Below are 55276 nucleotides of genomic sequence, written 5' to 3' on the forward strand. Positions count from 1 at the left end.
GAGCGCTTCGATTTGTTATGGGTGGTGGTTCAGCGCATCCCGCTGGGCGCCTCTTGGGTCCTCGCGGGGGACTTTGGGGGCGCCATGGGGGGGGGGGGGGGGGGGGGGGGGGGGCCCCCCCGCGACGAGTGGGCGGATGTCGCGTACCCAGATGTACTTCGGGCCGGCGTGTTCCCACGCGGACAGACCGAAGCCCGGCCCGGGCGTGTGGTCCTCCTTGCCGTAGGTCCACACCAGCGTGGTCAGCCCGCGCGGGATCGGGTCGGGTGTCGGCGGGATCGGCGGCATGGTCACCGGCGAGCTCCAGATTTCGTCCGCCGGTTGTTCGCCACGGCGCAGGAACAATCCGGTGGCGCGGGCGACGACGGTGTCGTCCTGGGTGGCGACGGCGTCGACCAACTTCAGGCGCCGTCCCTGCCGCGCCACGCTGGTGTCGATGCGCACGGGTGCGAGCGCCGCAGGTCGGAACAGGTCGACGGTCAGGCGTGCCGGCTGGAGGTCGGGTTCGCCCGCGTCGCGTTCGAGCACATGGCCGAGGAGTCCACCGAGGTAATTGCCGCTGATCGTCTGCCCCCACGGTCCGCGCGCGATCGACGCGGGGACGAACCGGTCACCGTCGGCGGTGAAGAACGCCGTGGGGGCGCCGCCCCCGCGCTGAGCGATGTCGGCGGCACTGTCCTGAGTCGTCATCGGATCTGACGATATCGGCCCTGTTGGCTAGAGCCGCGCGGTCCTGCGCCCTAACGGGTTGATCGCACGCACCTAGTGCACGTAATCAACCCCTTAAGCGCACAGCAGGTTCCTAGGCGTCGGCTGCGTCGACCCCGTCGTCGAACTCGCGGTGCTTCTCGACGTATGACCGAACCATCGAGCACACCGGCACGATCCGCAGTCCTTCATCCTTGGTCTGCTGCAGTGCCCCGCCGATCAGGATCGACGCCAGGCCGCGGCCCTGGAATGCGTCGTCCACCTCGGTGTGCGGGAACGTCCGCTGGCCGTCGCTGTCGGAGATCTGGGTGAAACCGGCCACGGTGCCATCCACCGAAATGGTGAAACGGTCGGCCTCCTTGGTGACGGTGGTGGTCGCGCCGGTCTTGTCGGTTGCCATCTGTCTCTCATACCCAGCGGGCGCAAGATGGAGTCATGTGTGAAGACGGCGGCACGACCGCAGAGGCCCTAGCGTCCACTCCCCGGCAAGCGGAGGGCACGGCGGTCGATCCGATCGCGCTCGAACCGGTCGACGAGATCACCATCACGACGCTGGTGGACAACAGCTACGACGCGTTGATGGGCGATGTCGGGCCGGCCCGCCGCAGGGGGATGGGAACCGTACCCCCGGCCGCCGCCCCGCAGTTCGAGGGCGGGCTGGCCTCGCCCGGACTGATTGCCGAGCACGGGTTCTCCGCGCTGGTGTCGACACGTCGCGACAACCGCACGCACACGGTGCTCTTCGACACCGGAATATCGCCGGACGGAATGGCGATCAACTTCGAGCGCATGGGTCTGGACGCGTCGGCGATCGAGGCCGTCGTGCTCAGCCACGGCCATGTCGATCACGACGGCGGCTTCCCCGGGTTGGCCCGGCTGCGCGGCCGCAGCGGGCTGCCGCTGGCGGTGCACCCGCTGGTGTTCAGCAGGCGCCGGTTTGCCCTGCCGAACGCCCCGGCGATGGAACTGCCGACGCTGAGCCGGTCGGCGCTGGAGGCCGAGGGCTTCGAGGTGATCGAGCGGCGTCAGCCGTCGCTGCTGTTGGACGGCTCGGTGCTGATCACCGGTGAGGTCGACCGCACGACGGAGTTCGAGCGCGGCCTGCCCAACCACGAGGCGTGGCGCGACGGCCGCTGGGAGCCCGACCCGCTGCTGCTCGACGAGCAGGCGCTCGTGGCCAACGTCCGCGGCAAGGGGCTCGTCGTGCTCACCGGCTGTGGGCACGCCGGCGCGGTGAACATCGCGCGGCATGCCATGCGGTTGACGGGGGTGGATCGACTGCATGCGCTGCTCGGAGGGTTCCACCTCACGGGACAGGTTTTCGAGCCGATCATCGAACCGACGGTCAACGCGTTCCTCGAGCTGGCGCCGGACACCCTCGTGCCCGCGCACTGCACCGGGTGGAAAGCCCAGCATCGGCTTGCAGCGGCACTGCCGGATGCGTTCATCCCAAACGCCGTGGGCACCGCGTTCACATTCGCGGCGGCCTAGGGCGCCGGGTTCGCGCGCGGGCGAAGCCTGCCGTTGGGTAGGGGAGGAGCCGGCAGCCGGGTGGTCGCACCGGTGTAGCCCGCGACGGAACCGAAGCGGTGGTCGTGGTCCTGCCACTGCCGGCGGTAGGTCGCGATGTCGTCGTGGCTGCGACCGACGAAGTTCCACCACATGATCAGCTGCTCGGGAAACGGTGTGCCGCCCAGCAATAGGACGCGGGCAGGCCCGTCGCCCCGGTTGACGATGCTCAGCTGGTCGCAGCCGGCGGCTTGGAACGCGAGGTCGGCGACGTCGAGCGTGGTCCCGGCGACGTCGACGCTGCCCTGGTCGAGCAGCACGCCGTGTTCGAAGGTGCGGTCGACGTCCAGCGTGAGCTCGGCACCGGGGTCGAGGTCGAGTTGGGCACCGAGTAGCGGTGTGAAGGTGTGCACGGGTGAGCGTGCGTCGGCGAGCTCTCCGAGGAAGACCCGCAGCGTGCCGTCGCCGATGGACTGCGGCGGCGGGGCGAAGTGCGCGAAGTCGCGGTCGGTGTCGCGGTCGGCATCGGGCAGCGCGACCCACAGTTGTACGCCGTGCAGGACGGTGGCCGCCGGCCCCGAGATCACCGAGACCTCGGAGTGGCAGATGCCTGCGCCCGCGGTCATCAGGTTCAGCTCACCGGGCCGCACCATCGCGTGGACGCCCCCGCTGTCGCGGTGCTCGATCTCGCCGCTGAACAGCCAGCTGACGGTCTGCAGCCCGGTGTGCGGATGCGGAGGAACGTCCATGCCGGGGCCGTTGCGGAGGTCGTGCGGACCGTAATGGTCAGCGAAGCACCACGCACCGATGAGCGAGCGTTCGCGCTGCGGGAGGGTGCGCCGGACCCGGATCGCGCGCGGTCCACCGAGCGGAACCTCGCGCGGATGGAGCACTCCGGTGAATGGCGATGGCGCACAGGCGACTTCGGCGGGCGCCGGGTCGGTGTTGCTCACCTGACCAGAGTAGGCCGGACCGGAGTCATTGCCCAGTTAGGAAGGGCGGGGTCAGGCAGCTGGATTGGCTTGCGTCACAACAGGAACAGTGCGGTGCAGACCGACCTGGACGGCCGAACCTATCTGGCTGCAGGGGGCGCACAGGCCGGCGCTCGGGTATCCGCATGCCGGACAAATGGTGAAACGTCTACTACTTATGTCGGCACTGGTGCCCATGTCGTCCTTCTCCCGGTACTGCGGGGCCCCGTTGCGCGCACGACCTGCGAAGACAGTCGCCCGAACAGCGTCCCCCAATTGCTACCTGTCTGTACCCGGCAGCGACGTCATCAAACCGAGATTTTTGTCGAGGGCGTCAGCGGCGGTCATTCGGGCTGGTCATCGCCGATCGGAGCACCTCGAAGTCGTGATCGTCGATGGTGAACACACCGGAGCGGAACCTATACCCCCAGCGCGAGGTGTCCTCGATGAAGTTGAGCTTCTCGAGCAGGGGCCGGATGGGGATCTCGGTGCATTCGAGGAAGTCGACGTTGCGGCGCCACGGTTGGAGGTCCGGCGTCACTTCGGTTTGATACGGCTCGTCGTCGACGACTTGCCCGATCGCGGTGAAGGCCTGCAGTGGATCGCCCTCCGGATAGTCCGTCTTCGGTGAGTAGAAGATGATCCAGTCGCCGCGTGCCATCTTGCGCAACATGTGCGGTCTGCCGTGATTGGCCTGCGTGAAGCGCCCGCGCACCCCGCGCTCGACGTGGCCACGGCTGACCGTGTTAATCCAGTTCGTCATGACTCGCACGCTAAGTGCGGGTGCTGACAGATCCGGTGCTGGTTTGCGCTGCCTGTGGATAACTGCGGTGACACACTGTGCCGGTGACCACGACCAACGACATCTACGAGCGTCTCGGCGTACTCGAGCAGCTCGTCAAGCACCTCTACGAGCAGACGGGCGTGCCGATGCCCAACCCTGCGGCGATCGCCCGCAACGAAGCGCCGCCTCGCGTCCGCGAACTGGTCGCGGCCGGGAACAAGATCGGCGCCATCAAGGCCTACCGCGAAGAGATGAACGTCGATCTGGCCACCGCTACCCGCGCTGTCGAGGCGCTGTACGCCTAGAACGGGCTGCTGTTGGACTGCCAGCGTGCCTCTTCCGGACGCGGCCCGTACTTGCGGGCGTAGGCCTCGTGCATGGCAGCGTCCCTCTTGCGCTTGATCTGGTCGACGAGGTTGGGGTCCAGACTGTGCTGTGCGAGCCGGTGTCTGCGCCACACCTTGTTCAGCGCCAGCGACATCAGGATCGCCCAGATGTAGATCGGCGCCGTCATCTCCAGGTGCACGTACAGCGATGCCGGCAGCAGCCAGAAGGGCGCGAGAACCAAGAAAGGCGGTATTGCCATCCGGATCATGTGCCGCCGGACTGCGCCGTGGTCGGCAAGATCGTGAGCGACCCACTCGCGCATGGAGTCCGGTAGCCGCTTTCCGTAGCAGTATGCGATGTACTGCAGAGGGCCAGGCTTGTTCATCGTGAGTCCTTCCCTTCGTCGAGCGCGCCCGCCGCCAGCGCCGCGGCGTTGACCCGGGTGAGAACGTCGTGCAGCCGCTCGAGCTCGTCAAGCCCGACGCCGAGCCGCTCCACGACCGTCGGTGGAATCTTCAGGGCTCGCCGGCGCAGCTGAATCCCCGCCTTCGTCAGGCCGACGTCGGTCGTGCGTTCATCGGCCGCGCTGCGCGTGCGGGTGATCAACCCCAGCGCTTCCAGCCGCTTCAGCATCGGTGAGAGTGTCGCCGAATCCAGTTGCAGCGCAGTGGCAATCGCCTTGACCGACATCGGCTGATCGGCATTGGACTTGTGGTTGTCCCACAGCGCGAGCATCACGAGATACTGCGGATGGGTGAGGCCCAGCGGTTCGAGCAGCGGGCGGTACACCGCCAGCACCGCACGGTTGGTCACCGCAAGGGCGAAGCACACCTGCCGTTCGAGGGCCAGGGGGTCGATGTCTGCGTCGACGACCGTCATGCCACCACCATACGCCTATTAGTTAGGGCACTAACTAATAGGGTGCTACATATCACAGCTTGTTAGCATCACCACGCCATGTCTGACGAGCCGATCCGCGCCGACCATGCGGAGTTGTTGCAGCGCCGTGCCCTGACCGAGGACGCCGCACGCCCGGACGCCGTCGAGCGCAGGCGCGCCCGCGACGGTCGCACCGCCAGGGAAAACATCGCCGACCTCGTCGACCCGGACTCGTTCGTCGAATACGGCCGCTTCGCGATCGCCGCCCAGCGCCACCGTCGCGACCTCGCCGACCTGATCGCCCGCACCCCCGGCGACGGGCTCGTGGCGGGCACGGCCCGCGTCAACGGCGACCTGTTCGGCGCCCAGCGCGCCGCCTGCGCCGTGCTGTCGTATGACTACACGGTTCTCGCGGGTACCCAGGGCGCGCTGGGCCACCGCAAGAAGGACCGCCTCTTCGAACTCATCGCGCGCATGCGGCTACCGACCGTCTTCTTCGCAGAAGGCGGCGGCGGACGTCCCGGCGACACCGACTACCCCACCGTCTCCGCGCTCGACGCCCGCGCATTCAAGCTGTGGGCGGCGCTGTCGGGTCTGGTGCCGCGCATCGCGGTCGTCAAGGGCCGCTGCTTCGCAGGCAACGCCGTCATCGCGGGCAGCTCGGACTTGATCGTCGCCACCGAGGACACCTCGCTCGGAATGGGCGGCCCGGCGATGATCGCGGGCGGCGGACTCGGTGACGTCCATCCCGACGAGGTCGGACCGATCAGCATGCAGGAGCCCAACGGCGTGGTCGACGTCGTCGTCGCCGACGAGGCCGAAGCCGTGGCCGTGACCAAACGCCTGCTCTCCTACTTCCAGGGCGCGACGGCGCCGGGTGCCGCGGGTGACCAAACAGCCTTGCGGACAATGGTTCCCGAGCGGGCCCGTCGCGCGTTTCCGGTGGCGCCGGTCATCGAAACAATGGCCGACGAAGGATCGGTGACGTTCCTACGGCCGCGCTTCGCCGCCGAGATGGTCACGGCGCTGGCCCGCATCGACGGCCGCGCGGTCGGCATCCTCGCGAACAACAGCATGGTGATGGCCGGCGCGATCACGGCGGCTGCATCCGACAAGGCGGCGCGCTTCCTTCAACTGTGTGACGCGTTCGGACTGCCCGTCGTCTCGCTGATCGACTGCCCGGGCTACATGGTGGGCCCGGCGGCCGAGGCCGAAGCGCTGGTGCGCCGTGCGTCGCGCATGCTGGTCGCCGGGGCCGCGCTGAGCGTGCCACTCGTGGCCGTCGTGCTGCGCCGCGGTTATGGACTCGGCGCTCAGGCGATGCTGGGCGGCAGCCTGCACGAACCGGTGCTCACAATGGCTTGGGCCGGAGCACATCTCGGGCCGATGGGCCTCGAGGGTGCGGTCCGGCTGGGGCTCCGCAAGGAACTCGAGGCGATCGCCGACGATGAGGAACGAGAAGAACGGGTGCGCCAGGCCACCGCGGCGGCCCAGGAGAATGCCAAGGCGCTCAACGCCGCTCAGCTCTTCGAGATCGACGACGTCATCGACCCGGCCGACACCCGCAGGCTCATCATCGACACACTGAACGCCGCCACCATGCATGAACCGCGCCGGACGGATCGACGTTTCGTCGACACCTGGTGATCCCCCCTGCCGACCCCACGACGCGGCAGCGGGAGATCAGCGGTCAGGCGATTTCCGCGTAGTAATAGCGGCGGGGGCGCACCACTTCTCCGTTGCGCTCGGCGAGCGACTTCAGCTGGCGCAGGGCAAACGACCGCCCGCGCCCGCTCTCGGGAATGACGATGCCCGCCCACAGCCCTTCCGCCCGCGGCAGCTCGCACGCTTCCCGGGCGCAGAGCCAGCGCCTGGGGCATGCCCTGCAGATCGCCTTGGCCTCTTCGTCGGCTGACGTCGTCCACCGCTCGGGGTCGCGTGTGCAGGCGCCGACGGGTGTCTCGTCCCAGTGTGTTGAGTTCATCCGAACCCCTCCTTGTCCGCTCTGCGGCTGCTGCACCGCGTTGTCGCCAAGTTAGCGCACAAACCGTAGCGATGCAACAGTTAGCGCTACGACTAAGCGGGGGTGGACGCACGGGGCGCCCGTTCGGCGATGTGAATTTTCATTGCAGAATATGATCTGAACTGCTCATAACCGCGTTACGATCGCTGGACCGGACCGTCCCGAAACCGTAGCGCTAGTGCGGTGCCGGTGGTCATGAAGACATAGCTTCGCCACGGATCCAGGCGCACCACGCGGCCCCAAGTCGTAGCGGTGGATCCAGCGGCCGATAGGATTGCGTCGCCGCTCCGCCCCGTGAGTTCTCGAGGAATGCCCGTTGATGACCGACCCGGAGTCGATCGAGGTGCTCGACGAGGGGATGCGGCGTGCCGGTGCGGCCGCGGCGGCCCGTCGTCGCGAACTCGACATCAGCCAGCGCAGCCTGGCGACCGACGGGATCATCAACGCCGGCGCGCTCATCGCGTTCGAGAAGGGTCGCAGCTGGCCGCGTGAACGCACGCGAGCAAAGCTCGAAGAAGTGCTGCAATGGCCGCCGGGAACGATCGCGCGACTGCGGCGGGGCGAGCCCGTCGCGGCCGAGCCGCGCGTCGAGACCCGCGCCGATAGCGCCGACGACACTCCCTTGATTGCGCAGGCGCTCGTCACCGCGGTCAACACCTTCGCCACCGCGGTCGAGGCCCTGCCACCCGTCGACGATCCGGAGTTCACGCCCCGCGCGACGAAGATCCTTGCGGACTTGCGTCAGCTCGAGGCCGTCGCGGCCCGGGCGGCCCGCATCAGCAAGGTGTCACCGGCATTGATCAAGGCGTTGAGCGCGGTACGCACCCGCTACGACGAACTCATGCTCCGGGCCGCCCGCGCGCCGCAAGCCACCGTCGGCCAGCGGCTGTACGCCGCGAGGCGCGGCGCGAACCTCACGATCCTCGAAACTGCCCAGGCGGCAGGGGTTTCCGAAGAAGACGTGATAGCCGCCGAGGCGGAAGAGCCGGTGTCAGCGGCGGCCGTCCACGAAATCGAATCGTTGATCGAGCAGTTGTGAGGCAGTGTCAGTAGCGTTCGCGGTTGCGGTCGTCGTGGGTGGGGTAGAAGTCGGCCAGTGCCGCGGCGATCTCGATGAAGCGCCGCCGCGTCGCCGGTGACATCTCGCGCGTGCGGTCGATCACGCCGCCCGGCCGCAGATGCCCGTCGAAGGGCACCTCGACAACTCTCTGTCCCTGACTCGAGAACTGTTGCGCCAGTATCGAACGCGTCCGCTTGTCGGCGTGCCCGTCGGAGTCGTTGAGCACGATCACCGTGCGTTGCAGCAGACTGTTGAGCCCGCGGGCAGCCAGCCAGTCCAGTGTCTGGCCGGCCGCCGCCGCACCGTCGACCCACGGCGATGAGACCACGACCAACGCGTCGAGGTCCCGCAGCACCTCCTGGGTGACCGGCGTGTCCATGGTGGAACTGCAGTCGACGATCGAGATCGTGAAGTACCGGTCGAGGCGCGAGGTCGCCTCTCGGTAGATCGCCGGATCCAGGACCCGTCGACGCGCGGGCGTTCCCTCCCCGGCGAGGACGAACAGCCCAGCCGCGTTGTTGCCGACGCGGCTGCGGACGTCGGCGAAGGTCTCCAGGTGTTGGTCGGCCGCCAGCTCCCAATACGAGCCCTGCGCCCGGGGGTCGACGCGGCTGCCGAGCTTCCCGAATGCGGTGTCGGCGTCGATGGCCACCACGCGGTCGTCTTGGCGCAATTCGGCGAACACCGATCCGATGCTGGCCGACACCGTCGTCTTCCCGACGCCGCCCTTGCCCATCACGCCGACCTTGAAATGGCCGCGCAGTCCCGACCTGACCTTGTCCTCGAGTTGGGTTTGGCGGATCTCCTCGGGGCTCTGGCCGAGGTTCACCAGACCGAACGTGGCCTTGTACAGCGCCAGCCGCCACCCGCCGCCCGGCGGGGTGCGCCGCTGCGGCACGAGCTCGTCGGCGCGGATCCGGTCCGCGTACGAACCGCTCGGCGCCTGCGCTCCGGGCGTTGCGTGGCCGTAGCCGGGAGCCCACTGCTGCATGGGCGGACCGCCAGGGGCCGGCGGCCGTGGGCCGTGCGGCGGCTGACGATCCGGCTGCGGGGGTTGGGTGGTCCACGGCGCGGTGTCCCCGCGGGTGGGCGGCAGAGGTCCGGTTTCGCGTGGTGTGCCCGGTGGGGGGCCGTACCGGGGGTTGGGTTGACGGAAATTGCCGCCCGGCCGCTCGGGCTCTCTGAAATGTGGGGGAGCGCTAGCCTCTGCCGTCGGCGCGACCGGTGCCCGGCTGACTTCCGTCGTCGTCCAGAGGTTCTCTTCGTCGGTGTCCCTGGTGTCGGACGGCGACGACGGCGGGATGTAGTCGACGGGAGGGCGCGGGGCCGCCGATCCCCACGCGGGCGGGGCGGCCGGCCGCGACGGTGGTGTCGGTTCCGGGTCGGCTGACGGTTCGAAATCGGTGTCTTCGGGACCTGTCCATCCGAGCTTTCTCCGCAATTCGTCATCGCGGTCGGTCACTGAGTGTCTCCTCGGAATGTCGTGTCATGCGTGTGGCGGCCCCTTCCAAGTATCAACCAATCCGCGGTGTGCAGCGCAAACGCGTCGGTCCCCGCGCCTGTCGATGCGGCCAGCAAATACGGCTATCCGCGCAGCGATCCGCATCCGGCGGTGTCTGAAGGCCCCGCCAGGTACGCAGCGGGGCGGCGTCGACGAGGCGTCTCCGTTCCCGGACACCGACAAGGTTTGGACTCCGGTGCGAGCGCCTTATCGGTTCGCCAGGACGGGTAAGAAGTGTCTGGAAATGCCCCGATCCACTGTGCGCCCATTGCTGGCCGGGTCCGAGAGCGCACCGGTGCAGGCGGTGGTCAAGCCAGAAATTGGTGACATCGGCGCCCCCGGACCGCTGGTACGCTTTCACCCAGCGCAGGGGTCTACCAGAAGGGGTCGAATGGCATGCGTGTGGTTCGTGGCAAAGCATCGGTGGTGCCGGGCCGGAGTCCACTGGGACACCGACTCCGGTGCCCGATAGCGTGAATCCGCAGGAAACCGAGTTGGGAGAAGGGGTCGATGTCGGGGGATGACTTGCGCGTGACAACGGCGCACCTTGACGAATTGACCGTCCAACAGGTGCGGGCCGCCGCAGAAACCAGATCCGCGACCCTTCTCGCCGACGGCGTCGACGCCGCGGTGCGATCCACCCACGGCGTTATCGCGTCGGCGACGGCCGGTGCCGTCAGCGACATCGTCGCGGCGCGTCGCGCCGCGGGCATGAGGATCGCCGCGATCTCCGACGACCTCGGGCAGAAATTGCACGAAGCCGCGCGGCGGTACGACCAGGCCGACGATGCGATGGGCCGCGTACTGGATGGGCAGGTGAAGCCACGATGAGCAGCAATGCGCAAGCGGCACGTCCAGATGCCACTCATGTCGACGACGTCGTGGGCGTCGAGGTCACGATCGACGGGATGCTCGTCATCGCCGATCGCCTTGGGCACTCGGAGTTTCCGACGGCGCTGGGCATCCGGCTCAACATCCCTCAGCCCGAACTGCGCCAAATCGTCTGGGAGCAGGTCGCGCGTGACCTGACTGCGCAGGGTGTGCTGGACGTGTTCGGCCGGCCCCACCCTGAGGTGGCGGCCATGGTCGACACGCTCAGTCGGTCCGATCGGACCCTGGAGGGACGCTGGTGGCGTCGCGACGTCGGCGGCAAGATGATCCGTTTCGTGGTGTGTCGCAGGGGCGATCGACACGTCATCGCGGCGCGCGACGGCGACATGATCGTCTTGCAGCGCGTCGCCCCGCAGGTCGGTCTGGCAGGCATGGTGACCACGGTCCTCGGGACAGCCAACCCGGCCGACGTCGAACCGTTGACCGGTGTCGCGAGTCAGCTGGGGGAATGCCGCGACGCGAACCAGTTGCTGAAGTACGGCATCGCACCCACGTCGGCGCGTGCCTACGCCGACATCATCGCGAACCCGGAGAGCTGGGTCGAGATCACCGCGGTCGAACGCCATCCCGGTGGCACGTTCACCCAGGCCGATGTCGCTGCCGGAGTGCTCGATTCCCGGCACGGTCGCATCGTGTCGATACCGCGTCGGGTGAACGGCGAGCTGTACGGCAGCTTTCTGCCGGGCACGACGGAGAACCTTGCGCGCGCGCTCGACGGTTTGATCGGATTCCTGCCCTCCGGTAAGTGGTTCGACCAGACCTCGACCGACCAAGCCGGTGGAACCGAGGCGCAGTGAGGAAAGCACCACATGGCGGCTGAGCATCAGCCATACGATCCCGACGAGCGCGACGAGTTGGCCGCGCTCGATTTCTCGCGTCCTGACCGCGGCGAGGACGACGCCGCACCGGTGCCGATGTTCACCGTGACCAATCCACCGCGCTCCGTGAGCGTCACGACGTTCATGGATGGCCGCGTCAAGCAGATCGAATTGTCTTCGAGGACCACCGATATGACCGAACCCGAGCTAGCCGACGAAATCGTCGTCATCGCGGGCCTTGCCACGCAGGAAGCGAAGTCAGCCCAGTACTCGTTGATGCTCGAGGGCATGCGCGAGCAGGGCCACGACGATGCGGCGACCCGCGACTTCCTCACTCGGGATCTGGATCTGCCGTCGCCTGAGGAAGCAAGAGCGGCACGGGCGCAGATCTTCGCGACGCGGTACGGGGGCGACGATGACTGAGCACCTCACCAACCTCTTCAGCAGCGCGGTCGGGATGCTGCCCAGCTCGCCGGCGCGCTCGTTCGAGATCTTCTCCGAGATCACCGCGATGGACGAAACCGCTTGTGATGCATGGGTGGGACGGATCCGCTGCGGTGACGCAGACCGGGTGACGCTGTTCCGCGCCTGGTATTCACGCGCGAACTTCGGGCAGCTGGCCGGATCCGCCGAGATCTCGATGAACAGCATCAACGCCCGGGTGCCGATCGGCGGCCAGTTCGGTGACATCACCTATCCAATCAACTCGCCGCTGGCCATCACGATGGGCTTCGCCGTCCACGAGGCTGCGGTCGGCAACTACGCCGATGCCATGGAGGCGCTGGAAGACGTTCCGTCAAACGGTGCAGAGCATTTGGTGTCGTGGGTGAAGGCGGTGATCTTCGGTGCGGCCGAACGCTGGACCGACGTCATCGACGAGGTCAAGGGTGCCGGTGCGTGGCCGGACAAGTTCCTGGCGGCCGCCGCCGGTGTCGCCCACGGCGTGGCCGCGGCCAATTTGGGTCTGTTCACCGAGGCCGAACGACGTCTGACCGAGTCGAACACATCTCCTGCCGGTGAAGCATGTGCGCCCGCCATTGCGTGGTACCTCGCGATGACGCGACGCGGGCAGGGCAACGAAGCGTCGGCAGTGGGACTGCTCGAGTGGTTGCAGGCAACTCATCCCGAACCGAAGGTCGCGACGGCGCTCAAGGATCCGAACTTCCGGCTGGAGGTCACCACCGCCGAGAAGATCGCGGCGCGCAAGGATCCGTGGGACGCGTCCAGCGTCGAGGCGGACAACTCGGGCCGTGAGAAGCTCCTCGCCGAAGCAGAAGCCGAGCTGGACCGGCAGATCGGGCTCACTCGCGTCAAGGAACAGATCGAGGCCTATCGGGCGGCGACGCAGATGGCCAAGATCCGGGCGGCGCGCGGCATGAAGGTCGCGCAGGCGTCCAAGCACATGATCTTCGCGGGCCCGCCCGGTACCGGTAAGACGACCATCGCCCGCGTGGTGGCCAACATCCTGGCGGGGCTCGGCGTCATCGGCGAACCGAAGTTGGTCGAGTCCTCCCGCAAGGATTTCGTCGCCGAGTACGAGGGTCAGTCCGCGGTGAAGACCAGCCGCACGATCGACCGCGCCATCGGCGGCGTGCTGTTCATCGACGAGGCGTACACGCTCGTGCAGGAGCGCGACGGCCGGGCGGACCCGTTCGGCACCGAAGCGCTGGACACGCTGCTTGCCCGCATGGAGAACGACCGCGACCGGCTGGTCGTGATCATCGCCGGATACAGCAACGACATCGACCGCCTGCTCGAATCCAACGACGGCCTGCGTTCGCGCTTCGCGACACGCATCGAGTTCGACTCCTATCTGCCGAGTGAGATCGTGGACATCGCGAAAGTGATTGCCCAGAACAACGATTCGAGCCTCGACGATGAGGCCGCCAAGCGCGTGCTCGAAGCCGCGACACTGCTGAGCCAGCGGGCGCTCAATGGTAAACCGGCGCTGGACATCGCGGGCAACGGTCGCTACGCCCGCCAGCTGGTCGAGGCCGGTGAGCAGAACCGGGACATGCGCCTGGCCCGGTCGTTGGACTTCGAGAGCCTCGGGGTCGACGAGCTGAGCCAGATCAACGGCGATGACATGGCGGCCGCCATCGCCGGTGTGCATGCACGATTGAGTATCGGCGAGTAAGCATGGCGAGTTTCCGGCTTACCACCAAGGTGCAGGTCAGCGGCTGGCGTTTCCTGCTGCGCAGGGTCGAGCACGCGATCGTGCGACGGGATACCCGCATGTTCGACGACCCGCTGCAGTTCTACAGCCGCGCGGTTTCGGCAGGCATCGTGATCGCCGTCGTGATCTGCCTGGGCGCAGCGCTGCTGGCCTACTTCAAGCCGCTCGGAAAGCGGGGCAGTGACACACTTCTCGTCGACCGCACCACCAACCAGCTCTACGTCGTGATCCCCGGCACCGACCAGTTGCGGCCTGTCTACAACCTGACGTCGGCGCGACTGGTGCTCGGCAACGCAGGCACCCCGGTCGCGGTGAAGTCAGACGAGTTGGACCGGATGCACAAGGGGCAGCCGATCGGCATTCCCGGGGCGCCCTACGCCACGCCGGTCGGCGGCGCCAACTCGACCTGGACGTTGTGCGACACCGTGACCAAGCCCGAGAGCGTGGCACCGGACATCCAGACATCGGTTGTCGTGCAACCGCTCTACCTCGACTCCTCGGTCGGCCCGATGCGCCCCGACGAGGGTCTGCTGGTGTCCTACGAGAACGACAACTGGTTGGTGACCGAGACCGGACGGCACGCCATCGATCTCTCCGACCGCGCGGTGACGTCGGCGGTGGGCATCCCCGTCACCTCCAAGGCGACGCCGATCTCGGAGGGCGTCTTCAACGCGCTGCCCAACGCCGGACCGTTGCGGCTGCCTGCGATCGCGCGCTTCGGCGAACCCAATACCGTTGGCCTGCCACCGAATCTGGTGATCGGCTCGGTGTTCATGGCGCTCACCGAAGACGGAGAACAACATTTCGTGGTGTTGCCCGACGGCGTGGCGCGGATCAACGGCACCACTGCGGCGGCATTGCGCGCCACCAACTCGTTCGGCCTGGTGACACCACCGTCCGTCGAGGCCAGCACGGTCGCCAAGATCGCCGAGCAGGTGTACGGCTCACCGCTACCGGACGAGCCGCTGGAGATCCTGCTGCGTGAGGATGCGCCGACGCTGTGCTGGTCGTGGCAGCGCGAGCCAGGCGATCAGGCGCCCAAGACCACCGTCATCGCGGGGCGTCACCTGCCGATCGCACCGTCGGCCATGAACACCGGCATCGACCAGATCGGCGGCGATGCACAGGTTTACCTCGACGGCGGCAAGTACATTCGGCTGCAATCGCCGGACCCACGCTACGGCGAGAGCCTGTACTACATCGACCCGCAGGGCGTGCGTTACGGGCTGCCCGACGAGGAGACGGGCAGCACCGTCGGCCTCAGTGCGCCGGTGACCGCGCCGTGGCAGGTGATCAGCCTGCTGGTCGACGGTCCGGTGCTGTCCAAGCAGGCGGCGCTGATCGAACACGACACCCTGCCGCCAAACCCCAACCCGCGCAAGATTTCCGACGGCACCAACGCCGGGGCGCAACCAGTCACCGCGAACACCGGAGGTGGCCGATGACCACCAAGAAGTTCACGCCGATCATCAAACGCGGGCCCCGGCTGACGCCCGGCGAGATCAACGTGACTCCGCCCGACGACCTCGGCGTCGAGATCCCGCCGTCGGGCATTCAGAAGGCGCTGCCGTGGGTCATGGGCGGCGGCATGCTCGGCATGATCGCGATCATGATCTTCACCGGCATCCGGCAGCTCTCGCCGTACATGCTGATGATGCCGCTGATGATGGTGATGGCCACCGTCGGCTTCATGGCCGGTGGCGGTCCCGGCGGTAAGAAGGTGCCCGAAATCAACGCCGACCGCAAGGAATACCTGCGGTATCTCGCGGGTCTGCGGACCCGCGTGACGTCGTCGGCGGCCGCTCAGGTGACGTTCTTCAACTATCACGCACCGCATCCCGACGATCTGCTCTCCATCATCGGGACCAACCGGCAATGGTCACGTCCGACCAATGCCGACTTCTTCTCGGCGGTACGCATCGGTCTCGGTACCGAGCCTGCGGTCGACCGACTGCTCAAGCCCGCCGTCGGCGGCGAGCTGGCGGGACCGCAGGGCGCCCCGGCACCGCATCTGGAACCCGTTAGTCACATGTGGGTCACCAAGTTCCTGCGCACCCACGGGTTGATCCACGACTGCCCGAAACTGGTGCAGCTGCGCACCTTTCCGACCATCGCGGTCGGCGGCGACCCGGACGGAGCCGCGGGCCTGCTCACGGCGATGATCTGCCATCTCGCCGTGTTCCATCCGCCGGACCTGATGCAGATCCGGGTGCTCACCGACAATCCGGAAGACCCGAATTGGGCCTGGCTAAAGTGGCTTCCGCACGTGCAACACCAGACGGACACCGACGCCGCGGGTCCGACGCGGCTGGTGTTCACGCGGCCCGACGGGTTGAGCGACTTGACGGCCCGTGGCCCGCACACGCCCGACGCCACCCCTAGCGGACCGTACGTCGTCGTCGTCGACCTCTCAGGCGGCAGGGCCGGCTTCCCGATTGACGGCCGGGCCGGCGTCACCGTCCTCACGCTCGGCAACCATCGCGGCTCGGCCTACCGAATTCGCGTCGACCCCGACGGTACCGCCGACGACCGGCTGCCCAACCAGACGTTCCGGTTGCTCACCTCGGCGACCGACAAAATGACCCCGGAGCATGCGAATCGCATCGCGCGCAAGCTCGCCGGATGGTCCATCACGGGCACCATCATCGACAAGAGCGTGCGTGTGCAGAAGAAGGTCGCCACCGAATGGCACCAGCTCGTCGGCGCGCACACGATCGAAGACGTGACGCCCAGCAGGTGGCGGATGTTCGCCGACACCGACCGGGACCGGCTGCGTATCCCGTTCGGTCACGAACTGAAGACCGGCGACATCATGTATCTCGACATCAAGGAGGGTGCGGAGTTCGGCGCAGGCCCGCACGGAATGTTGATCGGGACAACGGGTTCCGGTAAGTCGGAGTTTCTGCGCACGCTGATCCTGTCGCTGGCGGCCACCCACCACCCGGATCAGATCAACCTGCTGCTCACCGACTTCAAGGGTGGCTCGACGTTCCTGGGCATGGAGAGGCTGCCGCATACCGCCGCGGTCGTCACCAACATGGAGGAAGAAGCCGAGCTCGTCAGCCGCATGGGTGAGGTGCTCACCGGTGAGCTGGACCGCAGGCAGTCGATCCTGCGGCAGGCGGGTATCCAGGTCGGCGCTGCGGGCGCGCTGTCGGGCGTCGCCGAGTATGAGAAACACCGGGAGCGCGGTGCTGACTTGCCGCCGCTGCCAACCCTTTTCGTGGTCGTCGACGAGTTCGCCGAGCTGCTGCAGAACCATCCGGACTTCATCGGGCTGTTCGACCGGATCTGCCGCGTCGGCCGGTCGCTGCGGGTGCACCTGCTGCTCGCCACGCAGTCGCTGAACACCGGCGGCGTGCGAATCGACAAGCTCGAACCCAACCTCACCTACCGCATCGCGCTGCGCACCACGAGTTCGGCCGAATCCAAGGCAGTGATCGGAACGCCTGAGGCGCAATACATCACGAACAAGGAGAGCGGCGTCGGGTTCCTGCGGGTCGGCATGGAAGACCCCGTCAAATTCCACAGCGTGTACACCGGCGTCAACTATGCGCCGACCACGTCGGTGCAGGACAACGGAGAAGTCAAGCCGCGCGCTCAGAGTGCGGACCGGATACGCATCCGTCAATTCACCGCCGCGCCGATCTTCGATACGGCGGTGACATCATGACAGTCGAATCGGAACAGCGCGTATTGCGCGAGGTCATCATCGACCAGCTGGACATCGGCGAAACCCGTGCCTACCGGATGTGGTTGCCGCCGTTGTCGGATCCGACTCCGGTGAACGAGCTCATCGAACGCGATCATCAGTGGCAGCCGCTGCGATTCGGCTTGGGAATCATGGACGAACCGCGACGGCACCGCCAGGAGGTTTGGGGCGTCGACGTCTCAGCGGCCGGCGGCAACATCGCCGTGGGAGGCGCACCGCAGACGGGCAAGTCCACGTTCCTGCAGACACTCGTGCTCTCCGCGGCGGCCACGCATACTCCGCGCCAGGTGCAGTTCTATTGCATCGACCTCGGCGGCGGCGGTCTGATGTACCTCGAGGATCTGCCGCACGTCGGCGGTGTGGCGACGCGATCGGAACCGGACAAAGTGAACCGTGTCGTCGCCGAAATGAAAGCTGTTCTGCGTCAACGAGAGGCGCTGTTCAAGCAGCTGCGCGTGGGGTCCATGGCGGCCTACCGGCAAATGCGTGAAGATCCCAACCACCCCGCCGCCGTCGACCCGTTCGGCGACGTGTTCATGGTCATCGACGGATGGCCGGCGTTCGTCGCGGAGTTCCCCGATCTCGAGCCGACGGTCCAGGATCTGGCCGGGCAGGGTTTGCAGTTCGGCGTGCACACGGTGATTTCCACACCGCGCTGGACCGAGCTGAAGTCACGGATCCGCGACTACCTCGGCACCAAGATCGAATTCCGGCTCGGCGACGTGAACGAGACCCAGATCGACCGCATCACCCGCGAGATCCCGCAGAACCGGCCGGGTCGCGCGATCTCGCTGGAGAAGCACCATTTGATGATGGGCGTCCCCCGGCTCGACGGTGCGCACAGCGCCGACGAGTTGGTCTCGGCGATGTCGAACGCGGTGGAGTCCATCAGCGCGCAGCACACCGAGCAGGCCCCGAAGGTGCGGGTGCTGCCGGAGCGCATCTATCTGCGCGAGCTGGATCCGAACCCGCCCGGACCCGACAGCGACTACCGCACGCGGTGGACGGTGCCGCTCGGCGTGCGCGAGGCCGACCTGTCGGTCGCGTACAACCAAATGCATCTGACGCCGCACCTGCTGATCTTCGGGGCGCCGAAATCCGGCAAGACCCGGATCGCGCATGCGGTGGCGCAGGCCATCTGCGAGCGCAACGATCCGTCGCAGGTGCGGTTCATGCTGGCCGATTTCCGGTCGGGGCTGCTCGACGCGGTGCCGGAGAGTCATCTGCTGGACGCCGGGGCGGTCAACCGCAACAGCACGACGCTGGACGAGGCCATCAAGGCGCTCGCCTTCAACCTGAAGCAACGGCTGCCACCGCCGGACCTCACCACCGCTCAACTTCGGGCGAAATCGTGGTGGAGGGGGCCCGACGTGGTGCTGCTGGTCGATGACTGGCACATGATCGTCGCCGCGAGCGGTGTCGTGCCGCCCATGGCGCCGCTGTTCCCGTTGCTGCCTGCGGCCGCGGATATCGGCCTGCACATCATCGTGACGTGCCAGATGAGCCAGGCGCATCGGGCCACGATGGACAAGTTCGTGGGTGCCGCCTATGGCGCCGGTACCCCCACGCTGTTCCTCTCCGGGGAGAAGGTGGACTTCCCCTCACGCGAGATCAAGGTGCAGCGGCGGCCTCCTGGCCAGGCGTTTTTGGTCTCCCCGGATGCCAAAGAGGTCATCCAGGCGGCCTACGTGGATCCCCCCGAAGAAGAAGTGTTCTGAGCACCCCTTGAACGCGGTTAGTATTGATCGGAGACGTCCTAGCAAACATGGATTCGAGTGGCCAGCGACGGTGTCGGGGGAAGATTCCAGACGCACTAGGCTATGCAGCTAGGCCCTTTCATAAATGAATAACCAGGCAATTCATCTATATGTGAGGAGTGGCGCAAATGCAACCCATGGAGCATAATCCGGGAGCTGTCGGAATCGGCACACAGGTAGTCGCAAACGGCGTTCGCGGCCTGGCCGCTGGCACTGTCGCATCCGCTGCGGTGACCGCGCTGGTGCCCGCCGGTGCCGACGAGGTCTCCGCTCAGGCGGCCGCGGTCTTCGCCAAGGAGGGCGTCGAGGCCCTGGCATTGAATACGTTTGCCCAGGAAGAGCTTTCCCGCGCCGGGGCGGCCTACATAGAAATCGCGGGAATCTACGAAGCGGTCGACGGCGCCAACGCCGCCAACTTCTGATAACTCGCTGACCGACTTCCTAGGCGAGGAACCAATATCTGATGGAGTGGCATGGAATGCCGCCGGAGGTGAACACTGCGCGGCTGATGCTGGGTGCCGGACCGGCACCCATGCTGCAAGCTGCCGCGGGGTGGGAAGCCCTGGCGATATCCCTCGAGACTCAGGCCGATGAACTGGCCGCGAGTCTGGCTGCCCTGACATCGGTATGGAGTGGTTCCGCGAGTGAGAAGGCCGTCTCCTCGACCATGCCGATGGTCACCTGGCTGAGGACGGTGTCCGCGCAGGCGATGAAACGTGCGATGCAGGCCATCGCGCAGGCCAACGCTTACACCGCAGCGATGGCGACCACGCCCCCGCTGGCGGAGATCGAGCAGAACCACGTCACACACGCGGTGCTGGAGGCGACCAACTTCTTCTGGGTCAACACCATCCCGATCGCATTGAACGAGATCGACTACTTCGTGCGGATGTGGAACCAGGCCGCCGGGGCGATGGACGTCTACCAGACCGAGACCCTGCTGAACCTGATGTTCGAGATCATCGCGCCGCCCAAGCCGATCGTGGTGCCCGGTGTCGGCGAGAGTGGCGCGGCCGCGGCGCTGGCATCGGCGGCGGCCATGGCGCCTGCGGCCGCCATTCGGAATGCGGCGATCGCGCAGGTCAGTGCCGTGTCGAAGATGGAGTCCGTACGGCTCAATGCGGGCAATGCGGTATCGGAGGCCCACATGGCCGCCCAGCGTGCCGAAGGTCAGGCGCAGAAGGCCGACAACGCGGCGCCGCAGGCCCAGCAGATGCAGCAGGGCATGCAGATGGGCATGCAGATGGCGTCGCAACTCGGATCGACCCTCGGTCAGATACCGCAGCAGGCCAGCCAGATGGTGATGCAGCCGATGCAACAGCTGACACAGCCGCTGCAGCAGGTGACGTCGATGTTCAGCCAGCTGGGCAGCATGGGCGGCGATAAGGCCCAGATCGGTCTGATCGGCGCCAGCCCGCTGTCCAACCATCCGTTGGCGGGCGGCTCGGGCGCCGGCTCGGGGGCCGGGCTGGTGCGCGCGGCGTCGCTCCCGGGCGCGGGCGGCACCGCACCGCGAACCCCGTTGTTGGCCAACCTGATCGGCGAGACCAAGCCGCTGGTTCCCGCCGGTGCCGCCGCGGGTGGCGGCGGTATGGGCTTGGCTCCGGTCGGCGCGGGCGGCGGTGGGGCACCGATGCACGGGATGGGCCAACGCGGGACGAGCGGCGGTGCCAAGACAGGGCTGACGGCGCCGCGCGTGCTGCCGCAGGATTTGGGCGAAGACGAGGACGACGACTGGTGAGCGTCCCACTACAGACTTCCCGGCCAACAGGCCGGAAAGACTCGCCATCACATGGTGAGGACACAGGAAGAGAGAAAGAGTATCCAGCATGGCAATGAATACAGACGTTGCTGTCCTCGCCAAGGAGGCAGCGAATTTCGAACGGATCTCGGGTGAGCTCACCGGCATCATCGGGCAGGTCGAGGCAACCGCGGGCGCACTTGCAACTCAGATGGTCGGTCAAGCCGGCACCGCGGCCCAGCAGGCGCTGATCCGCTTCCAGGAGGCCGCCGCACAGCAGACGAAGCAGCTCGACGACATCTCGGCCAATATCCACACCAGCGGCGTCGATTACACGGCGACCGACGATGACCAGGCCAGCGCGCTCAATTCGGCGTTGAACATCAACTTCTAGACCCACTCGACTAAACAGGGAGAAATCAATGACTGAACAGGTATGGAATTTCGCGGGGATCGAGGGCGGCGCCGGCGAGATCGGCTCGGCCGTCCAGCGCACCGACAATCTGCTCGACGAGGGCAAGGCCTCGCTCACGGCGCTGGCCTCCGTGTGGGGTGGCACCGGCTCGGATGCCTACCAGGCCGTCCAGATGCGTTGGGACTCCGCGTCGGCGGAACTCAACGCCGCCCTGCTGAATCTTGCGCACACCATCGGTAACGCCGGCCAGACGATGGCGGACACCGAACGGGCCGTCACCGGAAAGTTCTGATCGTTCGACGACGCGCACAGGTGGGCGGTTCTGCCCAGGCAGATTCCGCCCACCGAGCGCGTCTCGATTCCTAGCAATGAGAGGTACTCATGTCGGCAGACTATGACCGGCTTTTCCACGCTTCAGGGTCCTCGGTGGACGCTATGCCGACAGCCGACGACTCGGATCGCGACGTCGCCGCCACCGGGCCGGCGCCCGCCAACGGCCCCGGCCGTAGCGAAGTTACGCCGCCGGCGATGCCCGTCGATCCGAACAAGACTCAGGCCGCCGCCGCGCCGGCCCCGCGCCAGACCGAGGTGACGACGCAGATGCCGGCTACGCGCGCGCCCGCGCCGCAACGCCAGCAGCCGAACGGGATGATGCGGACTCCCAAGGCCAACGGCCCGGCAGGTGCCCGCTTCGAACAACAGCGGCCGCCGCCCATGCCTGCGCCACGGCCGGCACCTACGCCCGCGCCCTCGCAGCACTTCGCTGAAAGCCAGTCCGAGATGGATTTGGTGCGTCGCGTCGGCCAGCCCGCGCAGACGTCGGCGGCGACGATCGGCAACCATCGCGCCATCGACGCGCTGTCGCACGTCGGCGTGAAGTCGGCGGTGAAGATGCCTTCGCAGCGCGGCTGGCGGCATCTGCTGTACATGCTGACGCGTATCAATCTCGGGTTGTCGCCCGACGAGCTCTACGAGATGGATCTGCATACCCGGATCCGCCGAAATGCGCGCGACTCATACCAGATTGGCGTCTTCGGGCTGAAAGGCGGTGTCGGCAAGACCGCCATCACCGTCTCGCTGGGTTCTGCACTGAGCAAGGTGCGCGGCGACCGGATCCTGGCCATCGACGCGGACCCGGACGGCGGCAACCTCGCCGATCGGGCGGGACGGCAGTCGGCGGCGACGATCGCAGATCTGCTGTCGGACAAGGAACTCGCGCGGTACAACGACATTCGCGCGTACACGAGCATGAACGGCTCGAACCTCGAGGTCCTGTCGTCCGACGATTACAGCGCCGCGCGTCGCGAGTTCAACGACGAGGACTGGAAGGACGCGACGACCATCGTGTCGCGTTACTACAACCTGGTGCTGGCTGACTGCGGGGCCGGGCTGTTCCAGCCCGCCGCTCGCGGGGTGCTGTCGACGGTTTCCGGCCTCGTGATCGTGGCGAGCGCGTCGATCGACGGTGCACGCCAGGCCGCGATCACCATGGACTGGTTGCGGCAGAACGGGTATCAGGATCTGCTGGGCCGCTCGTGCGTGGTGATCAACCACGTCGTGCCGGGCAAGCCGAACATCGACATCGAGGATCTGGTGCAGCAGTTCGAGCGCCATGTCCCGCCGGGGCGAGTCATTGTGCTGCCGTATGACAAGCACATCGCGGCCGGCACCGAGATTCAGCTCGACCTGCTCGGTAAGGACTTCCGGCGCCGGGTCATCGAGTTGGCCGCGGCTTTGTCCGACGACTTCGACAGGCTCGAACGGCGTTGACCTCCACCGCCGCCGCAGCACCGGCGTCGGGTGTGACGCCTGGCCGGCCGTCGACCACACGCGTGACGATCCTGACCGGTCGGCGGATGACCGACCTGGTGCTGCCGGCGTCGGCACCGATCGAAACGTATATCGATGAGACGGTGTCGGTGCTGGCAGAGCTACTCGAGGACACGCCGAAGGATGTCCTCGCCGGGTTCGACTTCTCGGTGCAGGGGGCGTGGGCGTTCGCACGCCCGGGTGCACCGCCGCTGCGATTCAATGAGTCGTTGGATGACGCGGGTGTGGTCGACGGGTCCCTGCTGACGTTGGTTTCCGTCAGCCGGACCGAGCGTTATCGGCCCCTGGTCGAGGACGTGATCGACGCGATCGCGGTGCTCGACGAGTCCCCGGAGTTCGATCGCTCCGCATTGAATCGGTTTGTCGGCCTGGCGATTCCGTTCACCGCGCTGGCAGTATCGATGATGTCGTTGGTGGCATGGAGCCGCAGCGGTCACGCCTGGTGGTGGGCAGTGGCGCTGGCCGTCCTCGGCCTGGGACTATTGGGCGGCAGCGTGCTGGCGACCAACCGCTACCAGAACATCGACATGTCGGAGAGCCTGCTGGTCGCGTCGATACCGGCACTGGCGGCAGCGGCGGCGCTCGCCGTTCCGCTGCCCAACGGCTACGGCGGGCTCGGCGCGCCGCAAGCCGCGGGTGCGGCCGCGGTGGTGTTGCTGTTGACACTGGCGACCCGAGGTGGACCGCGCAAAAGGGCCGAGCTGGCTTCGTTTTTGGCGGTCGCGTCCATCGCGGGGACAGCGGCGGCTGTCGCGTTCGGCTATGGATGGCAATACTGGGTGCCCGCAGGCGCAATTGCGTTCGGCCTGATCGTCGTGACCAACGCGGCCAAGCTGACCGTTGCGGTGGCTCGGATCGCGCTGCCGCCGATCCCCGCACCCGGTGAAACCGTCGGCAGCGAGGAGCTTCTCGACCCAGTCGCCGCACCCATGGGCGACGAGTCACCGACCTGGCAGGCGATCATCGAGTCCGTGCCGGACTCCGCCGCGCGGCTACACGAGCGCAGCCAGTTGGCGACGCGGCTGCTGATCGGATTCGTCACCGCTGGCGCGCTGATCCTGGCGATCGGGGCGATCTCCGTTGTGGTGCAAGGACATTTCTTCGTCCACAGCATGATCGTGGCGGGGCTCGTCACTTCGATCTGCGGCTTCAGGTCTCGGCTCTACGCCGAACGCTGGTGTGCGTGGGCGTTGTTGGCGGCGGTTGTCGTGATCCCGACGGGCTTGATGGTGAAGCTGTTGTTGTGGGATCCCGACCGAGCGTGGCTGGTGCTGGTCCTGTACGTGGCGTTGGGAATCGTCACCCTGATCGTCATTGGGGCGGCCAGCAGCGTGCAGCGGGTGTCGCCGGTGACCAAGCGAATCCTCGAATTGGTCGACGGTGCGGCGATTGCGGCGATCATCCCTTTGCTGTTGTGGATCGCCAGCGTGTACGACCTGCTGCGGAATTTGAGATTCTGATCTCGAGGGGAGGGAGCGATGAGCGGTGAGCTACCGGGGTTCGATCCCGAGGTGCTGCGCACTGCGACAGCGGCTTTCGGTGATGCGGCGGACGGTCTGAGCCGTATGCGAGCCGACGAGGTCGTCGGCGATGCCGCCGCGTCGGTCGGGCAGTTGCTCACCGCCGAGTCATGTCGAAGGGCGCAGGAGGGTATCACCGCGGCGGTTACCGCGGCGGTCGAGAGCGTGCGGGAATACAGCGAAGGCCTGGATGACGCTGTGCGTGCCTATTCTCGTCAGGATCAAGCGGTCGCCGGCGACATCGCCAACGTCGACATCCCGAGCTGACGTCACGACAGGGGCACGCCGGAACTGTCCTTGAATGCTGCGGAAAACGCGTTGTTACCGTCTTCGAATCCCTTTGTGCCGATGTAATTCTGCAGATCGAGGTAGTACGTGCGCATGGCGGTGTCGGAGAACTTGTTCTCGACCGCGGCGGGTGACATCAGTCGGCCGTCCTCGACATACTTGCTGACGATCGCGGCGTTGGGATCTGCCGGCACGAGGATGGTCGCGACCCGCACCGCCATTTCGCTGGTTGCCCTACCACTGGATGGTGTCGGGATGTCGCTGTCCGCCAATGCGACCGCACCATACGCGGCGCCCAACAGTGAACCCGCTGCTCTGAGGGCGGCAACAGACTCATCGCTGTCCGGCGGGGCCGCGGCCGCGGCCTCCTCGTACTGCTCGGCGGCAGCGTGCGTCGCCGCGACGGCAGTGCGCCCGGCCTCGGGGTCGGCGACGAAGACCGACAACAGAGTTCGCAATGCCAACGGGTCGTCGGCCATCTGGGTGCGGAGGGAATCGAAGGCGCCCTGACGGCCGCCGACAAGCTGGCCGAGGTGGGGCGCCAGCGCGGTCGCGTAGTCGCGGATCAGCTGCGGATTGAGTTGTGCTGCGGGGACTTTCGTGAGACCGAGGAACCCGGAGTCCAGCGCCGACAACTCTCCGTGGTTGGAGATGAGGTACTCGACCATCGTTGCGGCGCCTTGGTTCGCCGCGCCGTCGTCCTCGCCGATCCAGGTGAAGCGCGCCCCGGCAGCCGCGCCGTCGTCATCCCATTCGTACGTGGTCACGTTGTTGAAGACGTCGTCGCCCCGGTCGCTGGTCAGCACGTTGAGCATCTCCGACGGAGAATCTGGTGGCAGCTCCGGAGTGGAAGTGCCGCAGGCAGACACGGTGACGACAGCTGCTGCGAGGACGCCGAGGAGCCTGATCATCCGCCTGGCTCGAATATGGGGAAGGTATGGGCGGTCTCGTCGTCGATGACATCGTATGTCTCGAGCAGTCGCTGGATCAGCAGCGTGTATGCCTGCGGGACACTGCGGAATGCTTCCGACAGATTGGGCGGGGGCGTCGTCACCCCGTCGTCGGAGATTTCCCAACCCTGGCCCCGCAAATCGCCGACCATGTCCAGCAGCGCGGTACGCGCCGAGTTGAGCTGCCCTCCGCCGGAGGCCAGAACGCCTTGTAGGGCGTGCAGCTTGTCACGCAGCGCTTCCTGAACGGCGAGGTTCTGTTCTCCGCGGGCGATCGCCGCGTCGGCCGCTCCGCCTGTCCAACCGTCACGCAGTTCGGCGATCGATTCGCGCTGCGTCGTGATCAGGTGGTCGAGCTGTGAGGCCATGGCGCCCACGTCGGCGGCCGCCGATACCAGACGCGCCGGCTGTGACGCCTCGACGGCTGAGATGGAAGTGGCCACGAACTGATTATCCCCGGTAAGCAGATGCACTATTTGCAGTTCTTGGAATGCGGCGGCAAACGGTGCAAAGAAGGGCCGGGGCAGACGGGCATGGTGCCGGCGCTAGACGGGGCAATTCTCGCCAAGAGTCACCAGCTCTTCGTGGAACTGCCCGGCGATGCGTGAGTAATCCTTGATGTATTGCGGAGGGGCAGAATTGTAATGAGCGCCCACCTCGTCGTCTTCGAGATACGTCTCAACCATCGGCACTGACTCTTCGGCCAGGTTCGCGACGGTGTGTGCGCGCTCGGCAAGCGCTGGATCTCGGACTTTTTCGGCGAGCTGGCGCAGTTGCAGGGCCCAACTCTGGTACTCGCCGACATCCGGTTGCACGCCAGTCGCCACAGCAGAATCAATGTGCTCATTGAACTCGTTGTTGTGAGCAATCATCGCCCGTACGGTGTCGCAATCAGAAGTGCTATTCGAGACGACGAGGGTAACGCCGGCGGCGAGAGTGACCGTCAGCGCGATGCCTACCCCGATGCGTAGTCGGTTGCGCGTCATCGAGGTCTCGTCATGGTCGGCGGTGCCGGAGGTAGACCGCTCATACCACCGAGCGGAACACCGCCCTGATATGTGAACTGTCCACCGCAACCGTCGGGCAGGTAGTAAGTGATGCCGGCATTCTTTGCCGACAACGTCGCTATCTCATTCGGCCCGATGGGTTTCCACTCGTGGTCGATGCGCGGGGGTAACGTCAGCCCGCCTATATCGCCGTCTCTGCCCTTCACGGAAACATCTCCGCTCAAGGTCATTTGGGTGTTGCGCTGGTATTCGTAGATGTGCTGAACCCAGCGTTCTTGCTGCTCCCGGCCGTTCTCGTGAACCATTCGCGTGTACGTCGTCGCCTCCACACCGACGATCCGAAATCGGTACTGCTCTTGAAACTGCGCATACGGGGCGTCGGCAGCCCAGTTCCTTCCGGGCGTGTACCACCCTGTGGTCCCACCGATCTTCAACGGCGTTCCTTCCGGGAACGCGCGGTACTGGCGTGTCAGCGGCGGAGGTGTCGATCCGGTGTAGGGCGGAGCGATCACGGGTTCCCAGTGCCCGAAGCGATGGTCGCCAATGAACGGATTCGCGGGATCGACCGGCGGCGTAGGGACGAAGGGTTCGTCGGGAATGTCGGACTTGAAATCGACGCCGTGGAATGTGGAAAGGTTTTCAGCGCTCGGTGTTCCGCCGAGTTGCTGATTGTCGAGTGCGCGGTATTCGTCGCTGAGTCCACGAAGGATATCGGCGATGGATTGGGACTCGGCGCGGGACTGCTCCACGATCTCTCGCAGTTGCTCGAGTCCCCGGTGAGCGATGGCCAGCTGCATTCTCTGCCCGGTAGGACCAGCGGGCACGGCAGCGGCCGCGTCGACAAACCAGTTCCGCAGTTCGGATAGATCGCGCCGTCCGGCGACGACAACTTCTGCGGATTGGTCGATCTGAAAGGCGAGGCGCTGGTCAAGCTCTGCGAACAAATGGAGGGCCTGCCGCTGCTGAGAATTGGCCGCGGCGTAGTCGGCGGCCGCAGAGCCTGACCACTGCGTCCCCGGGACAGCCGATTCGAGGCTTGACTCGAGCGTGAGAAGTGTTCTGCTGTCGTCCACTTGCGTGCCACTCGTCGGCGTGCCGTCGCCGAATGTCTGCCGCGCGCGGGACCACGTCGAAAGGAAGGCGTCAATGACTGTCATGTCAGACGGTCGCTTCGGTTGCGATGGCGTCGGACATCAGCACGCTCAGGTGTTGCCAGTAGATCCAGTCGGCAATTGCGGCGCGCTGGTCCGCCGGGTCGACGGCGGTGTGGGCGCGATACAGCGCCAGGTTCTGTGCATGCTCGGCGTAGGTCACGAATGCCTCCATCTGTACGACGGCGCGGTCGGGCGCATTGCTCAGGAGCGGACGGAAGACCTCGAACCACAGTTGCGCCCGGTTGTCCTCGGGTGCATTGGCATCGGCCTGAGGCGGCGGCAGGAGATCGGACAGTCCGGTGCTGCTGACCGCGGCGAGTTTGACCGCGGCGTCGGGGGCGATCACCTGGAGACGGTGCCGGCCTGCCATGGTTCCGTTCTCGGGGATGTCGTCGGGGCGCAGAACGATCTTGGGTGCTCCAGGGTCGAATCCTTTGAACTGGTCCTCGGTGGCGATGACGGCACGAAGGTCGGTGTTGTGGTGTTGGGCCCAACCATGAAGGGCGAGAATCGGATACGTCGTCCAGGTGCCACGGACTGTCGCGGGTATGTTCTCGTCGGCGGTGGCCAAGGTGACCTGTTCGGGCAGGTTCACACCGTCGGGGATGTAGCCGAGGCCGTAGTTGTTGGCGAGGACGATGGAGCCGTCCTTGGCGAGGCCGGTGAGCCAGACGAAGCCGACGTCGGTGATGCCGACGTTGAGGGCGGCGGCGATGCGTTGGGCGAACACGACGGGATCGTTGCCGGCCGAACGACGGCGCAGGGCTCCGGCGGTGGCCGCTGCTGCGGCGGCCTCGCGATGGGCGCGGGCAGCCGAAACCGGCACGGGCGCAGGGGCTCCCACAGTGCTGGCACCTGCGGCCGCGGCGGCGGGCGGGACGGCCGGCGCGACGGGGCCGGCGGGTGCGACGGGTGCGGCGGGTGGTGGTGTCGCCGGTTGACCGAGGGGCATGGGCGGTGCGGCCGGAGCGCCAGGGCCCGGGGCAGGCGCGACGGGCGCTGCAGTCCCGCCGGTCGGGCCCGATGCGGCTGGTGGCGGGGTGGCTGCCGTGGGTGCGTCGGGAAGGACAGGGGGAGCGAGAGGCTGCGGTGTCGGCGCTGGGCCCATCGGTACGGGTGGTTGTGTCGGCTGGATGGGTGGCATTTGGGCCGCGGCGCGGGCCGCCGATTCGGCCATGGCGCGGTTGAATTCGGTCAGCTGCTGTGCAGGAGTCGTAGGTGCGGCGCTGGCAGCCGGGGCGCTGGGTGTGGATGTCGCGGGGGCAGAGGGGCTCGACGGGCTCGACACCGGACTGGATGGCGACCCGAGGCTGGGCGCCGACGGCGTACTGGGAGCGCTTGAGGCGCCAGGCATTCCAGGAAGACCCGGCATGCCGGGAGCGGGTCCTGCTGCGGGCGGGGGTGATGCGGTGGGAGGCACGGGCGGAGGAGGTGGGGCTACTTGCCCCGTGGGGTCGGACACGTCAACAGGCTTAGGGGAAACTCCGCCGGGGACTGAAGCCTGCGAATCGGCTGCGGTTGCCTGGTCTCCGGGACCACCGGCGGAGTCGCCCTTTTCAGGTGGTGCGACGGCTGGCGGGGCTTCCGGCGGAAGGGCGGGCGCCGGCGCGGCAGGTGGGCCGACAGACCCTGGAGGGCCGACGGCCAAGGGGGGCTCATCGCCAGCACCCTGCCTAGGTCCGAACGTGAGCAGCCGCGTGTCGTCATTGGCGGTGGTTAGTGATTCCGGAAGGGGCTCACCGGTGAGCTTAAACCGCTCATCGTCAATAGCGGCAATGTTGTCGGCGCGAGTGTCAGCGATCGTTGAACGGATATCGTTCAGCTTCGAGTCGGCGGTCGCATCGGGATCATTCTGGATACCAATGATCGTTTGATTGGCTTTGTTGACGTTATCGATGATCTCGTTCTTCGCACTTATGACTGAATCGCGACTGTTGCGAAACAGTTGTGCGGACGCCGACAGCCGTCCCTTTAGGGTTTCGAGTTCTACAATCCGCTGATCAAGCCTCGTGGAAGCCGCGCCAGCAGCTCCGCCGGACCAGATACCGCCACCTTCAAACAGTTCAGACCGCTCGGTCTTGGCAGCATCCCACTGGATTTCAACAGATTTCGACGCGGCTTCGAATGCTCTTGCACAGTCATCGAGCACAGTTTCGTCGACTTCGGGCCAAGCTGGCGGGTCTGTCAAGCCGTGCGGATCGGGGGGTCGAGGAATCCCCATCGCTACGCTCCAGCTGCCTTGCAAGCCTCGTAAATTGTCGAGGTTGTTCGGTGAGCAGTTGAGTCGAGCCATCCATCGGCGGACGTATACGTCGGCAGTGCAGCTGCGTACGCACGTCGATACTGCGAGGAGAACACCGCTAGGTCTTGAATCACCGGGTTGTCACTGCTGCGGCCGAGCTCGTCTATGTCGTCCGCGTACTTTTTCATCAGTGGAATCGTCTCATCGATAACGGCGCGTTGCTCGACCGTCCAGTTACTCGCTGGAATGGCCGAATCGATTGCTTGCCAAGGACGCATCTCGTCGACATACCGTTCAAGCAATTGGGTCCATTCCGCACAGGTCGGATCTCCCTGTGCGAGGAATCGACTCGGATCCGATGGGTCTGAAAGGGGCTCGACCTCAGCTGGTGGTGGAGGTGCGTCCACAAGCGGCGCTCGAGCTTGCGCTGATTTGTAGGTAATTGCTGCACACACGTATGTGATGACGCTTCCTGCAGAGTTCATCACTCCGGCTAGATGATTGTCTTCAGGTGTATAGGTCGGAATCGCCGCGCTGTATGCACGTGCATATGCGATGTACGCCTCATAAAGTTCACGCATCACTCGATGTGGGGTCAGTTTCGCAAGTTGCACTGACTGGTCAGCTACGTTGCGGGCCGCAACGCGTACCTCCTGGTATTGCTCGCGTAGGGCAGGCGTCCAGTCGGGTTCAGCAATGGCAGGGTCGCGATCGGCCCAACCTTTCTGCTGTATGTCGACGAACGTCTGGCTGATCGGCGTCCACGCCGCGCAACTCGGATCTTCGGTGATGATGTTCGCGGGGCCTTTATCGTTGGCGCTAGCCAAGCCAAAGGTTTCACCCGTCGGCGATGGGCCAGTGCCTCCATCATCCTTCGTGACCGAAATCGTCACTGCGGCAGTCACTCCGATGACAACCAGCAACGCAACCGCGCCGAGGCCCCACTTCCAGCCATTGCCGCGCTTCTTCGACGGCGGCCCCGCGCCCCAGGGCTGCTGCTGCGGCCACGGCTGCTGCGGACCCGGATAGCCTTGTGGCGGATAGGGATCCCCAGGCGGCGGACCGCCAGGCGGAGGCGGGGGTGGCGGCGCCCCGGGAGGCGGGAAACTCACAGCGCGCTCTCCGGGCCGGACTCGGCAGGACGTGTGGGAGCGGGCTTCGGCGCAGGCGGCGCCTCCGGAGCCGACGGCACCTGCGGACCCGCATCGGGCACCCGCTCGCCAGCCGAATTACCCGGCGTCGCTTCGGGTTCTGCCTCAACCCTGTCCTCGGCCCGCTCCTCGCGCGCCTCCTCCGGCGTCACCGTCTCGTCCTCGGGAACCATCTCGTCACCCTCGCCAGATTGCGCCATCTGAGTCGCCTGCTGCACAGCGGTCTGAACGCCTTGCATCATCGCCTGTGGGATCGCCGCGGCCATGCCCGCCAACTGCATCGGGATCTGCGCGGCCTGCTGAGCCAGCTGCATCGGCATCTGCATCAGCTGGCCCATCTGATCGGACTGTGCTGCGCCCGCTGCCGGGGCGCCCGCTGTGCCTGAACCAGCCGACGGCGGCGCAGCCGAGGCGCCGCCGGGCGCTGCACTACCGCCGCCAGCCGCCTCGTCGAGGATCCCCAACTGCTTCAGGATCTCCTCAGCGATGCGCCGATCGGCAGCGTCATAGCTATCCGCGGCCTCCATGACGTTCTGGGCATAGCGGGTGAGCTCGTCTTTGGCGATCGGCATCTGAGCAAGCACCGGATCGACCACCTCGGATACTCGGCCCGCGATCGCCGTCGAGAGGGCATCGGCTCCCGCGGGGCTGAATGAGGCGGGCGGCTCCGGAAGTAATCCCGCGATGGTTTCCAACTTGCCGCCGGACTGACGGACCAGCGCGGTATCGACCCGCAAATCCTCAGTCACGCTAACTCCCCATGGCAATCGGCTCGGCGCTGAGTGCTTGGCAAGCCCCCTCAGCCATCACGACGAAAATGCTACCGGAACTGCGATATCGCCATATGCACCAATTTGACCGACCCGACGTCGGCGAATAGGCGTAGCGGCACCACCATCTACCAGCGACGTCGCCGGCAGAGAGGGCTTCCGCCGACTTCGCAAAAGGAAACGACCGTGACTGCCAAAACAAGCAGCCCGATATCGCCGAGCAAATGTGCAGCCGCCCACTGAGTGTGGGGTTTTGTCACGCGAACGGCGCCCACAACGCGCGGGTAACCCACGTTCGGCGGAGACAGCCGATAAAGAATCGCTAGCCGCCGAGTGCGGCGATCAGATCCTTGATCCGCGAGGTCTCTTCCTCGGTCGCGGGCTCCTCCACCTCGACGGCCTCGATCAGGTCCCTCCGCAGACCCACCCCGTTGGCCGCTTCCTTGGTGGACAGCTTCGCCCGCCCGCGCGCCACATAGAGCCGCTGACCCAGCGTTGCGCTGGGCCCGTTGGCGGCCGCTTCCATCAGATCGTCGTAGCGCCTGCGCACTGCGCTCAGCGCGACGACCACCGACGGCGTCGCGCGACTACGCCCGGCCGCGTCGGTCAGCGAGCCGATGAGCTTGCGCAGCCCCACCAGAATCACCCCGGCGCGATCCGCGAACTCCGGATCTTGAGCGTCCGGCAGTGCGTCGATCGCCACGTCGTACATGTGCATCGCCGCGTCGGACATGCCGACAATTACTGGAGCTTCGCCGTCATTGGGTGCTGAATCAGCCACAGCCACTCGCTTCTTCCACGGATCGAGACGGACGAAACCGTAGCCCGTCCGGACCGTCTGTACAACCGCTAGGAAACCAGCAAACAGCGGGCCGACGAACGCCCGATTCTGGGCGGTTCAATTCCGTCGGACATGGGTAGGTTTGAACCTTGTATGGACTTGATCAACCACGACCCAGCCGAAGGTAGCCACGTCGAGAACGGCGTGGTGGAACACCCGACCGCGGAAGACTTCGAACACGCCCGCGCGCTGCCCGAGGACCGCACCTGGTTCAAGCACGCCGTCTTCTACGAAGTCCTCGTCCGCGCCTTCCACGACTCCAACGCCGACGGCAGCGGTGACCTACGCGGTCTGACCGAACGACTTGACTACCTGAAATGGCTTGGCGTCGACTGCCTTTGGCTGCCGCCCTTCTACGACTCCCCGTTACGCGACGGCGGCTACGACATCCGCGACTTTTACAAGGTGCTGCCCGAGTTCGGCACCGTCGATGACTTCGTCGAGCTGCTCGACGCGGCGCACCGCCGCGGCATTCGCGTCATCACCGACCTGGTCATGAACCACACATCGGACTCGCACGAGTGGTTTCAGGAGTCCCGACGCAACCCCGACGGCCCCTACGGCGACTACTACGTCTGGAGCGACACCAGCGAGAAGTACCAGGACGCCCGCGTCATCTTCGTCGACACCGAGGAGTCCAACTGGACGTACGACCCGGTGCGACGCCAGTTCTACTGGCACCGCTTCTTCTCGCACCAGCCCGACCTGAACTACGACAACACGGCCGTGCAGGAAGCCATGATCGACGTCCTGCGCTTCTGGCTGGATCTCGGCATCGACGGCTTCCGCCTGGACGCCGTGCCTTACCTCTTCGAGCGTGAGGGCACCAACTGCGAGAACCTGCCCGAGACGCACGGCTTCCTGCGCCACTGTCGCAAGGTCATCGACGACGAGTTCCCCGGCCGCGTCCTGCTGGCCGAGGCCAACCAATGGCCGGCCGACGTGGTCGAGTACTTCGGCGACCCGCAAACCGGCGGCGACGAATGCCACATGGCATTCCACTTCCCGCTGATGCCAAGGATTTTCATGGCGGTGCGACGCGAGTCGCGCTTTCCGATCTCCGAGATCATGGCGCAGACGCCCGATATTCCGGAGATGGCGCAGTGGGGCATCTTCCTGCGTAACCACGACGAGTTGACGCTCGAGATGGTCACCGACGAAGAACGCGACTACATGTACTCCGAGTACGCCAAAGATCCGCGGATGAAGGCCAACGTCGGCATCCGGCGAAGGCTTGCGCCGCTACTCGAGAACGACCGCAACCAGATGCAGCTGTTCACCGCGCTGTTGCTGTCACTGCCCGGTTCGCCGGTGCTCTACTACGGCGACGAGATCGGGATGGGCGACATCATCTGGCTCGGCGACCGCGACGGCGTCCGCACGCCGATGCAGTGGACACCCGACCGCAACGCGGGGTTCTCCACGGCCAATCCGGGTCGGCTCTATCTACCGCCCAACCAGGACCCGATCTACGGCTACCAATCGGTGAATGTCGAAGCGCAGCGAGACAGTTCGACGTCGCTACTCAACTGGACCCGCACCATGCTGGCCGTGCGGCGGCGCCACGACGCATTCGCGATCGGCGCATTCCGCGAGCTTGGCGGCTCAAATCCGTCAGTGCTGACGTACGTTCGGGAGATGGAAGACGAGGAGCAGGGTGGCACGGTGCTGTGCGTCAACAACCTGTCGCGCTTCCCGCAGCCCATCGAGCTGAATCTTCAGCACTGGAACGGGTACACCCCCATTGAAATGACCGGGCACGTCGAGTTCCCGCGCATCGGCCAGCTGCCGTACCTGCTCACCCTGCCCGGCCATGGGTTCTATTGGTTCGCACTGCGCGAACCCGAACCGGAACCGGGAGTTACGCCGTGAACCTGCCCTTCGCCGAATGGCTGCCGCATCAGCGCTGGTACGCCGGCCGCAGCCGCGAACTCGCGTCCGCAGAGCCCGCCGTCCGCGTCTCGCTGCGCGACGACCTGGAACTCGTGCTGCTCGACGTCTCGTACACCGACGGCAGCTCGGAGCGCTATCAGGTCATCGTGCAGTGGAACCACCAGCCCATCGAGGAGTTCGCGGATGCGGCCACCATCGGGACCGACGGCGACCGCACCGCGTATGACGCCCTCTACGACCCGGAGGCCGGGCAGTACCTGTTGTCGCTGATCGACGCGTCCGCGACCGTCGGTGAAGCGGACGCGGCGGTGCGCTTCGAGAAGGAGCCCGACGCCACGCTGCCGCTCGACATCGCGCCGCGACTGATGGGTGCCGAGCAAAGCAACACCAGCGTGGTGTTCGAGCAGGAAGCCGTCCTGAAGATCTTCCGGCGAATCACGCCCGGCACCAACCCGGATATCGAACTCAACCGGGTCCTGGCGCGAGCGGGCAACCCGCATGTGGCGCGGCTGCTGGGCTCTTTCGAGACGATGTGCGACGGCGAGCCTTGCGCGCTGGGCATGGTCACCGCGTTCGCGGCCAACTCCGCCGAGGGTTGGGATATGGCGCTGGCCAGCACCCGCGATCTGTTCGCCGAGGGAGACCTGTACGCCGACGAGGTCGGCGGTGACTTCGCCGGTGAGTCCTTCCGCCTCGGTGAAGCCGTCGCCGCGGTGCATGCGACGCTCGCCGAGAAGCTCGACACCGAATCGACTCTCTTTCCGGCCGACACCATGCTGGAGCGCCTAGCGGCGGTGGCCCGTGCGGTGCCGGAACTCCAGGAATACGTGGAGCTGATCGAGGAGCGCTACCGCAAGCTGACCGAGGAGGCGATCGTCGTGCAGCGCGTCCACGGCGACCTCCACCTCGGCCAGGTGCTGCGGACTCCGGAGAGCTGGTTGGTGATCGACTTCGAAGGCGAGCCGGGGCAACCGCTGGACGAGCGCCGGCGGCCCGATTCGCCGCTGCGCGACGTGGCCGGAATGCTGCGGTCGTACGAGTACGCCGCGTACCAGCGGCTGATGGACCATTCCAGCGATTCCCGGGACGACGACCTGGACCGACAGCTGGCCGCGCGGGCCCGCGAGTGGGTGGACCGCAACGCCGGCTCGTTCTGCGAGGGCTACGCCGAGGTGTCAGGCGCCGATCCCCGCGACACCGGACCGCTGCTGCTGGCCTATGAACTCGACAAGGCGGTGTACGAGGCGGGCTACGAAGCGCGGCACCGGCCGAGCTGGCTGCCGATCCCGCTGAAATCGATCGCCCGGCTCGTCGGATGACGAAAGATATTGCGCTGCTGCTGCCTGATATCTGACTATCGAGGGGAGTGCCACCATGGCGAAGTACTCACTCAACGACGACGCGGTGGCCAAGGCGCGGGAGCTGATCGACGCGCGCCAGTACGTGCTCGACAGCGACTGGGGCGACGTACAACCCCGCGCCGACGACCAGAACTCCTACCTCGAATCCCATTCCTGGGAGGACTACGCCCGGTGGCATCTCGGGCTGACCGAGGGCGCAACCGACGGCACCAAGGCGCGCCACGCGTTCGCCTACGGTGACCTGCGCAGGCTGCACCGCACGGGCTTGATCGCGTGCGTCTACCGGGCGTCCGAATGGCGACACAAGGACATCGAGATCGCCGCACACCAGCTATTGCAGTATCTGGACGCCAAGACCGGGCTGAAGCCCACCCGAACTATCGACGGAGCATGAGATTCCGAAGGCGAGCCTGCAACCGCGGCCGCCGCGAGGTACCGCCACCGTCCCGGCCCCAACTCCGGCCCCCCAACCGGCGGCGGACGAGAAATCTCTCTGCCTTCGCGGCGACCACGGTTGCTATAGTTCGGGACCGTACCATACGAATTAGTACGGTTCAGGACATTCCCGCGCAAATTGCCAACGCACCCTCCTGCTGTCAGAAGGCGGGTTCGCTGTTTGGCCGGGCGGCGCGTCGGGCAACATGGCAGTCATGGCACGCGACGTATCCGACGACAATCCACTCACGCCAGAAGAAGCGCTCGACTCGGACGAGGTGCGAAACGACGACGGCGACGAGGTGGTCGACCCGCCGGAGCGCTGGATCGAGGCCAAAGAGGACGAGACGCTGGACGAGCGTCTCGCCGACGAGGTGGCCGATGTCGGACCCGACGATATCGATCCGCGCGACGCCGACGACACCGAAAAGGAAACCGTGTCGATGTCCGACGATGAACTCGACCGCCTCGACCCCGAAGAGCACGGCATCGAACGCGGTCAGATCGACGGCACCCCCGAGGACGGCGAGTCGTTCTTCAACGTCGAGCGGTGACTACGTCCCGCTGACCGTCGCCGACCTCAGCACCAACACCGACCTGGCGTCGACGGTGACCTTCGCTCCTGCATCGTGGGTCTTCGGTTCCTCGCCATTGGTGGCCGCGGTGTCGATGACCGGCTCCCACGAGGCGCCGAATCGTTCTTCCGGCAGGACGAACTCGAGCGCCTCGTAATGCGCATTGAAGAACAGCACGAACGAGTCATCCGTCACCCGCTGACCCCGCGGATCGAGGTCGGGGATGCCCTGCCCGTTGAGGTACACCGCGATCGATTTGGCGAACCCGGAATCCCAGTCCTCGTCGCTCATCTCCGATCCGTCCGGTGCGAACCACGCGATGTCGGGTAATCCGTCGCCGCCGCGCTGGCGCACGGGACGGCCGGAGAAGAAGCGCCGGCGCCGGAACACGGGGTGCGCGGCGCGTATCGCCGAAACGCTGCGGGTGAACTCGATCAGCTCGGTATCGGCGTTCTCCCAGTCGATCCAGGACAGTTCGTTGTCCTGGCAGTAGACGTTGTTGTTGCCGTTCTGCGTGCGGCCGAGCTCATCGCCGTGCGCGATCATCGGAACGCCCTGCGACAGCAGCAGCGTCGTCAGGAAGTTGCGCTGCTGCCGCGACCGGAGCGCGTTGATCTCGGGATCGTCGGTCGGTCCCTCGACACCGCAGTTCCACGATCGGTTGTGACTCTCGCCGTCGTTGTTGTCCTCACCGTTGGCTTCGTTGTGTTTCTCGTTGTAGGACACCAGGTCCCGCAGCGTGAACCCGTCGTGGGCGATGACGAAGTTGATCGATGCCACCGGTCGACGAGCGGTGTCCTCGTACAGGTCGGCGGACCCGGTCAACCGGGAGGCGAATTCGTCGAGGGTGGCCGGCTCTCCGCGCCAGTAGTCGCGCACGGTGTCACGGTATTTGCCGTTCCATTCCGTCCACTGCGGCGGGAAATTGCCGACCTGGTATCCGCCGGGTCCGACGTCCCACGGCTCGGCGATCAGCTTGACCTGGCTGACGATCGGATCCTGTTGTACGAGTTCGAAGAACGTCGACAGTCGGTCCACGTCGTAGAACTCGCGGGCCAGTGTGGACGCCAGGTCGAAGCGGAACCCGTCGACGTGCATCTCGGTCACCCAGTACCGCAGCGAGTCCATAATCAGCTGCAGCGAGTGCGGATGGCCGACGTTGAGGCTGTTGCCCGTGCCGGTGTAGTCCATGTAGTAGCGCTTGTCGTCGTCGACGAGGCGGTAGTACGCGGCGTTGTCGATGCCCCGCATGGACAGCGTCGGCCCCATGTGGTTGCCCTCGGCGGTGTGGTTGTAGACGACGTCGAGGATCACCTCGATGCCCTCCTCGTGCAGGGCGCGCACCATCGCCTTGAACTCCTGCACCTGCCCCCCGGGGTTCGGGCTCGAGCTGTATTTCGGGTCAGGCGCTAAGAACCCGATGGTGTTGTAACCCCAGTAGTTGGACAGCCCCTTGTCGATCAGCGTGGAGTCGTTGGCGAAGTGATGTACGGGCATCAGCTCGATCGCGTTGACGCCCAATGCTTTCAGGTGATCGATGATCACCGGGTGCGCCACCGCGGCGTACGTCCCGCGAAGCTGTTCCGGGATGTCCGGATGGGTCTGCGTGAGTCCCTTGACATGCGCCTCGTAGATGACGGTGTCGGCATATTCGTGGCTGGGCGGGCGGTCTACGCCCCAGTCGAAGTACGGGTTGATGACGACGCACTTGGGCATACTGGCCGCCGAGTCGTCATCGTTACGGCTGTCTGGGTCGCCGAAGTTGTAGCTAAACAACGACTGATTCCAGTCGAACGCACCCTGGATGGCCTTGGCGTACGGATCCAGCAGCAGCTTGTTGGGATTACAGCGGTGGCCGGCGGCCGGGTCGTAGGGCCCGTGTACGCGGTAGCCGTAGCGCTGGCCGGGTTCGATGGTCGGGACGAAGCCGTGCCAGACGAAGCCGTCCACCTCGGGCAGCGTGATGCAGGCCGTCTGTTCTCCGTCAGTGTCGAACAGGCACAGTTCGACGCGCTCGGCGGCCTCGCTGAACAGCGCGAAGTTCGTGCCCGTGCCGTCGTAGGTCGCCCCGAGTGGATAGGCCTTACCCGGCCAGACCTCAAGAGGGGTGTTGACCTGCGGATTGGCGGGTTGACTCAAGTTGCAGCTCCAAAATCAGTACGGATACGAACGAAGGCGACGTTAGGGGATGCCCAATGCGAAAGCATTGCAACCAATGAGTCCGTCACACGAATACCGCACGTTGCTGCTGGCCGCTGACAGTGGTGTGGCAACTATCACGCTCAACCGCCCCGAGCGCCGCAATGCCGTCGGCGACGGAATGCGTGAGGAGCTCGCCGACGCCTACCGGACCTGCGACCGCGACGATGGGGTCCGCGCCATCGTGCTGACGGGCGCACCGCCGGCGTTCTGCGCGGGTGCCGACTTGGCCGCGGGCGAGGACACCTTCGCCGACCCGGGATCGGGATTCAGCGCGGCCGGTATCGACGTGCCCGCCTTCACGCTGTCCAAGCCGGTGATCGCGGCGGTGAACGGCCACGCGATCGGATTGGGTCTGACGCTGGCGTTGCAGTGCGACATGCGGTTGTTCGCCGCCGATGCGCGGTACGGCATCGTCCAGGTGCGGCGCGGGGTCGTCGGCGACGCCTACTCGCACTGGGTACTGCCGCGGCTCGTTGGGATCGCCAACGCCGCCGAAATCCTTTTGACCGGTGCGACATTCGACGGGCGCCGAGCTGTCGAACTCGGGCTGGGCAGCCGGGTGCTCGATGCAGATGACGTGCTGTCTGCCGCCCTGGAGGTAGCGCACGACATCGCGACGAACACCGCGCCGATGTCGGTGGCAGCCAGCAAGCGTCTGCTGTGGGATTCCTTCGACCTCGACCGTGCCGCCGTCGGTCGCCGCGAAACCGAGATCCACCTCGCGGTGATGGGTCACGACGACGCCAGGGAAGGTGTGCGAGCCCACCTGGAGAACCGGGCGCCCAGATGGACGGGACGCCCGGTCGATCCGTCTAGCTGATCTCGACCCCGGCGGCGCGCATGTCCTCGATGGCCTTGGTTGTCGACTCGGGCGCGACGCCCGCCGTCAGGTCCAGCAGCACGCGGGTGGCGAACCCCGCCTCCACGGCATCCGCGGCCGTCGCTCGCACGCAGTAGTCCGTCGCGATACCGACGATGTCGACCTCGTCGACACCGCGCTGCCGTAGCCAGTCGGCCAGCAGGGTGCCGTCGTCGTCGGCGCCCTCGAAGCCGCTGTATGCGGCGGCGTACTGACCCTTGCGGAAGACGGCCTCAACCCCCCCGGTATCCAGGTGGGGATGGAAGTCGGCGCCTGAGGTCGACACCACGCAGTGCCGCGGCCACGAGTGCGCGTAGTCCGGATTGTCGGAGAAGTGTTCACCGGGATCGATGTGAAAGTCCTTGGTCGCCACCACATGTGCGTAGCCGTGATCACCGGCCAGCAGCTCGCTGATGGCGCTGGCAACTTCGGCGCCGCGAGTTACCTCCAGCGAACCGCCTTCGCAGAAGTCGTTCTGAACGTCGGTGATGATCAGCGCCCGCATACCCAGAACCTACCCGCCGAACAACAGGTACAGCCCGGTGAAGGTGTAGCCCACCATCACCAGCATCATCGCGAGCTGACCGGTCAACTGGTGCGTCTTGGGCAGCAGGTGCAGCGCCCGGTCATGGGCGGCGATGACACCTGCCACGTGGCCGACGACGACGAAGCCCACCTTCAGCGTCGCCAGCAGCGAAGGATGAAGCGACAGAATGTAATTCACGTCTGCGTCCATACCTAGCAGCAGGTAGACGGTCTGCTGCCCCCGTTCGACGAGATAGGTCAGGTAGTGCGCGAACACGTACCCGACGACTATCGGGATGAGCGAATGCGCCATCTGCCCCGGCAGCAACCGGCGCTGCTCGCGATCGACCCCACCGGTCGCCCTGGCCGCCAGCCAGAACGTCGCCGCGACCACGCCGGCGAAGACGATCAGGGCCGCGGTGTTGATCAGTGTGGCGGCCGTCACGGACCCCGCCGTCTCGTCGATGAACGTGCGCCACTGCGGCCGTGCGGAGAAGCTGTCGAACGCCGTCGAGCCCAGCAGCACCGACAACACCGCGACAACGCCGGGCCTTATCGGCAGCGACGGCAGATGATCAAAAGGGTTGCCGATCGCGATGCGGCCGTCGCGGTTGCGTCGCAATGCGGACAACCGCGACACCACGATGCCGTACACCTCGAACGGGTCTGCGCGTGCGCACCACCGCGCGCCACATACGAAGGCTCCGGCGAGCGTGACGACGAGATAGATCAGTAACCAATTCCGTATCGCTGCAAGCGATCCCGGATCGGGACTGGCCAGTTCGAGCCACACGAACGCGAACAGGCCTAATGCGGCGGGCCAGTAGCCGAGTGCCGCCGGATAGTCACGCAGCGACTTTCCGCCGAACAACCGGTGCACCGTGCGTACCGGCGACAGCGCCCGCCACACCGGACCGAGCAGCACCGACACCGCCACCAGCCCGACCCACATCAACACGTAGAACACGCCGGGCAGGGGACTCTCGGCGTTCTGCGGACCGATGAACGCGACGAGCCCCACCCAAACCGCCAGGACCAGGCCGGCGATACCGACCACCCAACGGGTCGCCGGCGCGTCTACCGCCGCGGTCATCCACGCCGGCAGTTCGCGGCCGGGTTTCTCGGGATCGAATCGTGGCTTGCGCCATGCCAATGCGACGACGGCGAAGGTGAACGTCAGTGCCCACGCCGCGCCGATCAGCGCGTACGTGAAGGGGATCGGAAGGTCGGCGGACCCGCCCAGACCATGGGCGAGTACGGATACCGACCCGTCCGCGTTCACTGCACGGTGATGGTGGCGACGGTCTTCTTCAGGTCGTGCAGCTCGACGTCGACCTTTCCGGGTACGGCGACGGTGAACTGGAACGACTGACCGGGCTTGGCCTCGATCTTGTACGAGTGCTCGGGATTGGAGTGCACGTGCAGTTCATCGGCGGCGTCGCTGTCGACTTTGAAGATGATCGGTTCGTTCACCGAGGCCTTCAACTGGGCGTTCGTGGGGGTCACGTTCCCGCCCTGGATCTTGACGTCGACGACGAGGCGGTCGGGCGGCGCCTGTTGATCCTGCATGTCCGACGGGTTGACCGTCGTCGCCGACTGAGTGGCCTGACCATCGCCTTGGCCTTGTTCGCTTCCGCAGCCGGCTACGAGGAGGGCGGCGGCCAACGCAACAGCCGTTGCGAAACGCAGTTTCACGGTTTCCCTTCGGTATTCGGTGAGCCGGCCCCCTCGCCACCCTTCCGCCGATTGCGCACCGCGATGAACACCACCACCCCGGCCACCACGATGGCCGGAGCGAACGCCGGAACGGCGAGCCAGATGGGGTGGTCGGCCAGGTAGACGACGCTTGTTGCGTTCGATGCGACGGTCATGCCTGTGCGGTCGGTTCGAGCCTGGCTTCGGTGTCGTGCGGCTCACTGTTGTTGATCCGCCCGCCTCCCCAGGAGATGCCGGCGATCATCGCCAGCGTGCAGACCAGCACCACCAAACATCCGATCAACCATAAGGATTGAGGGATGTCCGGGCTGCGTTCGCGCTGAAGGATGGTGATCTCCCCGACGAACGGCCGTGTCATCGTCGCCTCGGCGGGCACTTCCTCGGCACCGATGCCGGGGTCGCCTGCCAGGTAGATCGGCACCGCGGCAAGGGTTTTGCCGTCGTGCACCCGCAGCAGTGTCTTCCAGGTACCCGATACCGGCATCGGCTCGGTGGACCGGAAGTGACCCGGGCCGACTTGCTCGAGATGGTCGATGAAGATGCCGCGCTGGTTGGCCAGTCCACCCTGCCAGCCCAGCACCGACACCCAGTTGGGGTCGTTGCTGATCAGGTTCGCCGGGGTGAGCCGCACGTCCGCGGTTGCGTAACGCTCACCGTCACTCGTGGGCACGTCGGTGAGAGTGATCGACGCCGCCGCACTTTCGGGGACGTCATAACGCAGCCCGTTGGCTGCTGCGCCGCCGATCGCCAGGACCGTGAGGGCGACAAGGCCGACACCGATGGCGCGACTGGGCAGCCGTTGGCCCGTCAGCACCATGCCGACCATCGCTCCGCATCCGCCGGTGAGGATCGCGACCGGAACGGCCATCATGAGCGCTTCCGGCCAAATGCTGGTCGGCCATGGCAGGTGGTAGACGGCGTCGATCCACAGCGACTCGAGCCAAAGCCCGATGGTTCCGATGCCGAGGCCGCTGACCAGACCGAACACGACAGGACGTTTCAGGAGCGGGGTCAGCGCCAACAACTCGACGACCAGCGCGGCCCCGATATAGAGGGGGAACCAGCTGACCGGCGCGTCGAGTACGGGCGCCACCAGTAGCGCGACGATGCCGCGCAGACCGATGGCGATGATCGCGGCGATGAGAGCAGCACCCTTACCCATGAAAATTCGGGCGGCCACCAGTGCCAGCGCGGCAGCGGCGGCGATGAGCATCGGCTCGAACACCTGCCGGAACTGCGGCACACCGAAGTCGAACTCGATCTGATAAACCGAGGCGCCGATCAGTACACCGGCGAAAGCCAGATACTGGATGAATCTGAGGCCGATGCCGTCCGGCGGCGTGTTATCGGTCCTGACCCTGCGCCCCTCGTATTCGAGGTACAGCGCGGCCAACGTGGAGAAACCTGCGCCGCCGATCATCATCAGGTGCGTAGGACCCCAAAGCGTGACGTCTTGGCCGAAGATTCGATGCCAGATGTCGTCGAGGGGGAAGCCCATGAGCGCGTACAGACCGCACCCGGCCATCACGATGCCGCCGACCGGCGCATACCAATCATCGGTGATCCGGACCGCCGCCGGGCCCGGTCGCTCGTCCGCTCCCCTGGGCAGCACCATCGCCGTGCACCCGGCGACGAAGATGCCGAACAATCCGATCAGGATGAAGTAGTGCGCCGGATTGGCCAGCGCACCGTCGTCCCGGCCATTGCCGATATGCAGGCTGACGTCCCAGATGAAGCCGAACAGCGCGCAAATGATCGATGCGATGAACAGCGCCATCGGCAACGCCACCCACGGCGGCCGCTTGAACCGGCGTCCCGACCAGTCGGCCAGGTTGGCCAGCCAGTCGATCTTGTGGTTGCGGTGCAGCCAGCCGATCCACAGCAGAATCGCCGCGACGATGCCGCCGGCGACCGTCAATCCGACGATTTCGCCGATCGCGGCCCCGCCGCCCTCGTCGCCCTGAGCAAGTAACTCCATCGCAAGTAACTTCATTGTCATCCCACCCTCATGAGTACCGCCCGAACTTACCCGTCGGTAATATTGCCAGAAGTACCCGATCTGAAACCAGGGGTATCACCTAACCGGCGACGCGGAATGTGTCCAGCGAGCTGTCGGCGGCGTCAGGGACGTTCATCCCGGCTTTCAGCCCATCACGCAGATAATCGATCACGGCGTCGTTGAGCCGTTCGCCCGGCACGACGGCCGGTATACCTGGCGGATACGGGGTGATCTGCTCGGCTGACACCCGGCCGGCGGCCTCCGAGGCCGGCACCTCCTCGACTTGTCCGAAGAAGGCGTCGCGCGGGGTGTCCACGGTCTCCAACTGGATCTCCGACGGTGACGGCAGTCGGATCGACGGCGGCCGCTCGAAGTCGTCGGCCGCCTTGCGCCATGTCCACAGCGCGTCGAGGAGTCGTTTGGCGCTGGCTTTGTCGTCGGCGAACGACATCGTGGCGAGGATGCGGCGATGGTCGCTCATACCTAGGTCGACGTGGCAATTCTTCCGCAGCCAGTCGGCCGCCTGGTAGCCGGACGTCCCGGTGGCCGAGACGTCGATCAGGATCTGCAGGCGATCGAGGTCGTGGGAAGCCTCGACCCCCAGCAATTCACTGTCGAGCACCTCGACGTCGGGGATCAGCTCGATGTCATCGCGCAGCCCGCGAACCAGCTCCAGTGCCGCCCCGAGCAGTTCGTGCCCGCGGTCGACCATCTGCCGCCGCCAGCCGTCGATCCCGGCGTAGATCATGGCGTTCGGGCTCGTCGTCATCAGGAGGTCGGCGCAGGCCGACAACCGATCCTGGTCGATCAGATCGCCCTGCAGATGGAACACCGATCCCTGCTCGAAGCCGGCGCCCATCTTGTGCACGCTGACGACACAGACGTCGGCGCCAGCGTCCATCGCCCATGTCGGCAGATTCTCGTGGAACGGCAGATGGGCTCCCCACGCCTCATCGACGATCAGCGGCTTACCGCGGTCGTGGCACACCTTGGCGATTCCCTCGAGATCGGTGCAGGTGCCGTAGGGGCTGGGGCTCACGACGAGTGCGCCCGCAGCGTCCGGGTGGCGATCCCACGCGTTCTCGAAGTCCTGGACCGACGGTGGATGGGAGAAGTGCCGGTCGGCGTCCCAGCGTGGGGTGACCCAATATGGCGTCACACCCGAGAAGACCAGACCGGCGACGATCGACTTGTGGCTGTCGCGTGGAACGAGCAAGCCACCATCTCCGCCGGCGACGGCCATCATGGCGGCCTTCACCGACAGTGAACTGCCACAGGTGGAGAACCACGCGACGTCTGCGCCTACCGCCTCGGCCATCAGATCTTCGGCGCGGCTGAGGTATTCGTTGCGCATGCGGCGGTCGTCGAGACCGCCGCTGACCAAGACGTCGTTGGCGAACGGCTCTCGCCCGAGCACAGCCAGCACGCGGTCGTCGACACCACGCCCCTGCCGGTGCCCGGGCGGCGTGTAGCCGTAGCGGTTCTTCTGCCGATAGTCGAGCAGGCCGTCGAGTACCGGCGCCTCGGACTGGTCCATCAGGGTGTGAGAACCACCTTCACCATGCCGTCCTCCTTCTTCTGGAACGTCTCGTACGCGTCGGGCGCCGCCGACAGCGGCAACCGGTGAGTGGCGAACTGCTCGACGCCGAGCGGGTCCTCGTCCGTGAGCAGCGGCATGATGTCCGGTATCCACCTCTTGACGTTCGCCTGACCCATCCGCAGCCGAATCTGCTTGTCGAACAGCGTCATCAGGTTGATTGGGTCCGCCGCGCCCCCGTACACGCCGGACAGTGAGATCGTCCCGCCGCGACGCACCAGATCGATCGCCATGTTGAACGCGGCGAGGCGGTCGACGCCGGCATGCTTCATCACGACGCGGCCGACCGGTGACGGCAGCAAGTTGCTGGCATTCTGTGCGGCGGTCGCGACCGGCGAACCGTGCGCCTCCATGCCGACGGCGTCGATCACCGCGTCCGCACCCCGGCCCGCGGTGTGGCTCTGCACCACTTCTTTGGCGTCGGCGCTGCGGAGGTCGACGACCTCGGAGCAGTACGGCCGGGCGCGGTCCAGTCGTTCGGTGACCAGATCGACGCCGATCACGGTGGCGTTCTTGCGGTGTGACGCGATCCGGCAGGCCATCGATCCGATGGGTCCGAGTCCCAGCACCACGAGCGTGCCGCCGTCGGGCACGTCGGCGTACTCCACACCCTGCCACGCGGTGGGCAGCACGTCGGAGAGATAGACATAGCGTTCATCGGGCCCGTCGTCGGGCACCTTGATATGGGTGTATTGCGCCTGCGGCACCCGCAGGTACTCGGCCTGGCCGCCGGCGACCTCGCCGTAGAGCTTGGAGAAGCCGAACAGCGCCGCGCCGGTGCCCTGGTCGCGGTTCTGCGTCGTCTCACACTGGCTCTGCAGACCGTGGTCACACATGAAGCAGCTGCCGCAGCTGATGTTGAACGGAATCACGACGCGGTCGCCGACGCTGAGGGTGTCGACTTCGCGGCCGACCTCCTCGACCACGCCCATCGCCTCGTGTCCAAGGATGTCGCCCGGGCTCATGAAGGCACCGAGCACTTCGTAAAGGTGCAGATCGGACCCGCAGATGTTGGTGCTCGTCACGCGAATGATCGCGTCGTTGGGTTCCTTCATCGTCGGGTCGGGCACATTGTCGACGGACACCTTCCGTCGTCCCTGCCACGTCACTGCTCGCATTGGAATCCTCCCTGCATCGATGGGCTGCGTGTCACGTGCCCGCTAGGGGACCGCCCAAACCTCTACTTGCGGGGTGGGCGCAGGACTTTCATCGCGAGGCGCATGACCGGTGCCGGAACTTGATCTCTGGCTTCGAGCGCCGCGCTGGCCATCCTGGTCCGCACCGGTGTGCCTCGACCGAACACGCGGTTGAGCGGTCCGCCGGAGGGTTCGAGGTCAAAGTGCAGCGGGGGCTTACCGTCAGCGGCGCCGAGCGCATTGGAGATGACGATGCGCTGAATCTCGCTGGTGCCCTCGAAAATGGTGTACAGCTTGGCATCCCGATACCACTTCTCGACGGGATGGTCTTTGATGTAGCCCCAGCCACCCATGGTCTGGATCGCGCGTTCGGTGGTCTTGACGGCCACCTCGCTGGCGGCGAGCTTCGCCATGGACCCCTCGCCGCGTTCGAACGGGACGCCGCTGCCGGCCATCCAGGAGGCGCGCCAGGTGAGCAGCCGAGCGGCGTCGATCGCCGTCGCGAGGTCGGCGAGCGGGAACGCAATTCCCTGGTGATCGATGATCGGCGCCCCGAACGCTTCCCGGCGGTTGGCGTACTCGGTGGCGTATTCCATTGCCGCCCTGGCGATCCCGAGAGCCTGCGCGGCGACCATCGGCCGCGTCTGCTCGAACGTGCCGAGGGTGGCCGAGCCGGACTTCTTGCCGCCGGCCACGACTTCGCGTGCCTTGGCGAGCTTGTATTCGAGTTTGTCGTTTCCGCCTAGCAGGTTGGCGGCGGGCACGCGGACGTCGGTGAATTTGAGCTCGGCGGTGTGCGAGGCGCGGCACCCCAGCTTGTCGAGCTTGCGGACCATCTCCAGACCTGGGGTGCCGCCGGGCACGATGAACAACGCCTGCCCCTTGTGGCCGAGCTCTTCGTCGACGACGGCGTTGACGACGTGGACGTTGGCGATGCCGCCGTTGCCGATCCACATTTTGTGGCCGTTGATGATCCAGTCGGCATCCGGTCCCGAACCGTCGCGGTGGGCGGTGGTGCGCAGGTTACGGACGTCGCTGCCGCCTTCGGGTTCGGAGATCGCCAGCGCGGCGAGCTTCAAATCGCCTGGCGTTCCGAAGCATTCGGGCGCCCACTCGAGCATCTGTTCTGGTGACGCCGCCTGGCCGATGGCCGAGAGCGCGAGCGCCGGCATCACGACGGCCAGGCCGATCCCGGCGCAGCCCCAGAACAGCTCTTCCATGAACATCGGCAGGGAAAGCCCGGTGGGATCGCCGATGAGATCGCGATAGAACAGCGGACTGTAGAAGCCGCGGGCCGCCGCCTCTTCCAGGACGGGCCACGGAAACTCCTGGCGCTGGTCGTACTCCGCTGCCACCGGGCGCACGACTTCTTCGGCGAACTCGTGGGTGCGGCGAGCGAGGTCGTGCTGCGCTGCCGTCGGGGTGAGATCGAATGTCACAGGCCTTCGATTAGCCGTCCGTCGCCCATTCGAAACACTTGTTCACTGAACAAGGACAAGCCCCCGGGATGTCTGGGGGAGACATCGCGGGGGCTTGTCGGGGGGAGGGCCTAGATGCCGTCTACTTCACGTCGACGTAGACCGTCTTGCTGAGCAACTTGGTGCTCAGATCGTCACCTGGACCACTGTGGTCGGTGCGGCTGTACGTCTGCCCTGGCCGCACCGCAACAACGCTGGCTTGTTCGAGCGGCGCGTTACCGAGACGGTTGACGACGACCTGGTAGCCCTGCGCCTCCAGCTTGCTGATGGTGTCCTGCGCGTTCCCGGGTCCCGTCGGCGCCGCCAGAGCGGGCGCGGCCAGTCCGAGAAATGCGGCAGTGAGTGCACTCGCAGCGACTGTGGCGAATCCAAACTTCTTCATCTTTCCGAGCCCTCTTCCTTCTTGCTTTTCGTATTGCGAGCCGTGGCGAATGTCGCGGTTCGAGCTGCAGCTGATCTGGTAAACCTGGTGGTCAGGGATTTAATTCCGGTGGCAGCAATTGGTTGTCGAATGGCAGGAATTGCGCTGCGGAAACGTCAAGTGGCCCACGATCGTCGGATGTGATTGGACCAGCAGGTGCCACGCCAGCACACTGGTAGCCGATGAGGATCGCCGGTCTGCGGCTGCGCCAACGCGACGGGGTGACGTGCGGCCCGTCGGTCGCGGTGATGGCCGGCGCGCTGCTCGATCCCACCCGTCATGCGGCGTTGGCCGAACGGGAATCCGGGGCCGCGCTGTTCGCGGCCGAGCAGCTTCGCGTGCACGCCGACGTGAATCGAATCTGGCCGCGGCGGCTCGGTACGACGCCGTGGGGGATGGCCCGGGCGATCACGGCGATGGGTGCGACGGCGGGTGTCTGTTACCGGTGGCGGTTGTTTCGGGGCCGGCGCGACAAGCTCGTGGATGTGCTGGCGGCGGTCGGCCGTGATCGGCCGGTGGCGATGCTCGTCGGACGCGGGATTCCGAGGCACTGGGTGCTGATCGTCGCGGCGCGCGCAGACACGCTGACGTGCTACGAACCCTCGTCGGGCGAGTTGCGCACGGTCGACGTCGCCGCAGTGCGGGAGTCGCGCCTCACGGGCCTGGGCTTCCCGCGCCCGTTTGCGTTCGTGCTGCCCCGTTCGAACGTATGATCGAATGGTGGGTGAGCTCCAGTCGATCGGCTACAACGGGCAGCCCGTGCAGCAGGCGTTCCGTCGGGTCGATCCGCCGGTCGCGGTACTTGTCGACCTGGCCACCGTGTTCCCGCGCGAGCCGCACCGGACGGGCGGCTACAACCCTGCCGGATTGCAGATGCATTCGATCGTCGAGGGCAGGCTGTCGTGCTGGGCCATCTGCGAACAGGGCTTCTGGTGGGGCCTGGTCACCTACGAGATCGCCTATGGCGCGCGCCGCAAGGCGGTGACACATTGGATCCCCGCCTGGACGTTGAAGCGCAAGGCGAACTAGGGGCCCTCGTCGTCCTCGGGCAGGAGGTACTTCTCCGGGTGGTGGTAGTTGTTCACTCTCGCCTGGCCGGTGTCCAGGTGTGACGGCGGAATCCATTCGGTGCGGCCGTCTTTGCGCTTCCGCGTCACCCAGCCGCCGTTCTCGATGAGGCGATTGTCGGGCCCGCACGCCATCGTCATCTTGGTGATGTCGGTGGGCCCGTTCTCCGCTGCCCAACCCTCGACGTGGTGCGCCTGGCACCAGTATCCGGGCGCAGTGCAGCCCGGCCGCGTGCACCCGCGATCGAGCGCGTGCAGCACGATCCGCTGGCCCGGCGACGCGAAGCGCTTGGTGTGCCCGAGGTACAGCGGCTCGCGGGTGTGCTTGTCGTAGATCACGAGATAGTGATGCGCGTGGCTCGCGAGCCGGATGATGTCGCGCATCGGCAGCAACGACCCGCCACCGGTGACGCCCTGACCCACACCGGCTTCGAGCTCCTGCAGTGTGGTGGACACGATGATGGTCGTCGGCAAACCGTTGTGCTTGCCGAGCTCGCCGGACGCCAAAACCGCACGGCCCATTGCCTTCAACGCGTCGTGATTGCGTTGGGCCTGGCTGCGCTGATCCATGCGGGCCTCATCGACACCGGGCTCACCGTCCACGCACGGCTTTTCGTCGTCCGGATTGCACATGCCCGGTGCTGCCAGCTTGGCGAACACGGCATCGAGCGTTGCGCGTGCCTCTGGATCGAGTAGCCCGCTGATCTTGCTCATTCCGTCGATGTCCTGCCTATGGACAGTCAGGCGGCGCCGGCGAGCGCGCTCCGCTTCGTTGGGCGGGTCGCCGTCCTGATTCGCGAGATACGCCAACCTGTCTGCGGCCTGGCGAAACTCCGTCGGACCGAGTCCGCCGGCAAGATCGGCCAGATGAGACTCCACTTCCTCGTGAAGGTCGGCGGGAATGTGGGCTGGCAGCTTGTGGAAGAACTCATCGACGACCTTCACGTGTTCTGCTCCGATGGCGCCGCGCTGCTGCGCCGCAGCGACATTGGGCAGCTTCGGCGCTAGCTGCTCTCCTGTCATGGCCCTTCGCGGTCCGAGTAGTTCGGCCTCCTTGATCCGCTGCCGCGCCGCATTGATCGAGATGCGCAATGCGGTGGCCAATGCGTCGGCCCAGTTCTTGGCGCCGACTTCCGCTGGCTCGGCCCTGTTGCGCAGGCTCTGGATAAGGCGGTGTTCGACGGTGGGCTGGCGACGTCGATCCGTCTCGAGCTCGCCGAGCAGATTGAGCAACTCAGGCACAGTCAACGCATCGAGCGACAACTCCGCTACCTCGTCGCGCGCCGCCCGAAGGCGCTCGACAGCGGCCTGCGCCGCGGCCATGCCCCTAGGCCGACATCCGAGTCATGAGGAGCTGGCCGCGCAAGCTCCGCTGCAGGGCGACCAGCTTCTGGTCGAGCTTGTCCAGCCGGGCCAGCAGTGCCTGGCCGTCGGTCCGGGACAACGTCTCCACGGGGAACCCCCCGACCGCCTTGCAGCCCGCTTCTATTGCATCGAGCGCTTCGATGAGCGCATTTCTATCCGAACGCATGTTCGAATCATAGCGCCGGGTTCCGACACGTGACGAAAGTTGTCCACAGGCGCTCAGGCCTCGTGTCCCGGCTCCAGATCACGCACATCGGCGAAGGTCACCAACTGCTCGAACTCGTCGGGGGCATCGCCGGCGACCGGCTCCAACAGATGCCCGACGTGATCGCCCAGGGCGTGACGTCCGAGCACCTCGCCCACGAACCAGCCCGCGGCGTCGTCGAGAATCGGCAGCCCGTGCGGACCCTCGTGCCACGGCGAGTGCGCGAACTTGTCCGTACGGTCGCCGGTCTCACTGCCGAACAGCCGCGCCAACTCCCGGTGCGTCCGAGGCAGTAGATGCACGGCCAGATGCGACGCGTCCTGCGCCACCCGGTACGTATGGTTCTTGTCGGACAGGCCGACCAAGAATCGAGGCGGCCCGATGCTGACCTGGCTGGTGAATCCCACCAGACAGCCGGCCCGCTGGTCGCCCGCGCGGGTGGTGACCACGTACATCGGATAGTCGAGCTTTGAGACCAGCTTCTCGAAGGCTTCCATCGCTATCCCGTCGCTAGGGTTGGGCTATGGCTAGAACGTACGCAACCGCCGACGCCGTCGATCTGCCGCAGCTGCTGGATTTCGTTCGGCCGCGACATCGCATGGTGCTCACCACATTTCGGTCGGACGGATCGTTGCAGAGTTCGCCGGTGACCGGCGGCGTCGACGATCACGGCCGTATCGTCATCGCGACCTACCCGCAACGGGCCAAGGCGGCCAACCTGAAGCGCACCCCGAGGGCCAGCGTCACCGTGTTGTCCGACGAGTTCAACGGTGCCTACGTGCAAGTCGACGGCGACGCCGAGGTCATCGACCTGCCCGATGCCGTTGAGCCGCTGGTCGACTACTTCCGCGCCGTCGCCGGCGAACATCCCGACTGGGACGAATACCGCAAGGCGATGGTCGACCAGGGCAAGTGCCTGATCCGCGTCACGCCAACGCGGTGGGGTCCGGTGGCGACCGGCGGCTTCCCACCGGAGCAAGCGCAGTAGCACTCAGCCGTCGATATCGAGCACCAGCGAGCCGGCCGGATCGGCGCGGAACTTTCCGGTGCCCGTTGCCGCCGAGAGCTCACCGGTGCCCAACACGGCGCGAACGGCCGCCGTCGCGACACCGTCGGCGAACTCACCGTCGTGCAGCAGAACCAGGCCGCCGCGCCGGCCGCCGATGGTTCCGGTGATGTGCTCGATCCCGACGTAGGTCGCCGACTTGTCCGGCGCGTAGGACATCAGCCATTTGGTGGTCGAGGTTCCATCGATGTCCCCGGAGTAGCGCTTCTCGACCAACGCCTCGGTGAGCTTGGTCTCCTCGTCGCCGGCCTGGAACGGCGTCTCGTCCCAGCCGGCGATCTCGAATTCCGCCTTGATTTGTGTGGTCATCAAGGGGGAATACCCCTCGATAACGCTTGGGAATCGAAAGGCCGAAGAGCGCACATCGCAGCGTATGTGGTAGTCAGAGCAGTGGGGACGCGTTGCGTCCGATAGCTAGTCAAACTATAGTCTGGACACATGTCCAGAGAGGTTCGGAGTACTTGAGTGACACGATTTGTCCTGCTCACCGGACCTGGATGTGTCCGCCTGCGCACATCGGCGTGAGCTGAACATGCGCATCGCACTGCTGTCCTATCGAAGTAAGACCCACTGTGGCGGGCAAGGGGTCTACGTCCGCCACCTGTCCCGCGGCCTCGTCGAGCTCGGGCACGACGTCGAGGTGTTCTCGGGCCAGCCGTACCCCGGCGGCCTCGATCCCCGGGTACGCCTGACCAAGGTGCCGAGCCTGGATCTCTACCGCGAACCGGACCCGTTCCGCATCCCGTGGCCCAACGAGATCAAGACGACCATCGACCTGCGCGAGCTGCTGACGACCTGGACCGCCGGGTTCCCCGAGCCCAAGACGTTCAGCCTGCGCGCCGCCCGTGCGCTCGCCGAGCGCCTCGACGACTTCGATGTCGTCCACGACAACCAGTGCCTCGGCTCTGGTCTGCTGAAGATCGCCGACCTCGGCCTGCCGGTGGTGGCGACCGTGCACCACCCGATCACGCGGGACCGCGTGCTGGACGTGTCCGCGGCACCCTGGTGGCGCAAGCCGCTGGTGCGCCGTTGGTACGGCTTCGCCGAGATGCAGAAGGACGTCGCGAGGCGCATCCCCGAACTGCTGACCGTCTCGTCGACGTCGGCCGCCGATATCGCCGAGGACTTCGGGGTGTCGCCGGATCAGCTGCACGTCGTACCGCTCGGCGTGGACACCGAACTGTTCAAGCCGTCCGAGCGGCGGGTGCGCAACCGCATCATCGCGATCGCCAGCGCCGACGTCCCGCTCAAGGGCGTCGCACACTTGCTGAACGCCGTCGCGAGGCTGCGCGTGGAACGTGACCTCGAACTGCAGCTCGTCGCCAAGCTCGAGCCCAACGGACCGACCGAGAAGCTGATCGCCGAACTCGGCATCTCCGACATCGTGCACAGCTCGAGCGGGGTAACCGACACCGAGCTCGCCGACCTGCTGGCATCCGCTGAAGTCGCCTGCATCCCTTCGCTTTACGAGGGCTTCTCGCTGCCGGCGGTGGAGGCGATGGCCAGCGGCACACCGATCGTCGCCAGCCGCGCGGGGGCGCTGCCCGAGGTCGTCGGCGCCGACGGTGACTGCGCCAGGTTGGTCACTCCGGCCGATGTCGACGAGTTGACCAGCGTGCTGGCCGAACTCCTCGACTCGCCGCTGGAGCTGCGCCGCCTCGGAGCCAATGGCCGCCAGCGCGCGCTGGATGTCTTCAGTTGGGAATCCGTTGCCGCGCAGACGGTTGCGGTATACGAACAAGCACGTGAGCGAGTCGCCGAATGCTGACCGTTGATTACGACCGACTGGGCGTCGGCGCGGGTACCAAGGTGATCGACGTCGGGTGCGGCGCAGGTAGGCACACCTTCGAGGCGTACCGCCGTGGCGCTGACGTCATCGGCTTCGATCAGAGCGTCGAGGACCTCAACGACGTCGACGAGATCCTGCAGGCCATGAAGGACAAGGGCGAGGCCCCGGCGTCGGCGACAGCCCAGGCGGTCAAGGGCGATGCGCTCGATCTTCCTTATGCCGAAGGCACTTTCGACTGCGTGATCGCCTCGGAGATCCTCGAGCACGTGCCCGAGGACGACCGGGCGATCTCGGAACTGGTCCGCGTGCTCAAACCGGGTGGCTCGCTGGCGATCACGGTGCCGCGCTGGCTGCCTGAGAAGGTGTGCTGGATCCTCTCCGACGAGTATCACGCCAACGAGGGCGGGCACATCCGGATCTACAAGGCCGACGTGTTGCGCGACAAGGTGCTCGCCCACGGCCTGCGGCTCACCGGCACGCACCATGCACATGCGCTGCACGCACCGTACTGGTGGCTGAAATGTGCTGTTGGAACGGAGAAGTCGGATCATCCCGCGGTGAC

General features: G+C 66.2%; 58 protein-coding genes and 1 pseudogene (1 of these 59 cut by a window edge). 29 read left to right on the forward strand and 30 right to left on the reverse strand.

Features of this window, described 5'->3' with window-relative positions; genetic code table 11:
- Nucleotides 1–111: 111 nt before the first annotated feature.
- A pseudogene (locus BST47_RS21255) lies at nucleotides 112–690 on the reverse strand (acyl-CoA thioesterase domain-containing protein); the annotation flags it as partial.
- A 112-nt stretch (nucleotides 691–802) separates the two neighbouring features.
- A complete protein-coding gene (locus BST47_RS21260) occupies nucleotides 803–1108 on the reverse strand; it encodes a GNAT family N-acetyltransferase (RefSeq protein ID WP_083127641.1) in 306 nt (101 codons plus the stop codon).
- Nucleotides 1109–1143: 35 nt separating this feature from the next.
- Between BST47_RS21260 and BST47_RS21265 the strand changes: the two genes are divergently transcribed.
- Nucleotides 1144–2199 (forward strand): MBL fold metallo-hydrolase, encoded by a 1056-nt coding sequence (locus BST47_RS21265; RefSeq protein ID WP_083127642.1) that lies wholly within the window; start codon nucleotides 1144–1146, stop codon nucleotides 2197–2199.
- Here the strand turns inward: BST47_RS21265 and BST47_RS21270 are convergent.
- Both BST47_RS21270 and BST47_RS21275 read right to left on the reverse strand, forming a co-directional pair.
- Nucleotides 2196–3170, reverse strand: a complete 975-nt coding sequence (locus BST47_RS21270) for a pirin family protein (RefSeq protein WP_083127643.1) — start codon at nucleotides 3168–3170, stop codon at nucleotides 2196–2198. The genes BST47_RS21265 and BST47_RS21270 overlap by 4 nt on opposite strands.
- Before the next feature lie 352 nt (nucleotides 3171–3522).
- The gene (locus tag BST47_RS21275) at nucleotides 3523–3951 is read right to left on the reverse strand and encodes an EVE domain-containing protein (RefSeq protein WP_083127644.1); all 429 of its coding nucleotides are present in this window, start codon (nucleotides 3949–3951) and stop codon (nucleotides 3523–3525) included.
- An 83-nt stretch (nucleotides 3952–4034) separates the two neighbouring features.
- On the opposite strand from BST47_RS21275, the gene BST47_RS21280 reads away from it, so the two are divergent.
- Nucleotides 4035–4277, forward strand: a complete 243-nt coding sequence (locus tag BST47_RS21280) for a hypothetical protein (protein WP_083127782.1) — start codon at nucleotides 4035–4037, stop codon at nucleotides 4275–4277.
- On the opposite strand, the gene BST47_RS21285 is transcribed toward BST47_RS21280, so the two are convergent.
- Nucleotides 4274–4684 (reverse strand): DUF5313 domain-containing protein, encoded by a 411-nt coding sequence (locus tag BST47_RS21285; protein ID WP_083127645.1) that lies wholly within the window; start codon nucleotides 4682–4684, stop codon nucleotides 4274–4276. The two genes, BST47_RS21280 and BST47_RS21285, sit on opposite strands and share 4 nt — an antisense overlap.
- Nucleotides 4681–5178, reverse strand: a complete 498-nt coding sequence (locus BST47_RS21290) for a MarR family winged helix-turn-helix transcriptional regulator (RefSeq protein WP_083127646.1) — start codon at nucleotides 5176–5178, stop codon at nucleotides 4681–4683. The genes BST47_RS21285 and BST47_RS21290 overlap by 4 nt, the downstream gene beginning before the upstream one ends.
- 78 nt (nucleotides 5179–5256) lie before the next feature.
- Between BST47_RS21290 and BST47_RS21295 the strand changes: the two genes are divergently transcribed.
- The gene (locus tag BST47_RS21295) at nucleotides 5257–6825 is read left to right on the forward strand and encodes an acyl-CoA carboxylase subunit beta (RefSeq protein WP_083127647.1); all 1569 of its coding nucleotides are present in this window, start codon (nucleotides 5257–5259) and stop codon (nucleotides 6823–6825) included.
- A 43-nt stretch (nucleotides 6826–6868) separates the two neighbouring features.
- Here BST47_RS21295 and BST47_RS21300 read toward each other — a convergent pair whose 3' ends face one another.
- Complete coding sequence (locus tag BST47_RS21300) at nucleotides 6869–7162, reverse strand: WhiB family transcriptional regulator (protein WP_083127783.1); 294 nt, start codon at nucleotides 7160–7162, stop codon at nucleotides 6869–6871.
- Nucleotides 7163–7520: 358 nt separating this feature from the next.
- On the opposite strand from BST47_RS21300, the gene BST47_RS21305 reads away from it, so the two are divergent.
- A complete protein-coding gene (locus tag BST47_RS21305) occupies nucleotides 7521–8240 on the forward strand; it encodes a transcriptional regulator (RefSeq protein ID WP_083127784.1) in 720 nt (239 codons plus the stop codon).
- A gap of 7 nt (nucleotides 8241–8247) precedes the next feature.
- Here the strand turns inward: BST47_RS21305 and BST47_RS21310 are convergent, their stop codons facing one another.
- Entirely contained in the window at nucleotides 8248–9723 is a 1476-nt protein-coding gene (locus BST47_RS21310) for a MinD/ParA family ATP-binding protein (RefSeq protein ID WP_083127648.1), read from the reverse strand.
- A gap of 549 nt (nucleotides 9724–10272) precedes the next feature.
- Between BST47_RS21310 and BST47_RS21315 the strand changes: the two genes are divergently transcribed.
- The 14 genes from BST47_RS21315 to BST47_RS21380 all read left to right on the forward strand — a co-directional run bounded on the left by BST47_RS21315 (nucleotide 10273) and on the right by BST47_RS21380 (nucleotide 24889).
- Complete coding sequence (locus BST47_RS21315; RefSeq protein WP_083127649.1) at nucleotides 10273–10593, forward strand: ESX-1 secretion-associated protein; 321 nt, start codon at nucleotides 10273–10275, stop codon at nucleotides 10591–10593.
- On the forward strand, nucleotides 10590–11450 hold the full coding sequence (locus BST47_RS21320; protein ID WP_083127650.1) for an ESX secretion-associated protein EspG: 861 nt from the start codon (nucleotides 10590–10592) through the stop codon (nucleotides 11448–11450). Before BST47_RS21315 ends, BST47_RS21320 begins: the two co-directional genes overlap by 4 nt.
- A gap of 12 nt (nucleotides 11451–11462) precedes the next feature.
- Complete coding sequence (locus BST47_RS21325; RefSeq protein WP_083127651.1) at nucleotides 11463–11894, forward strand: secretion protein EspD; 432 nt, start codon at nucleotides 11463–11465, stop codon at nucleotides 11892–11894.
- Entirely contained in the window at nucleotides 11887–13608 is a 1722-nt protein-coding gene (gene eccA / locus BST47_RS21330; protein ID WP_083127652.1) for a type VII secretion AAA-ATPase EccA, read from the forward strand. Before BST47_RS21325 ends, eccA begins: the two co-directional genes overlap by 8 nt.
- A 2-nt stretch (nucleotides 13609–13610) precedes the next feature.
- On the forward strand, nucleotides 13611–15092 hold the full coding sequence (gene eccB, locus BST47_RS21335) for a type VII secretion protein EccB (protein ID WP_083127653.1): 1482 nt from the start codon (nucleotides 13611–13613) through the stop codon (nucleotides 15090–15092).
- Nucleotides 15089–17320 carry a type VII secretion protein EccCa gene (gene eccCa / locus BST47_RS21340; RefSeq protein WP_083127654.1) on the forward strand — a complete coding sequence of 744 codons (2232 nt, stop codon included), beginning with the start codon at nucleotides 15089–15091 and terminating at the stop codon, nucleotides 17318–17320. The genes eccB and eccCa overlap by 4 nt, the downstream gene beginning before the upstream one ends.
- Nucleotides 17317–19077, forward strand: a complete 1761-nt coding sequence (gene eccCb, locus BST47_RS21345) for a type VII secretion protein EccCb (RefSeq protein ID WP_083127655.1) — start codon at nucleotides 17317–17319, stop codon at nucleotides 19075–19077. Before eccCa ends, eccCb begins: the two co-directional genes overlap by 4 nt.
- A 167-nt stretch (nucleotides 19078–19244) precedes the next feature.
- Nucleotides 19245–19538, forward strand: a complete 294-nt coding sequence (locus BST47_RS21350) for a PE family protein (protein ID WP_083127656.1) — start codon at nucleotides 19245–19247, stop codon at nucleotides 19536–19538.
- 41 nt (nucleotides 19539–19579) lie between these two features.
- Nucleotides 19580–20857, forward strand: a complete 1278-nt coding sequence (locus BST47_RS21355) for a PPE family protein (RefSeq protein ID WP_083127657.1) — start codon at nucleotides 19580–19582, stop codon at nucleotides 20855–20857.
- A gap of 88 nt (nucleotides 20858–20945) precedes the next feature.
- Nucleotides 20946–21251: a WXG100 family type VII secretion target gene (locus tag BST47_RS21360; protein ID WP_083127658.1), complete on the forward strand. Its 306-nt coding sequence runs from the start codon at nucleotides 20946–20948 to the stop codon at nucleotides 21249–21251.
- Nucleotides 21252–21279: 28 nt separating this feature from the next.
- Nucleotides 21280–21564: a WXG100 family type VII secretion target gene (locus BST47_RS21365; protein ID WP_083127659.1), complete on the forward strand. Its 285-nt coding sequence runs from the start codon at nucleotides 21280–21282 to the stop codon at nucleotides 21562–21564.
- An 89-nt stretch (nucleotides 21565–21653) separates the two neighbouring features.
- Nucleotides 21654–23042, forward strand: coding sequence for a MinD/ParA family ATP-binding protein (locus tag BST47_RS21370; RefSeq protein ID WP_083127660.1), 1389 nt, complete (start codon nucleotides 21654–21656; stop codon nucleotides 23040–23042).
- Nucleotides 23039–24562, forward strand: coding sequence for a type VII secretion integral membrane protein EccD (eccD, locus tag BST47_RS21375; RefSeq protein WP_083127661.1), 1524 nt, complete (start codon nucleotides 23039–23041; stop codon nucleotides 24560–24562). The genes BST47_RS21370 and eccD overlap by 4 nt, the downstream gene beginning before the upstream one ends.
- Before the next feature lie 18 nt (nucleotides 24563–24580).
- Complete coding sequence (locus tag BST47_RS21380) at nucleotides 24581–24889, forward strand: type VII secretion target (RefSeq protein WP_083127662.1); 309 nt, start codon at nucleotides 24581–24583, stop codon at nucleotides 24887–24889.
- Nucleotides 24890–24891: 2 nt separating this feature from the next.
- On the opposite strand, the gene BST47_RS21385 is transcribed toward BST47_RS21380, so the two are convergent.
- From BST47_RS21385 to BST47_RS21405, 5 genes are all read right to left on the reverse strand, one after another.
- On the reverse strand, nucleotides 24892–25821 hold the full coding sequence (locus BST47_RS21385; RefSeq protein WP_083127663.1) for a hypothetical protein: 930 nt from the start codon (nucleotides 25819–25821) through the stop codon (nucleotides 24892–24894).
- The gene (locus BST47_RS21390) at nucleotides 25818–26303 is read right to left on the reverse strand and encodes a WXG100 family type VII secretion target (RefSeq protein ID WP_133056233.1); all 486 of its coding nucleotides are present in this window, start codon (nucleotides 26301–26303) and stop codon (nucleotides 25818–25820) included. The genes BST47_RS21385 and BST47_RS21390 overlap by 4 nt, the downstream gene beginning before the upstream one ends.
- A gap of 102 nt (nucleotides 26304–26405) precedes the next feature.
- On the reverse strand, nucleotides 26406–26846 hold the full coding sequence (locus tag BST47_RS21395) for a hypothetical protein (protein ID WP_083127665.1): 441 nt from the start codon (nucleotides 26844–26846) through the stop codon (nucleotides 26406–26408).
- Complete coding sequence (locus BST47_RS21400; RefSeq protein WP_083127666.1) at nucleotides 26843–28024, reverse strand: EspA/EspE family type VII secretion system effector; 1182 nt, start codon at nucleotides 28022–28024, stop codon at nucleotides 26843–26845. Before BST47_RS21400 ends, BST47_RS21395 begins: the two co-directional genes overlap by 4 nt.
- Before the next feature lies 1 nt (nucleotide 28025).
- Complete coding sequence (locus tag BST47_RS21405) at nucleotides 28026–28973, reverse strand: EspK C-terminal domain-containing protein (RefSeq protein WP_234809806.1); 948 nt, start codon at nucleotides 28971–28973, stop codon at nucleotides 28026–28028.
- 266 nt (nucleotides 28974–29239) lie between these two features.
- On the opposite strand from BST47_RS21405, the gene BST47_RS21410 reads away from it, so the two are divergent.
- A complete protein-coding gene (locus tag BST47_RS21410; RefSeq protein ID WP_083127667.1) occupies nucleotides 29240–29497 on the forward strand; it encodes a hypothetical protein in 258 nt (85 codons plus the stop codon).
- A gap of 747 nt (nucleotides 29498–30244) precedes the next feature.
- Here the strand turns inward: BST47_RS21410 and BST47_RS21415 are convergent.
- The 3 genes from BST47_RS21415 to BST47_RS21425 form a co-directional block, all read right to left on the reverse strand.
- Nucleotides 30245–31156, reverse strand: a complete 912-nt coding sequence (locus BST47_RS21415) for an ESX-1 system-associated protein (protein ID WP_107529043.1) — start codon at nucleotides 31154–31156, stop codon at nucleotides 30245–30247.
- 215 nt (nucleotides 31157–31371) lie between these two features.
- Entirely contained in the window at nucleotides 31372–32163 is a 792-nt protein-coding gene (locus BST47_RS21420; RefSeq protein WP_083127669.1) for a type VII secretion target, read from the reverse strand.
- A 343-nt stretch (nucleotides 32164–32506) separates the two neighbouring features.
- Nucleotides 32507–32896, reverse strand: a complete 390-nt coding sequence (locus BST47_RS21425; protein WP_083127786.1) for a hypothetical protein — start codon at nucleotides 32894–32896, stop codon at nucleotides 32507–32509.
- A gap of 222 nt (nucleotides 32897–33118) precedes the next feature.
- Between BST47_RS21425 and treS the strand changes: the two genes are divergently transcribed.
- From treS to BST47_RS21445, 4 genes are all read left to right on the forward strand, one after another.
- Nucleotides 33119–34897, forward strand: a complete 1779-nt coding sequence (treS, locus tag BST47_RS21430; RefSeq protein ID WP_207568655.1) for a maltose alpha-D-glucosyltransferase — start codon at nucleotides 33119–33121, stop codon at nucleotides 34895–34897.
- Nucleotides 34894–36237, forward strand: a complete 1344-nt coding sequence (locus BST47_RS21435) for a maltokinase N-terminal cap-like domain-containing protein (protein ID WP_083127671.1) — start codon at nucleotides 34894–34896, stop codon at nucleotides 36235–36237. Before treS ends, BST47_RS21435 begins: the two co-directional genes overlap by 4 nt.
- Nucleotides 36238–36292: 55 nt before the next feature.
- Nucleotides 36293–36673, forward strand: a complete 381-nt coding sequence (locus BST47_RS21440; protein ID WP_083127672.1) for a hypothetical protein — start codon at nucleotides 36293–36295, stop codon at nucleotides 36671–36673.
- Between the two features lie 247 nt (nucleotides 36674–36920).
- Entirely contained in the window at nucleotides 36921–37268 is a 348-nt protein-coding gene (locus BST47_RS21445) for a hypothetical protein (RefSeq protein WP_207568656.1), read from the forward strand.
- On the opposite strand, the gene glgX is transcribed toward BST47_RS21445, so the two are convergent.
- Nucleotides 37269–39428, reverse strand: a complete 2160-nt coding sequence (gene glgX / locus BST47_RS21450; RefSeq protein WP_083127673.1) for a glycogen debranching protein GlgX — start codon at nucleotides 39426–39428, stop codon at nucleotides 37269–37271. It lies immediately after the preceding gene.
- Nucleotides 39429–39477: 49 nt separating this feature from the next.
- On the opposite strand from glgX, the gene BST47_RS21455 reads away from it, so the two are divergent.
- Nucleotides 39478–40311: an enoyl-CoA hydratase/isomerase family protein gene (locus BST47_RS21455; protein ID WP_083127674.1), complete on the forward strand. Its 834-nt coding sequence runs from the start codon at nucleotides 39478–39480 to the stop codon at nucleotides 40309–40311.
- On the opposite strand, the gene BST47_RS21460 is transcribed toward BST47_RS21455, so the two are convergent.
- The 9 genes from BST47_RS21460 to BST47_RS21500 form a co-directional block, all read right to left on the reverse strand.
- Nucleotides 40304–40855, reverse strand: a complete 552-nt coding sequence (locus BST47_RS21460; RefSeq protein ID WP_083127675.1) for a nicotinamidase — start codon at nucleotides 40853–40855, stop codon at nucleotides 40304–40306. The genes BST47_RS21455 and BST47_RS21460 overlap by 8 nt on opposite strands.
- 9 nt (nucleotides 40856–40864) lie before the next feature.
- On the reverse strand, nucleotides 40865–42157 hold the full coding sequence (locus BST47_RS21465) for a hypothetical protein (protein WP_083127676.1): 1293 nt from the start codon (nucleotides 42155–42157) through the stop codon (nucleotides 40865–40867).
- Nucleotides 42154–42570, reverse strand: a complete 417-nt coding sequence (locus tag BST47_RS21470; RefSeq protein WP_083127677.1) for a hypothetical protein — start codon at nucleotides 42568–42570, stop codon at nucleotides 42154–42156. The genes BST47_RS21465 and BST47_RS21470 overlap by 4 nt, the downstream gene beginning before the upstream one ends.
- On the reverse strand, nucleotides 42567–42746 hold the full coding sequence (locus BST47_RS21475) for a hypothetical protein (RefSeq protein ID WP_083127678.1): 180 nt from the start codon (nucleotides 42744–42746) through the stop codon (nucleotides 42567–42569). The genes BST47_RS21470 and BST47_RS21475 overlap by 4 nt, the downstream gene beginning before the upstream one ends.
- Nucleotides 42743–44584, reverse strand: a complete 1842-nt coding sequence (locus BST47_RS21480; protein ID WP_420094052.1) for a hypothetical protein — start codon at nucleotides 44582–44584, stop codon at nucleotides 42743–42745. The genes BST47_RS21475 and BST47_RS21480 overlap by 4 nt, the downstream gene beginning before the upstream one ends.
- Before the next feature lie 85 nt (nucleotides 44585–44669).
- The gene (locus BST47_RS21485) at nucleotides 44670–46127 is read right to left on the reverse strand and encodes an aminotransferase class I/II-fold pyridoxal phosphate-dependent enzyme (protein ID WP_083127680.1); all 1458 of its coding nucleotides are present in this window, start codon (nucleotides 46125–46127) and stop codon (nucleotides 44670–44672) included.
- Entirely contained in the window at nucleotides 46127–47305 is a 1179-nt protein-coding gene (locus tag BST47_RS21490; protein ID WP_083127681.1) for a zinc-dependent alcohol dehydrogenase, read from the reverse strand. The genes BST47_RS21485 and BST47_RS21490 overlap by 1 nt, the downstream gene beginning before the upstream one ends.
- Nucleotides 47306–47367: 62 nt before the next feature.
- On the reverse strand, nucleotides 47368–48762 hold the full coding sequence (locus tag BST47_RS21495) for an acyl-CoA dehydrogenase family protein (RefSeq protein WP_083127682.1): 1395 nt from the start codon (nucleotides 48760–48762) through the stop codon (nucleotides 47368–47370).
- Nucleotides 48763–48883: 121 nt separating this feature from the next.
- Nucleotides 48884–49183: a hypothetical protein gene (locus BST47_RS21500; protein ID WP_083127683.1), complete on the reverse strand. Its 300-nt coding sequence runs from the start codon at nucleotides 49181–49183 to the stop codon at nucleotides 48884–48886.
- Between the two features lie 221 nt (nucleotides 49184–49404).
- Between BST47_RS21500 and BST47_RS21505 the strand changes: the two genes are divergently transcribed.
- Together BST47_RS21505 and BST47_RS21510 are read left to right on the forward strand one after the other, a co-directional pair.
- Nucleotides 49405–49935 carry a cysteine peptidase family C39 domain-containing protein gene (locus tag BST47_RS21505; protein ID WP_083127684.1) on the forward strand — a complete coding sequence of 177 codons (531 nt, stop codon included), beginning with the start codon at nucleotides 49405–49407 and terminating at the stop codon, nucleotides 49933–49935.
- A gap of 7 nt (nucleotides 49936–49942) precedes the next feature.
- A complete protein-coding gene (locus BST47_RS21510; RefSeq protein WP_083127788.1) occupies nucleotides 49943–50251 on the forward strand; it encodes a hypothetical protein in 309 nt (102 codons plus the stop codon).
- Here BST47_RS21510 and BST47_RS21515 read toward each other — a convergent pair.
- The 3 genes from BST47_RS21515 to BST47_RS21525 are packed head-to-tail and all read right to left on the reverse strand — an operon-like array spanning nucleotide 50248 to nucleotide 52356.
- Nucleotides 50248–51612, reverse strand: coding sequence for an HNH endonuclease signature motif containing protein (locus BST47_RS21515; RefSeq protein ID WP_083127685.1), 1365 nt, complete (start codon nucleotides 51610–51612; stop codon nucleotides 50248–50250). The genes BST47_RS21510 and BST47_RS21515 overlap by 4 nt on opposite strands.
- Nucleotides 51613–51616: 4 nt before the next feature.
- On the reverse strand, nucleotides 51617–51820 hold the full coding sequence (locus tag BST47_RS21520; protein WP_083127686.1) for a hypothetical protein: 204 nt from the start codon (nucleotides 51818–51820) through the stop codon (nucleotides 51617–51619).
- Nucleotides 51821–51873: 53 nt separating this feature from the next.
- Entirely contained in the window at nucleotides 51874–52356 is a 483-nt protein-coding gene (locus BST47_RS21525) for a flavin reductase family protein (RefSeq protein ID WP_083127687.1), read from the reverse strand.
- 26 nt (nucleotides 52357–52382) lie between these two features.
- Between BST47_RS21525 and BST47_RS21530 the strand changes: the two genes are divergently transcribed.
- A complete protein-coding gene (locus BST47_RS21530) occupies nucleotides 52383–52847 on the forward strand; it encodes a PPOX class F420-dependent oxidoreductase (RefSeq protein WP_083127688.1) in 465 nt (154 codons plus the stop codon).
- A 3-nt stretch (nucleotides 52848–52850) separates the two neighbouring features.
- Here BST47_RS21530 and BST47_RS21535 read toward each other — a convergent pair whose 3' ends face one another.
- On the reverse strand, nucleotides 52851–53234 hold the full coding sequence (locus BST47_RS21535) for a DUF3224 domain-containing protein (protein ID WP_083127689.1): 384 nt from the start codon (nucleotides 53232–53234) through the stop codon (nucleotides 52851–52853).
- Nucleotides 53235–53457: 223 nt separating this feature from the next.
- Between BST47_RS21535 and BST47_RS21540 the strand changes: the two genes are divergently transcribed.
- Nucleotides 53458–54693: an MMP alpha-(1->4)-mannosyltransferase gene (locus BST47_RS21540; RefSeq protein ID WP_083127690.1), complete on the forward strand. Its 1236-nt coding sequence runs from the start codon at nucleotides 53458–53460 to the stop codon at nucleotides 54691–54693.
- Nucleotides 54687–55276, forward strand: partial view of a class I SAM-dependent methyltransferase gene (locus BST47_RS21545; RefSeq protein WP_083127691.1) — the 5' portion only. 127 nt of this gene lie beyond the right edge of the window; only the first 590 of its 717 coding nucleotides appear in the window; it begins with the start codon at nucleotides 54687–54689; its stop codon lies beyond the right edge, outside the window. The genes BST47_RS21540 and BST47_RS21545 overlap by 7 nt, the downstream gene beginning before the upstream one ends.

Origin of the sequence: Mycolicibacterium tusciae, assembly GCF_002086795.1 — a bacterium.
GTDB lineage: Bacteria > Actinomycetota > Actinomycetes > Mycobacteriales > Mycobacteriaceae > Mycobacterium > Mycobacterium tusciae.

What these genes read in the sequence shown, in the direction of transcription:
- BST47_RS21385 (WP_083127663.1), bottom strand. Translation starts at nt 25,821, where the DNA reads ATGATCAGGCTCCTCGGCGTCCTCGCAGCAGCTGTCGTCACCGTGTCT.
- BST47_RS21275 (WP_083127644.1), bottom strand. Translation starts at nt 3,951, where the DNA reads ATGACGAACTGGATTAACACGGTCAGCCGTGGCCACGTCGAGCGCGGG.
- BST47_RS21460 (WP_083127675.1), bottom strand. Translation starts at nt 40,855, where the DNA reads ATGCGGGCGCTGATCATCACCGACGTTCAGAACGACTTCTGCGAAGGC.
- BST47_RS21540 (WP_083127690.1), top strand. Translation starts at nt 53,458, where the DNA reads ATGCGCATCGCACTGCTGTCCTATCGAAGTAAGACCCACTGTGGCGGG.
- BST47_RS21325 (WP_083127651.1), top strand. Translation starts at nt 11,463, where the DNA reads ATGGCGGCTGAGCATCAGCCATACGATCCCGACGAGCGCGACGAGTTG.
- treS (WP_207568655.1), top strand. Translation starts at nt 33,119, where the DNA reads ATGGACTTGATCAACCACGACCCAGCCGAAGGTAGCCACGTCGAGAAC.
- BST47_RS21265 (WP_083127642.1), top strand. Translation starts at nt 1,144, where the DNA reads ATGTGTGAAGACGGCGGCACGACCGCAGAGGCCCTAGCGTCCACTCCC.
- BST47_RS21305 (WP_083127784.1), top strand. Translation starts at nt 7,521, where the DNA reads ATGACCGACCCGGAGTCGATCGAGGTGCTCGACGAGGGGATGCGGCGT.
- BST47_RS21535 (WP_083127689.1), bottom strand. Translation starts at nt 53,234, where the DNA reads ATGACCACACAAATCAAGGCGGAATTCGAGATCGCCGGCTGGGACGAG.
- BST47_RS21485 (WP_083127680.1), bottom strand. Translation starts at nt 46,127, where the DNA reads ATGGACCAGTCCGAGGCGCCGGTACTCGACGGCCTGCTCGACTATCGG.
- eccA (WP_083127652.1), top strand. Translation starts at nt 11,887, where the DNA reads ATGACTGAGCACCTCACCAACCTCTTCAGCAGCGCGGTCGGGATGCTG.
- eccB (WP_083127653.1), top strand. Translation starts at nt 13,611, where the DNA reads ATGGCGAGTTTCCGGCTTACCACCAAGGTGCAGGTCAGCGGCTGGCGT.
- BST47_RS21530 (WP_083127688.1), top strand. Translation starts at nt 52,383, where the DNA reads ATGGCTAGAACGTACGCAACCGCCGACGCCGTCGATCTGCCGCAGCTG.
- eccCa (WP_083127654.1), top strand. Translation starts at nt 15,089, where the DNA reads ATGACCACCAAGAAGTTCACGCCGATCATCAAACGCGGGCCCCGGCTG.
- BST47_RS21455 (WP_083127674.1), top strand. Translation starts at nt 39,478, where the DNA reads ATGCCCAATGCGAAAGCATTGCAACCAATGAGTCCGTCACACGAATAC.
- BST47_RS21440 (WP_083127672.1), top strand. Translation starts at nt 36,293, where the DNA reads ATGGCGAAGTACTCACTCAACGACGACGCGGTGGCCAAGGCGCGGGAG.
- BST47_RS21505 (WP_083127684.1), top strand. Translation starts at nt 49,405, where the DNA reads ATGAGGATCGCCGGTCTGCGGCTGCGCCAACGCGACGGGGTGACGTGC.
- BST47_RS21405 (WP_234809806.1), bottom strand. Translation starts at nt 28,973, where the DNA reads ATGCCCCTCGGTCAACCGGCGACACCACCACCCGCCGCACCCGTCGCA.
- BST47_RS21370 (WP_083127660.1), top strand. Translation starts at nt 21,654, where the DNA reads ATGTCGGCAGACTATGACCGGCTTTTCCACGCTTCAGGGTCCTCGGTG.
- BST47_RS21425 (WP_083127786.1), bottom strand. Translation starts at nt 32,896, where the DNA reads ATGTACGACGTGGCGATCGACGCACTGCCGGACGCTCAAGATCCGGAG.
- BST47_RS21300 (WP_083127783.1), bottom strand. Translation starts at nt 7,162, where the DNA reads ATGAACTCAACACACTGGGACGAGACACCCGTCGGCGCCTGCACACGC.
- BST47_RS21285 (WP_083127645.1), bottom strand. Translation starts at nt 4,684, where the DNA reads ATGAACAAGCCTGGCCCTCTGCAGTACATCGCATACTGCTACGGAAAG.
- BST47_RS21515 (WP_083127685.1), bottom strand. Translation starts at nt 51,612, where the DNA reads ATGGCCGCGGCGCAGGCCGCTGTCGAGCGCCTTCGGGCGGCGCGCGAC.
- BST47_RS21380 (WP_083127662.1), top strand. Translation starts at nt 24,581, where the DNA reads ATGAGCGGTGAGCTACCGGGGTTCGATCCCGAGGTGCTGCGCACTGCG.
- BST47_RS21360 (WP_083127658.1), top strand. Translation starts at nt 20,946, where the DNA reads ATGGCAATGAATACAGACGTTGCTGTCCTCGCCAAGGAGGCAGCGAAT.
- BST47_RS21320 (WP_083127650.1), top strand. Translation starts at nt 10,590, where the DNA reads ATGAGCAGCAATGCGCAAGCGGCACGTCCAGATGCCACTCATGTCGAC.
- BST47_RS21315 (WP_083127649.1), top strand. Translation starts at nt 10,273, where the DNA reads ATGTCGGGGGATGACTTGCGCGTGACAACGGCGCACCTTGACGAATTG.
- BST47_RS21290 (WP_083127646.1), bottom strand. Translation starts at nt 5,178, where the DNA reads ATGACGGTCGTCGACGCAGACATCGACCCCCTGGCCCTCGAACGGCAG.
- BST47_RS21475 (WP_083127678.1), bottom strand. Translation starts at nt 42,746, where the DNA reads ATGACCGTCGCATCGAACGCAACAAGCGTCGTCTACCTGGCCGACCAC.
- BST47_RS21445 (WP_207568656.1), top strand. Translation starts at nt 36,921, where the DNA reads ATGGCAGTCATGGCACGCGACGTATCCGACGACAATCCACTCACGCCA.
- BST47_RS21355 (WP_083127657.1), top strand. Translation starts at nt 19,580, where the DNA reads ATGGAGTGGCATGGAATGCCGCCGGAGGTGAACACTGCGCGGCTGATG.
- BST47_RS21500 (WP_083127683.1), bottom strand. Translation starts at nt 49,183, where the DNA reads ATGAAGAAGTTTGGATTCGCCACAGTCGCTGCGAGTGCACTCACTGCC.
- BST47_RS21260 (WP_083127641.1), bottom strand. Translation starts at nt 1,108, where the DNA reads ATGGCAACCGACAAGACCGGCGCGACCACCACCGTCACCAAGGAGGCC.
- BST47_RS21350 (WP_083127656.1), top strand. Translation starts at nt 19,245, where the DNA reads ATGCAACCCATGGAGCATAATCCGGGAGCTGTCGGAATCGGCACACAG.
- BST47_RS21365 (WP_083127659.1), top strand. Translation starts at nt 21,280, where the DNA reads ATGACTGAACAGGTATGGAATTTCGCGGGGATCGAGGGCGGCGCCGGC.
- eccCb (WP_083127655.1), top strand. Translation starts at nt 17,317, where the DNA reads ATGACAGTCGAATCGGAACAGCGCGTATTGCGCGAGGTCATCATCGAC.
- BST47_RS21525 (WP_083127687.1), bottom strand. Translation starts at nt 52,356, where the DNA reads ATGGAAGCCTTCGAGAAGCTGGTCTCAAAGCTCGACTATCCGATGTAC.
- BST47_RS21295 (WP_083127647.1), top strand. Translation starts at nt 5,257, where the DNA reads ATGTCTGACGAGCCGATCCGCGCCGACCATGCGGAGTTGTTGCAGCGC.
- BST47_RS21400 (WP_083127666.1), bottom strand. Translation starts at nt 28,024, where the DNA reads ATGACAGTCATTGACGCCTTCCTTTCGACGTGGTCCCGCGCGCGGCAG.
- BST47_RS21395 (WP_083127665.1), bottom strand. Translation starts at nt 26,846, where the DNA reads ATGACGCGCAACCGACTACGCATCGGGGTAGGCATCGCGCTGACGGTC.
- BST47_RS21480 (WP_420094052.1), bottom strand. Translation starts at nt 44,584, where the DNA reads ATGAAGTTACTTGCGATGGAGTTACTTGCTCAGGGCGACGAGGGCGGC.
- BST47_RS21520 (WP_083127686.1), bottom strand. Translation starts at nt 51,820, where the DNA reads ATGCGTTCGGATAGAAATGCGCTCATCGAAGCGCTCGATGCAATAGAA.
- BST47_RS21490 (WP_083127681.1), bottom strand. Translation starts at nt 47,305, where the DNA reads ATGCGAGCAGTGACGTGGCAGGGACGACGGAAGGTGTCCGTCGACAAT.